General features: G+C 63.5%; 46 protein-coding genes and 1 riboswitch (2 of these 47 cut by a window edge). Of the genes, 30 read left to right on the top strand and 16 right to left on the bottom strand.

Annotation, left to right across the window (positions count from 1 at the left end):
• The 6 genes from DND132_RS06250 to tpx all read right to left on the bottom strand — a co-directional run.
• Position 1 carries a 1-nt sliver of a hypothetical protein gene (locus DND132_RS06250; RefSeq protein WP_014321866.1) on the bottom strand. 215 nt of this gene lie to the left of the window's left edge, so a 1-nt sliver of its 216-nt coding sequence is all that appears in the window; its start codon straddles the left edge of the window (only 1 of its three bases is visible, at position 1); the stop codon falls past the left edge of the window.
• 17 nt (positions 2-18) lie between these two features.
• On the bottom strand, positions 19-2,118 hold the full coding sequence (locus tag DND132_RS06245; RefSeq protein WP_014321865.1) for a ribonucleoside triphosphate reductase: 2,100 nt from the start codon (positions 2,116-2,118) through the stop codon (positions 19-21).
• Between the two features lie 175 nt (positions 2,119-2,293).
• A riboswitch (cobalamin riboswitch) is annotated at positions 2,294-2,468 on the bottom strand.
• Positions 2,469-2,532: 64 nt separating this feature from the next.
• Positions 2,533-3,408, bottom strand: coding sequence for a methylenetetrahydrofolate reductase (locus DND132_RS06240; protein WP_014321864.1), 876 nt, complete (start codon positions 3,406-3,408; stop codon positions 2,533-2,535).
• Between the two features lie 318 nt (positions 3,409-3,726).
• Entirely contained in the window at positions 3,727-4,938 is a 1,212-nt protein-coding gene (locus DND132_RS06235) for a multidrug effflux MFS transporter (RefSeq protein ID WP_014321863.1), read from the bottom strand.
• 58 nt (positions 4,939-4,996) lie between these two features.
• On the bottom strand, positions 4,997-5,482 hold the full coding sequence (locus tag DND132_RS06230) for a MarR family transcriptional regulator (protein ID WP_190275298.1): 486 nt from the start codon (positions 5,480-5,482) through the stop codon (positions 4,997-4,999).
• Between the two features lie 303 nt (positions 5,483-5,785).
• A complete protein-coding gene (gene tpx / locus DND132_RS06225; RefSeq protein ID WP_014321861.1) occupies positions 5,786-6,304 on the bottom strand; it encodes a thiol peroxidase in 519 nt (172 codons plus the stop codon).
• Positions 6,305-6,656: 352 nt separating this feature from the next.
• Between tpx and DND132_RS06220 the strand changes: the two genes are divergently transcribed.
• The 6 genes from DND132_RS06220 to DND132_RS06195 all read left to right on the top strand — a co-directional run bounded on the left by DND132_RS06220 (position 6,657) and on the right by DND132_RS06195 (position 13,731).
• A complete protein-coding gene (locus DND132_RS06220; RefSeq protein WP_014321860.1) occupies positions 6,657-7,430 on the top strand; it encodes a PEP-CTERM sorting domain-containing protein in 774 nt (257 codons plus the stop codon).
• 345 nt (positions 7,431-7,775) lie between these two features.
• Entirely contained in the window at positions 7,776-9,200 is a 1,425-nt protein-coding gene (locus DND132_RS06215; RefSeq protein WP_041915945.1) for a sigma-54-dependent transcriptional regulator, read from the top strand.
• Between the two features lie 76 nt (positions 9,201-9,276).
• The gene (locus DND132_RS06210; protein WP_014321858.1) at positions 9,277-9,732 is read left to right on the top strand and encodes a PilZ domain-containing protein; all 456 of its coding nucleotides are present in this window, start codon (positions 9,277-9,279) and stop codon (positions 9,730-9,732) included.
• Between the two features lie 491 nt (positions 9,733-10,223).
• Entirely contained in the window at positions 10,224-10,736 is a 513-nt protein-coding gene (locus tag DND132_RS06205) for a PilZ domain-containing protein (protein ID WP_014321857.1), read from the top strand.
• Positions 10,737-10,854: 118 nt separating this feature from the next.
• Positions 10,855-11,664, top strand: coding sequence for an N-acyl amino acid synthase FeeM domain-containing protein (locus DND132_RS06200; RefSeq protein WP_014321856.1), 810 nt, complete (start codon positions 10,855-10,857; stop codon positions 11,662-11,664).
• A 33-nt stretch (positions 11,665-11,697) separates the two neighbouring features.
• Positions 11,698-13,731, top strand: a complete 2,034-nt coding sequence (locus DND132_RS06195; RefSeq protein WP_014321855.1) for a ThiF family adenylyltransferase — start codon at positions 11,698-11,700, stop codon at positions 13,729-13,731.
• Here the strand turns inward: DND132_RS06195 and DND132_RS06190 are convergent.
• From DND132_RS06190 to DND132_RS06165, 6 genes are all read right to left on the bottom strand, one after another.
• The gene (locus DND132_RS06190; RefSeq protein ID WP_014321854.1) at positions 13,728-14,471 is read right to left on the bottom strand and encodes a class I SAM-dependent methyltransferase; all 744 of its coding nucleotides are present in this window, start codon (positions 14,469-14,471) and stop codon (positions 13,728-13,730) included. The genes DND132_RS06195 and DND132_RS06190 overlap by 4 nt on opposite strands.
• 75 nt (positions 14,472-14,546) lie before the next feature.
• A complete protein-coding gene (locus DND132_RS06185; protein ID WP_014321853.1) occupies positions 14,547-15,482 on the bottom strand; it encodes a PEP-CTERM sorting domain-containing protein in 936 nt (311 codons plus the stop codon).
• A 156-nt stretch (positions 15,483-15,638) separates the two neighbouring features.
• Positions 15,639-16,307 (bottom strand): CAAX prenyl protease-related protein, encoded by a 669-nt coding sequence (locus tag DND132_RS06180; RefSeq protein WP_014321852.1) that lies wholly within the window; start codon positions 16,305-16,307, stop codon positions 15,639-15,641.
• 7 nt (positions 16,308-16,314) lie between these two features.
• Positions 16,315-17,415: an HlyD family secretion protein gene (locus tag DND132_RS06175; protein WP_014321851.1), complete on the bottom strand. Its 1,101-nt coding sequence runs from the start codon at positions 17,413-17,415 to the stop codon at positions 16,315-16,317.
• Positions 17,412-18,131, bottom strand: a complete 720-nt coding sequence (locus DND132_RS06170) for an ABC transporter ATP-binding protein (RefSeq protein ID WP_014321850.1) — start codon at positions 18,129-18,131, stop codon at positions 17,412-17,414. The genes DND132_RS06175 and DND132_RS06170 overlap by 4 nt, the downstream gene beginning before the upstream one ends.
• A gap of 1 nt (position 18,132) precedes the next feature.
• The gene (locus DND132_RS06165) at positions 18,133-19,263 is read right to left on the bottom strand and encodes an ABC transporter permease (protein ID WP_014321849.1); all 1,131 of its coding nucleotides are present in this window, start codon (positions 19,261-19,263) and stop codon (positions 18,133-18,135) included.
• A 637-nt stretch (positions 19,264-19,900) separates the two neighbouring features.
• On the opposite strand from DND132_RS06165, the gene prsT reads away from it, so the two are divergent.
• The 23 genes from prsT to DND132_RS06050 all read left to right on the top strand — a co-directional run bounded on the left by prsT (position 19,901) and on the right by DND132_RS06050 (position 52,207).
• The gene (prsT, locus tag DND132_RS06160) at positions 19,901-22,555 is read left to right on the top strand and encodes an XrtA/PEP-CTERM system TPR-repeat protein PrsT (protein WP_014321848.1); all 2,655 of its coding nucleotides are present in this window, start codon (positions 19,901-19,903) and stop codon (positions 22,553-22,555) included.
• Between the two features lie 27 nt (positions 22,556-22,582).
• The gene (locus tag DND132_RS06155) at positions 22,583-23,941 is read left to right on the top strand and encodes a TIGR03013 family XrtA/PEP-CTERM system glycosyltransferase (RefSeq protein WP_014321847.1); all 1,359 of its coding nucleotides are present in this window, start codon (positions 22,583-22,585) and stop codon (positions 23,939-23,941) included.
• Between the two features lie 33 nt (positions 23,942-23,974).
• The gene (locus tag DND132_RS06150; RefSeq protein WP_014321846.1) at positions 23,975-24,775 is read left to right on the top strand and encodes a polysaccharide biosynthesis/export family protein; all 801 of its coding nucleotides are present in this window, start codon (positions 23,975-23,977) and stop codon (positions 24,773-24,775) included.
• 60 nt (positions 24,776-24,835) lie between these two features.
• Complete coding sequence (locus tag DND132_RS06145; protein WP_238528352.1) at positions 24,836-26,302, top strand: XrtA system polysaccharide chain length determinant; 1,467 nt, start codon at positions 24,836-24,838, stop codon at positions 26,300-26,302.
• A gap of 3 nt (positions 26,303-26,305) precedes the next feature.
• Entirely contained in the window at positions 26,306-27,184 is an 879-nt protein-coding gene (locus DND132_RS06140) for an XrtA-associated tyrosine autokinase (RefSeq protein ID WP_014321844.1), read from the top strand.
• Between the two features lie 20 nt (positions 27,185-27,204).
• Positions 27,205-28,374 (top strand): XrtA/PEP-CTERM system-associated ATPase, encoded by a 1,170-nt coding sequence (locus DND132_RS06135; RefSeq protein WP_014321843.1) that lies wholly within the window; start codon positions 27,205-27,207, stop codon positions 28,372-28,374.
• Between the two features lie 110 nt (positions 28,375-28,484).
• Positions 28,485-29,723 (top strand): TIGR03016 family PEP-CTERM system-associated outer membrane protein, encoded by a 1,239-nt coding sequence (locus DND132_RS06130; protein ID WP_014321842.1) that lies wholly within the window; start codon positions 28,485-28,487, stop codon positions 29,721-29,723.
• Positions 29,724-29,992: 269 nt separating this feature from the next.
• Positions 29,993-30,844: an exosortase/archaeosortase family protein gene (locus DND132_RS06125; RefSeq protein WP_238528346.1), complete on the top strand. Its 852-nt coding sequence runs from the start codon at positions 29,993-29,995 to the stop codon at positions 30,842-30,844.
• On the top strand, positions 30,834-31,475 hold the full coding sequence (locus DND132_RS06120) for an exosortase C-terminal domain/associated protein EpsI (protein ID WP_014321840.1): 642 nt from the start codon (positions 30,834-30,836) through the stop codon (positions 31,473-31,475). Before DND132_RS06125 ends, DND132_RS06120 begins: the two co-directional genes overlap by 11 nt.
• 3 nt (positions 31,476-31,478) lie before the next feature.
• Entirely contained in the window at positions 31,479-33,539 is a 2,061-nt protein-coding gene (prsK, locus tag DND132_RS06115) for an XrtA/PEP-CTERM system histidine kinase PrsK (protein WP_014321839.1), read from the top strand.
• A 24-nt stretch (positions 33,540-33,563) separates the two neighbouring features.
• Positions 33,564-34,925 carry a PEP-CTERM-box response regulator transcription factor gene (prsR, locus tag DND132_RS06110; protein WP_014321838.1) on the top strand — a complete coding sequence of 454 codons (1,362 nt, stop codon included), beginning with the start codon at positions 33,564-33,566 and terminating at the stop codon, positions 34,923-34,925.
• Positions 34,926-34,985: 60 nt separating this feature from the next.
• Positions 34,986-36,389 carry a mannose-1-phosphate guanylyltransferase/mannose-6-phosphate isomerase gene (locus DND132_RS06105; protein WP_014321837.1) on the top strand — a complete coding sequence of 468 codons (1,404 nt, stop codon included), beginning with the start codon at positions 34,986-34,988 and terminating at the stop codon, positions 36,387-36,389.
• 32 nt (positions 36,390-36,421) lie between these two features.
• On the top strand, positions 36,422-39,247 hold the full coding sequence (locus DND132_RS06100) for an SIS domain-containing protein (RefSeq protein ID WP_014321836.1): 2,826 nt from the start codon (positions 36,422-36,424) through the stop codon (positions 39,245-39,247).
• A gap of 1 nt (position 39,248) precedes the next feature.
• On the top strand, positions 39,249-40,463 hold the full coding sequence (locus tag DND132_RS06095; protein ID WP_014321835.1) for a glycosyltransferase: 1,215 nt from the start codon (positions 39,249-39,251) through the stop codon (positions 40,461-40,463).
• 35 nt (positions 40,464-40,498) lie between these two features.
• Positions 40,499-41,782, top strand: coding sequence for an O-antigen ligase family protein (locus tag DND132_RS06090; protein ID WP_014321834.1), 1,284 nt, complete (start codon positions 40,499-40,501; stop codon positions 41,780-41,782).
• Between the two features lie 55 nt (positions 41,783-41,837).
• Complete coding sequence (locus tag DND132_RS06085; protein ID WP_014321833.1) at positions 41,838-42,980, top strand: glycosyltransferase; 1,143 nt, start codon at positions 41,838-41,840, stop codon at positions 42,978-42,980.
• On the top strand, positions 42,977-44,221 hold the full coding sequence (locus DND132_RS06080) for a glycosyltransferase family 4 protein (RefSeq protein WP_014321832.1): 1,245 nt from the start codon (positions 42,977-42,979) through the stop codon (positions 44,219-44,221). The genes DND132_RS06085 and DND132_RS06080 overlap by 4 nt, the downstream gene beginning before the upstream one ends.
• Complete coding sequence (locus tag DND132_RS06075) at positions 44,214-45,236, top strand: glycosyltransferase family protein (protein ID WP_014321831.1); 1,023 nt, start codon at positions 44,214-44,216, stop codon at positions 45,234-45,236. Before DND132_RS06080 ends, DND132_RS06075 begins: the two co-directional genes overlap by 8 nt.
• An 11-nt stretch (positions 45,237-45,247) precedes the next feature.
• The gene (locus tag DND132_RS06070; RefSeq protein ID WP_014321830.1) at positions 45,248-46,435 is read left to right on the top strand and encodes a glycosyltransferase family 4 protein; all 1,188 of its coding nucleotides are present in this window, start codon (positions 45,248-45,250) and stop codon (positions 46,433-46,435) included.
• Positions 46,432-47,889 (top strand): lipopolysaccharide biosynthesis protein, encoded by a 1,458-nt coding sequence (locus DND132_RS06065; protein ID WP_014321829.1) that lies wholly within the window; start codon positions 46,432-46,434, stop codon positions 47,887-47,889. Before DND132_RS06070 ends, DND132_RS06065 begins: the two co-directional genes overlap by 4 nt.
• 142 nt (positions 47,890-48,031) lie before the next feature.
• The gene (locus DND132_RS17555) at positions 48,032-48,943 is read left to right on the top strand and encodes a glycosyltransferase family 2 protein (protein WP_014321828.1); all 912 of its coding nucleotides are present in this window, start codon (positions 48,032-48,034) and stop codon (positions 48,941-48,943) included.
• A 119-nt stretch (positions 48,944-49,062) separates the two neighbouring features.
• The gene (locus DND132_RS06055) at positions 49,063-51,036 is read left to right on the top strand and encodes a DUF4091 domain-containing protein (protein WP_014321827.1); all 1,974 of its coding nucleotides are present in this window, start codon (positions 49,063-49,065) and stop codon (positions 51,034-51,036) included.
• Positions 51,037-51,094: 58 nt separating this feature from the next.
• Positions 51,095-52,207, top strand: coding sequence for a glycosyltransferase (locus DND132_RS06050; RefSeq protein WP_041915715.1), 1,113 nt, complete (start codon positions 51,095-51,097; stop codon positions 52,205-52,207).
• Between the two features lie 38 nt (positions 52,208-52,245).
• Here the strand turns inward: DND132_RS06050 and DND132_RS06045 are convergent, their stop codons facing one another.
• Genes DND132_RS06045 through DND132_RS06035 form a run of 3 tightly spaced genes read right to left on the bottom strand, consistent with a single transcriptional unit; the run spans position 52,246 to position 55,389 of the window.
• Positions 52,246-53,400 carry a glycosyltransferase family 2 protein gene (locus DND132_RS06045; protein WP_014321825.1) on the bottom strand — a complete coding sequence of 385 codons (1,155 nt, stop codon included), beginning with the start codon at positions 53,398-53,400 and terminating at the stop codon, positions 52,246-52,248.
• 33 nt (positions 53,401-53,433) lie between these two features.
• Positions 53,434-54,459, bottom strand: coding sequence for a UDP-glucose 4-epimerase GalE (galE, locus tag DND132_RS06040; RefSeq protein WP_014321824.1), 1,026 nt, complete (start codon positions 54,457-54,459; stop codon positions 53,434-53,436).
• Positions 54,460-54,513: 54 nt separating this feature from the next.
• Entirely contained in the window at positions 54,514-55,389 is an 876-nt protein-coding gene (locus DND132_RS06035) for an acyltransferase family protein (protein ID WP_148266951.1), read from the bottom strand.
• Positions 55,390-55,732: 343 nt separating this feature from the next.
• On the opposite strand from DND132_RS06035, the gene DND132_RS06030 reads away from it, so the two are divergent.
• The gene (locus tag DND132_RS06030) at positions 55,733-57,097 is read left to right on the top strand and encodes an NAD-dependent succinate-semialdehyde dehydrogenase (RefSeq protein WP_014321822.1); all 1,365 of its coding nucleotides are present in this window, start codon (positions 55,733-55,735) and stop codon (positions 57,095-57,097) included.
• Positions 57,098-57,175: 78 nt separating this feature from the next.
• Here the strand turns inward: DND132_RS06030 and DND132_RS06025 are convergent, their stop codons facing one another.
• Positions 57,176-57,671, bottom strand: partial view of a ferritin-like domain-containing protein gene (locus DND132_RS06025; RefSeq protein WP_014321821.1) — the 3' portion only. It continues 38 nt past the right edge of the window; only the last 496 of its 534 coding nucleotides appear in the window; its start codon lies off the right edge, out of view — the gene reads right to left on this strand; it ends in the stop codon at positions 57,176-57,178.

Genomic DNA, 57,671 nt, shown 5'->3' with positions numbered 1-57,671 from the left:
TGGATGTCCCATGGTCCGTCAGGCGGGCTCGCCCACCGGTTCGGTCGCGGGTTCGCAGGCCGGACGGCAGAAGCTCTGCCGCGAGTACTCGATGCGGTCCCTGTACTCCTCCTGCTTGCCCTTGTTCCAGCGGCCCACCGGGCGGTAGTAGCCGACCACGCGGGTGTAGACCTCGGCCTCCTTGCCGCAGGTCGGGCACTGGAAGTGCTCGCCGTAGAGGTAGCCGTGGTCCTCGCAGATGGAGAAGGTCGGCGTGACCGAGATGTACGGAATCTTGGTCTTGGTCATGGCCTTGATCAGGAAGTTCTTCACGCTCTCCTCGTCCGGGGCGGCCTCGCCCAGGAAGGTGTGGAAGACCGTGCCGCCGTTGTACAGGGTCTGGAGCTCATTCTGGTGCTCCAGGGCGAAGAACACGTCCGAGCTGATGCCCACGGGCAGCAGGGTGGAGTTGGTGTAGTAGGGGGTCTCGTCGCCCGAGGTGTAGATGTCGGCGTACAGCTCGCGGTCGATCTTGGCCAGCCTGTAACAGGTGCCCTCGCCGGGCGTGGCCTCGAGGTTGTACAGGTTGCCGGTCTCCTCCTGGAACCGGACCACAAGGCGGCGCAGGAGTTTGAGCACCCTCTGCATGAGCATCGAGCCGGACGGGGTGTCGAGCCCCTTGTGCAGCAGGTTCATGCACGCCTCGTGGCCGCCGATGAGCCCGATGGTCGAGAAGTGGCCCTTGAACCCGTTCTTGAGGTAGCGCCGGGAGAACGGGAACATGCCCGCGTCCAGGTTCTGCTGGACCACCTTGCGCTTGAACTCCAGGGACTCCGAGGCCAGCCGGGCGTACTCGGCGATGAGGTCCATGAAGTCCTCCTCGTTGTGGGCGAGGTAGGCCAGCTTGGGCAGGTTCAGGGTGACCACGCCGATGGACCCGGTCAGGTCGCCCGCGCCGAACAGGCCGCCGGTCTTCTTGCGGATTTCGCGCAGGTCCATCTGCAAGCGGCAGCACATGGAGCGCACGTCCTCGGGGTTCAGGTCCGAGTTGATGAAGTTCTGGAAGTAGGGCGCGCCGTACTTGGCGGTCATCTTGAGCAGCAGCCTGCCTTCCTCGGATTCCCAGGGGAAGTCCTTGGTCACGTTGTACGTGGGGATGGGGAAGGAGAAGATGCGCCCGTCCGCGTCGCCCTGGAGCATGACCTCCAGGAAGGCGCGGTTGAACATGGCCATCTCCTCGGCGTACTCGCCGTAGGTGGAATCCTTGAACTCGCCGCCGATGATCACCGGTTCCTTGGCGATGTGCGCGGGCGGCACGAAGTCCAGGGTGAAGTTGGTGAACGGCGACTGCCCGCCCCAGCGCGAGGTGGCGTTGAGGTTGTGGAGCAGTTTCTGGATCTGCTGCTTGACGTCGTGGTAGCTGAGCCCGTCGTTGCGGATGAACGGGGCCAGGTAGGTGTCCACGTTGTTGAAGGCCTGGGCCCCGGCCCATTCGTTCTGCAGGGTGCCGAGGAAGTTGACCATCTGGCCGCAGGCCGCGTCGAAGTGTTTTGCCGGGGTGGACGAGCAGCGGTCGCGCAGGTTGAACCCTTCGAGCAGCAGATCGCGCAGGGACCAGCCCGAGCAGTATCCGGCCAGACCGAAGGACAGGTCGTGGATGTGGAAGTAGCCGTGGGTGTGGGCCAGGCGGACCTCCTCGGGGTACTTTTCGAGCATGTACCGGGCCTGGACCGCGCCCGCCATGTGCAGGATCAGCCCCTGGTAGGAGTGGGTCATGTTCGAGTTCTCGTTGACCCGCCAGTCCACGTTGTTCAGGTAGCCGTCGGTCACCTGGGCGATGTCCAGGAAGGCCTCGTCCTGGGAGCGCAGCTCGCGCCGCTTTTCGCGGTAGATGATGTAGCGTTCGGCCACCTTGAACAGGCGGGCCTCCATGAGGACCTCCTGGACCATGTCCTGGACCTGTTCCTGCTCGGGGATGTCCACGTCCTTGAGCTTTTTTTCCACCTTTCCGGCCAGCCGGTCGGCCAGCAGCGGGTCCTTGATGCCGCTGCCCTTGAGGGCCTTGAAGATGGCGTTGCCGATCCGTTTGGTGGACCAGGTTTCGATGCAGCCGTCACGCTTGAGTATTTTGCTGGGCATTGGGGAATCTCTTGCAGGCGTCGAAAGCGGAAGGGCGCGCCGCACGGGGTGCGGCCGCAAGGGGACTGCCTGCACTGTCGTCGATGAACGGACCTGGCGGCGGCACCGCAGGTCCCGGCGACGGTTGTCGGGTGATACGCATTCTTGTCCGCACGCGGGTTCCGCGATCCGCATCCGGCAGGAAACGCTTCAGGTAGGTCTTCTGACTCTCCCCGCCCGGCCCGCCTTCCCGCCTCGCGGCAGTGGCATTCGGACCGGACCTCCATGGGGGATTACAGCGGCGGGACCGCTCCGGCTTCGCACCGGATTCCCTGTTATGGCCTACGGCCACCTGAAGGACATCTAGAACTTTTCGAGAATAGCCAAAGCCCCGGCGAAGCGCAAGGACGGATTCGCCGGGGCGCGCCTTTCAGCCTAGCCGCGCAGCTCCGGCACATCCCGGAGGATGTCCAGGCAGACATCGGCGTTATTCAAGGAATACAAGTGGATGCCGGGAGCCCCCAGGGCCAGGAGCTCGCGGATCTGCCGCCGGGCGATGTCCACGCCCTTGCGCCGCACGGCCTCGTCGCCGCCGGTGTCGAAGGCCTCCCGGATCTCCAGGTAGAGCTTGAGCGGGATGTTCGCCCCGCACAGGGACAGGATGCGGTCCAGGGACTGCATGGCCAGGACCGGCAGGATGCCCGGCACCACGGGGTTGTCGATGCCACGGGAACGCAGCCTGCGCACCAGGTCCTGGTAGCGGCGCACGTCGAAGAACAACTGGGTCACGCCGAAGTCCGCGCCCGTGTTGAACTTGTGGCAGGTCCAGCGCAGGTCGTCGTCGATGGACCCGGACTCGGGGTGGGCGTCGGGATAACAGGCCGCGGCCACGCCCGCCTCCGGCCACCCCTGACGCACGAACTCCACCAGGTCCGAGGCGTGCCGGAAGTCCTTCCAGACCTCGGCCGGGTCGTTGCCCGGCATGTCCCCGCGCAGGGCCAGGACGTCGCTGACGCCCGCCTCGAGCAACCGGTCCATGTACGCGGCGATGGACCGTTTCTCCGCGCCCACGCAGGTCAGGTGCGACATGGTCGTCAGCCCGAACCGCTTGTGCACCTCGGCCGCGATCTCCAGGGTGTTGTCCTGGAACGAGCCTCCGGCCCCGTAGGTGACCGAGGCGAACAGGGGATCGAGCCCGGCCAGCCGCTCCACCTGTCCGAAGAAGCGGGGCCACTGGTCGCGCTCCTTGGGCGGAAAGAATTCGAGGGAGAGAAACGGGCCGTTGTCCCGGATGCGATCGATGATCTTCATGGTCTGTCCTTTCTTCCGGCGATCCCGGACCGGACCGGCTCCGTGCCGTTCCCGGTCCGCCCGCCGTGTGTTGTGTGTCGAATGGGGCCGCCGTTGGCGGCGCGGCCCGTGGCCCGGCAAGGTCCGGGGGGTGCACGCCGCCGGCGTTGTCGACTAAATTCGTATATCAATATGTATTGATATAGCGGACCGTCCAAAAAGGCAACCCCTGTTCCGTGGAAAAAATCCGGGCCGGACAGGGATTGCCGAAACAGGGACGTCCCGTGGCGGGTAGGCGTCCACCGGACCCGGTCGGGCCGGGCGAACGGACCTCGCCGATCAGGCGGGGGCCTGCGCCCGGTTCCGCCTGGCCCTCCCGAAGACCACGTACAATCCCGAAGCCAGGAGCGCGGCGCAGAGCATGGCCAGTCCCATGGCCTTGCCCGGCGCCCAGACCGTGTTGAGCAGGGGGGCCAGGGCGCTGGCCCCGGCCCCGGTGAGCATCTGGAGGGAGTTGATCGCCCCGGACGCGGTTCCGGCCATGTGTCCCCAGGGGGCGACGGCCTCGCTCATGGCGTTGGGCTGGAGTACCCCGAAGCAGGCCATGACCAGGAAGAGCGGGGGCAGCAGGAGGGGCAGCTCCGGGGCGTGGTACCAGGTCAGGACGAACACGGACCCGGCGGCCAGGGTCATGACTCCGAGGCTCACGGCCAGGATGCGGTCCACCCGGATTTCCCGGCGGCCGACCAGCCCGCTGAGGAAGGCCCCGACCATGACTCCGAAGGAGGTCAGGGCGAAGACCAGGGAGTAGGCCTGCTCGGACAGGTGCATCTCGCCGAGCACGAATGCGGGCGAACCCGCGATGTAGGAGAAGAGGCAGCCGAAGCCGAGGGCCTGGGGCAGGGCGTAGCCGAGGAACTGCGGGCTCCTGAAGATGGTCGCGTACCCGCCGAGCAGCTTCGCCGCGCCCACGGTGTTCCGTCTGTCCGGGGGCAGGGACTCGGGCACGAGCAGGGCCACCAGGACGAACAGGGACAGGCCGAGCAGCCCTTGGACGGCGTAGATGGCCGACCAGCCCGTGTAGAGCAGGATCAGGCCGCCGAGCAGGGGGGCCGCCAGCGGGGCCACGCCGCCCACGAACATGATGGCCGAGAACTGCTTGCGCGCCTCGGGGCCGGTCATGGTGTCGCGCAGGATGGCCAGGGGCGCGAGGATGCAGACCCCGGAGGCGATGCCCTGGATCAGTCGCGAGAGGAGCAGGAAGTGGAAGGAGCCGTGCACGGTGCAGGCGAAGGCCGCCAGGGTGTCCAGGAGCAGGGCGGTCATCAGGACCGGCTTGCGGCCGAACCGGTCGGACAGCGGCCCGCCCAGGAGCGGGGCGCAGGCGAAGCCCAGCAGAAACAGGCTCAGGGTCAGGGAGCCCTGTCCCCGGGCCACCCCGAAGGTGGCCTCGATGTCCGGGATGGCCGGCAGGTTCATGTCGATGGAAAGGGGCGGCAGTGTGGAGATGCCCGCCAGGATGGCGAGATGGGCAAGGCCTCGTTTGCGCATGGTGGAATACCTCGGAAAACGTCGTGAAAGCGGTGTGATGGGGGCAGCCGGGATGCGGCTAGCCGGGCATTTCGGGCGGCGGCAGCAGGGGCAGGATATCGTCGAGCACGGCCTGGAGCCGGTCCGTCAGGGAAGACGGCAGGGTGCGGAAGAGATTCTCGTAGGCAGCCGTGGTGTTCAGCTTCAGGCTCCGGAGAAAGGCCAGCCCCTCGGGCGTCAGACTGATCAGCCGCTCGCGCCTGTTCTGCGCGTTGGGCTGCTTGTCCACCTGGCCTTCCTTGGCCAACCGGCTGATCAGCCGACTGGTGGCGCAGTGGCTCAGGTGTGCGCCTTCGGCCAGGTCGGCGATGCGCTGCGGGCCGTGGGTGTAGAGCCGGAAGAGCGCGTTGAGCTGGCTGAAGGTGATGTCCGAGGTGTGCATGGAGCGGGCCATGGAGGTAAATATCTGGGCCGCGGCCAGGCTGTGCAGATGGTCGAAACTGCGCCCGAGCCGGGCGATGTCCTCCGGCTGGCCGGACTCTTGACTCTCAATATATGCATCCATGCACATATTGATACGGCCCCTTTGGCCGAATGTCAACCCTCTGTAATCCTGCGGAAATGAAGAGAGCGAGGCGGGCGGATATCCCGCTTTGACGCCCTGTTGGGTGAAAAACGGGACGCCGCCGTCCTCTTGTCGGGACGAGTTGTTGCGAAAGGGGCGGCAAGTCGGGGGGCGCAATTGCCTGCCGCGAGCCGTGCGCCATCCGGCCCGGCCCGGTCCCCTGCGGAATCGGGGACGGGGCGCAAAAAAGGCCCGGAAGGGGTTGCCTTCCGGGCCGTTGAGTCGTGCGATGTTGCGGGCGGATCAGCCGATCAGTTCGCGGACCACCTTCAGGGCGGCCTCGTAGTCGGGTTCCTCGGTGATCTCCTTGAGGTATTGGACGTAGGCGACCTTGCCGTCCTTGTCCACCACGAAGACCGCGCGGGTCAGCAGGCGCAGTTCCTTGATGAGCGCGCCCCAGTTCTCGCCGAAGGAGGCCTGGGCGTGGTCGGACAGGGTTTGCACGGCCTCGATTCCGGCCGCGCCGCACCAGCGGGCCTGGGCAAAGGGCAGGTCCATGCTGACGGTCAGGATTTTCACCTCGTCGCCCAGGGCCGAGGCCTCGGTGTTGAAGCGGCGGGTTTCCATGTCGCAGACCGGGGTGTCCAGGGAGGGCACCGAGGCGATGACCAGCACCTTGCCGGAGAAGTCGGCCAGGGTGGCGGGGGAGAGGTCGTTGGCGGTCACGGTGAAGTCGGGCGCGGTGTCGCCGACGTGGATTTCAGGGCCTATCAAGGTCAATGGGTTTCCTTGAAACGTGATGATTCCGGTTCGTTCGGCCATGATATAGCTCCTTTCACGAATGTGGGTTGGTCGTTCCTATTCAAATAAGTATCCTTGATGGCGTGTAAAGGAACAATCTGTTGCCCGAGTCCAGATCATCCTGTCCGGGCCGTCGGCCCCACTGCGCTAAAATCCATTTTCCCCGGCGGTTGCCCTGTGGAAAACGGTAAAAACATGATTTTTGGGCTGAGAATCGGTCTGATTGTGTCGAAACGGGCACAAAATGTAAGACCCTTCGACAAGATGTCGGGCAAAATGACATTTCCCTTGCGTTTGAGTCCTGGAAAGTCGCCATTTACATTGCTGGCATACTTTATGCTTAATGGCGTGGAATTCAACGTGGGAGACAATCATGAAACGCTGTATCGCCTTGGCCCTGTTCCTCCTGTGCCTGCTCCAGGCTCCGTCCGCACTGGCCTATTATACCGTGGCCTTCACCGACGAGGTGAATTACTGGCCCGGTTTCAACAACAACCGCTGGGACCCCTATCTGCGGGATTGGCAGGACAACCTGGACGTCATCGGCTCCCCGAACCTGACCGGCGGCAATTTCGTGTACAGTGGCCATACCCTCACCGGGATCGAATTGAACTATGAAAGCACCAGTCGGGAACTCGTTCCCGGAGACTGGTTCTTCGATCTGGATCAGGACGGGAGCTGGGACTACGTCCTGCACCACATCCTGTGCGTCGGCTATGACGGAAGGGTCAACTGGGACGGCGGATACGCCCTGTTCTCCGTCGACCTGGCCTACCTCGGCTATACGGACGACAGCTGGATGGACGACTACAGGGCCTCTTTCTGGCCGTGGGGTTACGAAGGACGCTTCGATCACCCGGTCCAGGCCCTGGTGGACCGGGAAGACTGGCTGGAGAGCGTGACCTTCTCCGGGTGGGAGCAATACCTGGGCTGGAATGAAACCGGCACCTCCACCTGGTCCGACTTCGCCCTCGACCTCTCCGGCTACTCCGGAACGTTCACCTACGCCTTCGCCATGACCTGCGGCAACGACGTACTCTTCGGCGAGTCCACCATTCCCGCGCCGGAACCCTCCACCTTCATCCTGTTCGGTCTCGGTGGACTGGGCGTGGTCTGCTACACCCGCAGGAAGCGTCGTTCTCTCTGATTCTCTTATATAATAGATAATGAATGGCCGGGTAATCTGCGGATTGCCCGGCTTTTTTCGTGTTCCTGCATATGGTCCCGGCGCCCGGCCCGCCGCACCGGAAAGGGCTTGCGAATAAATCCGGAATGTCTTGAAAAATCGGAAAAGGGGGATATAGTGAAAGTGTGGGTATCCGAAAGGATATTCTCGCACGGTCGCAGTCTGTCCGGAAAAAACGGAAACGGGAGATTTTCCTATGGACAGAAAAAATGCGCCTATGTATAGAATGGCCAACTTTTGTCCATCGTCCGGCCGTCAAGCCGACCTGTCCGCGAGCGGGCAAGGAGCTGTTACGTGGAACCTTCCGTGGGAAAGATACTGCTGATCGATGACGATCCGTTCCAGTGCGCCGTCGTCGAGTCCATCATCAAGAAGATGGGCTACGACTGCCACTGCGTCTATTCCGGGATAGAAGGCCTCACCCTGCTTAAGAGTAGCCATTTCGACATCATCTTCCTGGACCTCAATCTGCACGAGGGCAGCGGGTTGAGCCACATCCCCCGTCTGACCGAACTGGACCCCAACGTGGACATCGTCATGCTCACCGGGGAATCCGATTCCGACTGCATCTCCCAGGCCTTTGCCGCCGGGGTCAAGGACTACCTGGTCAAGCCCATCAAGGAAGATCGCTTCCGCAAGGTCATCCAGAATCTCCTGCAACAGAAGACCGTGGAGCGGGAAGAGACCGACACCCTGACCCGCGAGGAGATCATCGGCGACAGCCCGGCCCTGAACCAGTGCCTCGAACGGTTGGCCATCTCCGCCAAGGGCGTGGGCAACGTGCTCATCACCGGCGAGACCGGGACGGGCAAGGAACTTTTCGCCAGGGCGCTGCACAACAACAGCGACCGCAAGGACAACCGCTATATCGTGGTGGACTGCACCAACCTCCCCTCGACCCTGGCCGAGAGCCTGCTGTTCGGGCATGCCAAGGGGTCGTTCACCGGGGCTGACCAGGACCGCAAGGGGCTGTTCCACCTGGCCCACGGCGGCACCCTGTTCCTGGACGAAATCGGCGACCTCGACCTGGGCATCCAGAAGTCCCTGCTCCGTGTCCTCCAGGAAAAGACCTTCCGCCCCCTCAGTTCGAGCAAGGAAGTATACAGTGATTTCAGGCTGGTGGCGGCCACCAACCGGAACCTTGAGGAGATGGTGGCCCGCGGTGAATTCCGCAGGGATCTCTATTACCGGCTCCAGAGCTTCATCATCGAACTGCCGCCCCTGCGCGACCGCAACGGTGACATCGAGATGCTGACCCGGCATTATCTTCCCATCCTGTGCAAGGAAAACGGCATGGATGAGAAGGAGGTGGACCCCCAGTTCATCGAGACCCTGCGGCTCTACGACTGGCCCGGCAACGTGCGCGAGCTGGTCAACGTCCTCCATGTCTCGCTCCAAAAGGCGCGTTTCTCCAAGTTCCTGAACATCTACCATCTTCCGCAGCAGTTGCGCATGCGCCGCGTGTTTCAGGACATGGGCGAGGACGAGGCCGCGCCCCAGGAATCCGCTCCCACGCCGAGTATGTATTCCCTGCCCATGACCGCCGAGGAGTTCCCGGTCATGAAGGCCGCCCGGCAGGAAGCCGTGGAGGCCATGGAGCAGGTCTATCTCCAGCGGCTGGTCCAGTTGAGCGATGCCTCCATCGCCACGGCCTGCAAGCTTTCCGGCCTTTCCCGGGCCCGTCTGTACGAGTTGCTGAGCAAGCACAACCTCTCGCTGAAAAACAACTGATCCGTCGGAATCGGCCGATCGGCGATTTTTTCGGCGCAACGCGTTCGTGTGGCGCGAATTTTGCTTTTATTTTTACATGTACAATTATCAGACCAACAAATGCATGCATGTCGCCGTGAAGGATGGCGAGGCGCTCGGCAGGATTCTCAACCGACTCGAGGCGGGTGAAACCGGCGAAGCGGCTCCGGCCGGGCCGGGCGACCTGGAGCGGCGGACGTCGCCGCGCTGGCCCGTCATGCTCTCCGGGCTCGTCCAGGTGCTCAAGACCAGTGGTGAGATCATGGTCTTTTCCGTGCAGATCCGGAACATTTCCATACAGGGTATGCTCTTGGAATTCATGGATAAAGGCCACGTTTTTGCCGGCATGCTCCAGCAGATCGAAGGGTTGAGCGTGACCTTCATGCTGGACGACGCCATGGTCACCCTGGAATGTCTGCCTCGGCGTATCGTCCTGGATGAGCCCGTGGAAGTCGGGGTCGAGGTCTCGGATGAATCCGATGACAAGGCCCGCATCCAGCGCTTCCTCATGTAGGCGCTGCCCGCCCGTTTGTCCGTCCGGGACGTGTGTCGGTTGCCCGACACGACAGACGGCATGACGGACACTCACTCTCCGTTTTTCAATCTTTCCCGCAAACTGCGCCGCCGGATTCGGCGGCGTTTCCTGTTGCGTTGCAGGACCTGGTTTTCGCTTCTTGTCGGATTACCAGACAATTTGCCGTGGCCGTCCGGCGCGTGCGCGGATCAGACCTGTTGCCGCGGCGCCACGAACCCGAATTTATTTTTCCGCCGTGAGACCCGGGAACGTTGTATAGCTCTCCCGTATGATTCGACAATTTCCCATCGGGCCGAGTCGGGGCGAGCCCGTCTCCCGCAAACGGCCGGGGCATGTTGCGCCCGGACCGCTTCAAGTGACGGCTGCGGTATATTTATTGCAAAAAATCGAGAATTGTTGCGGCATTGGAAAGGGGACACCGGGGGGAACCGTCCCACACACTGCAAGCTAGATTCAAGGTAGTTGAAAAGATGTCTGAAGTGGTGAAAGTGTGTTTTGACATGAATCAGGAGAGTTTTCAGGCACTCAAGCGCATGGCACGGGGAGAAGGGGTGGATTGTTCCCAGTTTGTTTCAGGTATCGTGGAGGGGTGCCTGAGGGACTTCATGAGCAGAGATTGGACTGCGAACGGAAAGGACAGACGGAAGTATCCCAGGGTGGATGTGTCAATTCCCGCGATATCTTGCGTAAAGTTTTCCGACAGGGAGATGCGCAGTTACCCCGTGATGGTGGATGACGTCTCCGAGGGAGGGTTGCGGATATCGTTCAAGGATGTTTCTCCGGATATGGGAGAGCGTTTGGCGAATTCATCCTTTTTCGAGGTGTTCTTCACCATTCCTGAATTATCGCAGACCGTGTCGTTCTATTGCAAGCGACTTCGTCACAAGGTCGATCGGGACTTGACCCTGGTCGGTGTGTTCGAAGGGAATAACGCCGAGACCCGTTCCATGATGGATATCATGTTACAGCACTACATTGCATAGACAGAGAGTGCCTGCCTGTGCAATATGAAAGGCGATGTCAAGCAAAGGAAAGGTCAGCGTAGATTTGCAGAACGGAGTGGAACGTCGAAGGACCTTACGTATCCGGCGGTCTTCCCTTGTGGACAGCAAGCTGGAAGGGCTTGAAAAACCAAGCATAAAGATCGCCGAAACCCGGGATGAACTCGAACAGGCCTTCCGGACGGTCTATTCGGTCTATCGTTCAACCAAGTACATCGTCGAGGACCACCCCTCGGAGATGTCCTTCAGCGTGCACAGCCTGCTTCCCACCACGTGCGCCTTCATTTTCAAGGAATATCTGAAGGTCATATCGACCATGTCCTATTACGCCGACAGTGAGACTTTCGGCCTGCCCATGGACGCGCTGTACAAGAAGGAACTGGACGTTCTGCGCGGGCAGGGGAGAAAGATCGCGGAGCTCGGTGCGCTGGCCACCCCCAGGCGGCGGCGGTGGTCCAACCTGGTCGTCTATCTGTCCAAGGCCATGTTCAACTACGGGCACCTGACCGGCGTGGACGACATGTGCATCATGGTCAATCCCAAACACGTCCGTTTCTACAAGGAAATCTTCCTGTTCGAGGACTTCGGGGAGGAGCGCTGGTACAAGGGCGTGGGCGCCCCGGCGGTGGCCTTGCGGATTTCGTTCCGCGATTATGACGACGCCATGATCGAGGCCTATGGCAAGTCGGACTTCGACACGGACCTGCACAGCTTTTTCACCAAGGTCAACAACTCCATCATGGACCCGCACATCCTGTACCCCGTGGAGAGAAAGAAGCCGCTGAGCCCGGAGAATCTGTGTTACTTCCTGGAGAAGCGTCCGGAAATTCTGGACTGCCTGACCAAGGAGCAACGTAATCGGTTCCAGCTCATGTACCACGACGCATTTTTTGCACAGGGCCTGATGTAGCATTAACCTTGTCCGCTCGAAAAGGACGTTGTCTTGAATACTCCGGAAACCCGGCAGAAACTCGACGTGTTCCACGTCGCCTCCCACAATACGTATCAGGAAGCGGCCTTTTGCCGAAATCTCGGTCTGCTCGACGCCAATGAGCAGAATCGGCTGCAGCACGCCGTGGTGGCCGTGGCCGGTCTGGGCGGCGTGGGGGGCGGACACCTGATCGCCCTGGCCCGCAGCGGCGTGGGCGGCTTCCGGCTGGCCGACTTCGACCGTTTTGATCCGGTCAACGGCAACCGCCAGTACGGAGCCACGGTCTCGGCCTTCGGCCGGGAGAAACTCCGCGTCATGGCGGAGAACGCCCTGGAGGTCAATCCGCACCTGTCGCTCACGCTCTTCGAGGACGGGGTGACCGAGGAAAACGTGGACGCCTTCCTGGACGGGGCGGACCTGGTCCTGGACGGGTTGGACTTCTTCGTCTTCGAAGTGCGCCGGATGGTCTTCAAGAAGGCCCTGGAAAAGGGCATCCCGGTGATCACCGCCGGGCCCATGGGTTTCAGTTCGGCCCTGCTGGTGTTCACGCCCGACGGCATGGGGTTCGACGAATATTTCGACATCCGCGAAGAGGACACGTACATCGAGCGCATCCTCAAGTTCGCCATGGGCCTGGCCCCGCGTCCCACCCATTTCGGGTACGTCAACATGGACTTCGTGGATCTTCGGGCCAAGCGCGGGCCGTCCCTGGGCTGCGCCTGCCAGTTGTGCGCGTCCCTGGCCGTGACCGAGGCCCTGCGTCTGCTGCTCGGCCGCAAGGGCGTGAAGCCGGTTCCCTATTTCCTGCAATTCGACCCCTATGTCCGCAAGCTGGTCAAGGGACGGCTGCGTATGGGCAACCGGCATCCGGTCCAACGGTTGAAGTTGTGGATCGCCAAGAATTACATGCTGGATAGGAACAAGGTCATCGGTCCGGTCAGGCCCGAGCAGCCGGATCTGGCCGCCGACGGTCTGGCCGCAGTGCGCGACTACGTCATCAGCGCGGGCGTCCAGGCCCCGTCGGGCGACAACTGCCAGCCGTGGCGGTTCTCGGGCAAGGGCGAACGCATCGTCCTGTCCCTGGACAAGGGCACTGACGAGAGCTTTTTCAACGTTCGGCAGGCCGCATCCATCGTGGCCTGCGGTGCGGCCATGGAGAACATGACCCTGGCCGCCCAGGCCTGCGGCCTCAAGCCCGAGGTGGAACTGCGTCCCGAAGAGGGGGCGGGGGAAATCCGTTTGGCCGCTCTCACCCTGAAACAGGGGGAGGACGTCCACGAACCGGTTCTGCACGACGCCGTCTGGCTGCGTTGCACCAACCGCAAGTTCTACAGCCGGAAGCCGGTCTCGGACGGCGTTTGGGAACACATCCGCGAGGCTGTGGAGCGGTTTCCCGGCACCACACTGCAGTGGATATCAGCCCAGGATCAATTGAAGAAGTTCGCCGAATCCGTGTGCCTGGCGGACCGCATCCGCACGGAGCATCGCGGGCTCCACGAGCATTTGAACGCCATGATCCGGTTCACGCAAAAGGACGCCGAGGAGACACGGGACGGGTTCCCGCTCGGCAATCTTGAGGCGGGCCGCGCTGGCAACCTGTTCCTCAAGGCCACCCGGTCCTGGTCGGTCATGAAGGCCCTCAATACCCTGGGCGCCTCACGTGGCGTGGCCGCGCATTCGGGCAAGGGCATCCTTCGTTCTGGAGGCGTGGGACTGATCAGCACGCAGGCCCTGGACACGGAATCGCTCTTCCTGGCGGGCAGGGCGCTGGAGCGCGCCTGGCTGACCTTCACCCATTACGGCATCCGGTTCCAGCCTGCGGCCGCACCGGCATTGTTCCGGCTGCGCTGGCTGTTGGAGGGGGAGACGTCCTTTTCGCCCGCCCACGGCAAGCTGCTGGGCAGGTCCTGGTCTCTGGCCGAGGAATGTTTCCCCGGATTCCTGGCGTCCAGGCCGGTGCTCTTCTTCCGGGTGGGCTTCGGGCCGGGCATCAAGTACGGCACCTACCGGAAGCCGCTCACCGCATTCCCGGGCGGCGACGCCTAGCCCTTGCAGACGTAGAAATTCTTGGCCAGGCTCTTGTGCGGGGCCACGGGCACCGTGATCCGGTCTGGCCTGCGGTTCGCGGCCGGGCGGGCCAGGGTCATGTGGGTGACGAAGGCGCGTGAGAAGGTCTCGCGGCCCAGCCCCACCCTGTCGGCCAGGTCCCGCATCTCCTCCTCGGTCAGGCTGGCCATGATCGAATCCCGATACTCCTTCTTCATCAGCTCGTTGTAGGTCAGTCCGAACAGGTTGACGTGTAGCGCTGTCATGAATTTCGACAGCCGCTTCAGGTCCCGGATGACCACGGCCCCCTCGGGTTTGGCCACCCGCAGCATCTCCCGGACCAGCCCCTCGGGCTCGGGAATGTGGTGGAGCATGTTGTGGCAGAAGACCGCATCGAAGGTGTTGTCGTCAAAGGGGATACGGGAGGCGTTGCCCTTGACGAACTCCACGTTGCGCACGCCCTCGTTATCGGCGTTCATGCGGGCGATGGCCAGCATGTCGTCCGACAGGTCGATGCCCGTGACCTGTGCCCCCGAGTGTCGGGCCACGCCGATGGCGATCCAGCCGGTGCCCGTGCCCACATCGAGAAAACGCCCCTGGGCCGGGGCGAGATTGACCACCGACTCCACGAAGCCGGCATGCAGGATGTCGAGGAATTTGCGGGTCAGGCCGTCGTAGGCGGCGGCCTCCTCTCGGCCCATCATCACTTCTTCTTCAAGCTTGCGCGGGGGGATGCTCATGGGGGCTCCGAATAGCAAAAAGCGGGGCCAACATTGTTGGCCCCGCGTATCGGTTAATTGAAGGCAACCGTTCGGTTAGGCGTTGTTGCGGCGGCGACGAGCGTAGGCGAAGCAGCCGACCATGCCCAGGCCGATCAGCAGGAAGGTGCTGGGCTCGGGAACGGTGGTCATGTTCAGGTGAGCGGACTCACCGGAGAAGTCCCAACCGCCCTGGCCGTACAGCTGGATGGCAACCTGGCCTTCGACATCGGACTCACCGGCGTAGGCGTTGGAGTCGATCAGCTCGCTGAAGTTGTTGTCGGAGGTCACGTCGAGGTTGAACTTGCCCTGAGCGATGGTGCCGTTGTCGACGTCGCCGGTGGTCTCGTCACGGTCGGTCAGCTGAGCGACCTGGGTGATCAGAGTGTTGCTGGGCAGGACACCGTCGGTCCAGTCGAAGGTGGCGAAGAGTTCAGCGAAGCGGCCGGTGTCGCTCCAGGAAGACTCGGCGGCCAGAAGGGCGGCCACGTCGAGGATACCATCGGTCGTGTAGTCGGAAACATCCAGGCTGGGCAGGCTGTCGCCATCGGAGGTGCCGGCGTAGAAGGCGCCTTGGCCACCGGAGAAGTACAAGATCGAGGCAGCGGTAGGATCGTCCGGGGTGTCAACACCCACGATCTGGATGCCCCAGAACACGCCGGTGACGGTGTCGGGAATGTCGTTTTCAGACCAGGCGTTGGTGGGGGGAACATCGCCGGTGTCCGTGACGGTGGTCACATTGATGTACCCCCAGAGGTACAACTCGGTCCCGCTGGCGAGCAGGTCGGCGATGGAGGTCAGCACGCTGTTCAGGCTGCTGGTGTCGATGTCCACGTTGTTGCCGTCGGCATCGACGATCTGCTGGTACATGTCGCTGATCGTCCACTTGTAGGTGGAGTCGCTGCTGTCCATGCCCAGGAAGTTTGCGTAGGCGACGCTGCTGAGCAGGAGCGTCAGGGCCATAGTCATAATGATCGCGGAAAGTCTCTTCATTGTCGTTGCCTCCATAAAGGTGTGCGTTTTCCTCCATGGTAGCAAGTGGTGTGCCAAAGAATTTGTGCCCGATTTCATTGTATTTTTTTTCCCCGAAAAAATGGGCGGCGCATAGACTGTAAGGTAATCCGACGTAATATTCGGTACTCTTAACAGTTACCAGAAAAGCCAGTGGCCCGTGGCGATGACGTAGACGCCGAGGAGGAGATTGGTGACCCCGTGGGACAGGATGCACTGCACGACGCTGCCGGTGCGCATGTATATATAGTTATACGCCACACCGGCCAGGATGCCCGCCAGCCACAGGTTGTGCTCAAGGCCGAACAGGATGGCCGTGGCCGTGAAGGTGAAGACCGTGAAGGTGCCGTGGCGCACCGCCGTGAAGTTCTTGTCCACCAGGTAGCGGGCCAGGAAGGAGCGCCAGAACAGCTCCTCCATGATGGGCACGATGATCGCCGCGCCGAAGAGACGGACCGCGATCATGGGCAGCCGCAGGCCGCCGAACCCGCTCGGATCGAAGCCCTGGGGGTCGCCGGTCACGGCAAAGGGCATGTCGAGGTTGATCCAAAGGACGAACAACACCGCGCCGAACACGAGGCTCAGGGTCGTGTCCTTCATGCGACCAAGGTCCGCCCAGGACAACTCGTCGTAGCGCTTCCACAGCAGCACCAGGGCCAGGCCGACCAATCCGATCTTGACCGGGTAGAGGGCGGCCGCCGTGTGGGCGGAAACCTCGAACAGCCCGGACCGTGTCCCGATCTCCGGGACGGCGACAAAGGCCATGTACAGACAGAACGGCAGGATGCGGGCAAGCAGGGGAGTCATGGGCACCTCAGGGCTTGTCGTTGACGATGGAGTTGAATTCGGAGCCAACGGTCTTTTCCGTCTGGATGAAGACGTCGCCGGTCAAACCGGTGACCATGCCTTCCCTGGGCTCCAGCGCGATGATCACCTCGAGCACGGTCTTGTCCACTTTTTCGCCGGGCGTCCGGGGCGGAATCTCGGTCAGCTGCATGGTGCCCGCCTTGCGCAGCACCTTGCCCCTGATCCGCTCGTCGCCGAAGGCTTCGCTGGTGAAGTAGGCGTCCTGGCCCGCGTGCACCAGGGTCACGAACTTCTTGTCCAGTTCGGCCCGGACGTTGAACTTGCTGACGTCGGCCACGGTCATGACCGGGGTCTCCACGAAGACCGACACATGTTCGCCCGGCAACCGGTGGCGCCGCAGGACGATGCCGTCGATGGGTGAACGGAGCACTGTCTGGTCCAGCTGGGCCTCGGCCTCCATGGCGCCCTGCACCGCGGCCTGGTACTCGGCCCAGGCCATGAGGATGTCTTCCTTGCGCGACTGGTTTTCAGTGATGAGCATGCGCTGGACGGCCTCCTCGTACTGCTTTTCGGCCACGAGAAAGTCCTTGGTCGCCCGGTCCACCTCCTCCTTGGCGATGAGTTTCTTGTCGAGGAGTTCCATGCGCCGGTTCATTTCGTTTCTCGCGTTGATCATCACGGACTTGGTCCGCTGGACCACGGACTGGGCCTCGCTCTTCTCCTCCTTGCGCGCCCCGGCCACCAGCTTGTCGTAGTACGCCTTCTTGGCCTGGGCGTTGGCCTTGGCCGTGGCCAGATGGGCCACGTACTGGTCGTCGCGGAGATAGGCCAGGGGCTGGCCCCTGGTGATGTGCTCGTCCTCCTCGACCACCACGGATTCGATCACCCCGCTGATTTCGAAGGCCAGGTCACGTTCCTCGGTGGCCGGTTCGACTCGGCCGTAGGCCGCCACCCACGGGGAGCGGTTACTGATCGGCGGGGTCGCGGCCATGTCTTCGGTGGAGCTGCCGACGTCGGGCAGGGAGGCGGAAAGCCACTGCGGCGATTCATGGACCACGTAGACCGCGGCGCCGATGGTGATCGCCAGGAGCAAGAGTACTATTCTCATGGTTTCCTCTCGGGAGCCTTTGCCCCGTCCTGGGGCTGTGGGTGGAGCAGGCCGTCCTCGATGGTCACGATGCGGTCGGCGAAATCCACGGTCCTGGGGTCATGGGTGACCACGACCACGGCGCGGTCGCCCCGCTTGGCCAGGGAGTGCATCAGCTCCATGACCTGCTGGCCGTTGACCGAGTCCAGGGCGGCCGTGGGTTCGTCGGCCAGGATGACCTGCGGCGACCCGGCCAGGGCGCGGGCGATGGCCAGGCGCTGTTTCTGCCCGCCGCTCATGGTCCCGGGCTTGACCTGGGCCTTGTCGTCCAGGCCCACGTCGGCCAGGGTCTTCATGGCCGTCTCCCTGGCCCGGCGGCGGGTGTAGCCCCGCAGGTCCAGGGCGACCATGACATTTTCGAGGACGTTGAGGGTCGGGAACAGGTTGTATTCCTGAAAGATGTAGCCGAGGTTGTCGAGCCGGATCCTCCCCAGGGCCCGCTCGGACAGGCCGGACACGTCGTGTCCCGCCACGGTGATGGAGCCCGAGGTGGGCTTGAGGATGCAGCCCATGATGGACAGGAGGGTGGTCTTGCCGCTGCCCGACGGGCCCATGAGCATGAGCACCTCTCCCCGGACCACGTCCAGGGTGGCGTCGCGCAGGGCATACTCCTGGTTGCCCGCCGGGCCGTAGGCCTTGGATATGCTCCGGAGTTCGATGGCCGTCTTCGTCGTCATCCTACCTCCCCTTGAAGACCAGGATCGGGTCGAGCGCCATGACCTTGCGGATGGAGATCACCGCAGAGCTGACGCACATGAACAGGGTAAGAAAGAACATGCCCCCGCCCAGCAGGGGGGGGATGACGATGGCCGTTGCCGTGAAATCGCTGAGCCGGGAGACCATGATCGAGATGGTGATGCCGAACCCGTAGCCGAGCACGGCGCTCAGGGACGCCTGGGTGAGCAGGATGCCGTATATGTAGGAATTGGGCGCGCCCATGGCCTTGAGGGTGGCGAACTCCGCGATGTGGTCCAGGGTGGTGGCGTACAGGGTCTGGGCCACGATGACCGTGCCAACAACGAGGCCGAGGAAGGCGGCGATGAGGATGCCCGTGCCAGCGCCGGTGTTGAACATCCAGTACCGCTGGGTCTTCCAGCTGAACTCCCCGGTGGTGTAGACGTCCACGCCCTGCACGTGTCGGCGGATGGAGTCGCGCAGGGCCTCGGGGGAGACGCCCTTGTCCGCTTTCACCAGAATGTATGTGAATTCGCCGGGTTTCAGGCTCGAAACCTTCCAGGCCGTGTCCAGATTGGCGAACACGAAGGGCGAGGTGGTGAAGGACCGGATGCCCTGGGTGAACCCGACCACGCGGGCCCGCTTGTCGTTGATCTCCACGACCACCCCCTGCCTGGGGACGCCGAGCTTGTCCACGTAGAGCTGGTCCGGGATGATGCCGTCGCGCAGGTCCAGGAGGTCGGTGGACCCGGCCACCATGCCCCAGGGGCCGCCCATGCCCTTGGCCGGTTCGAAGCCGATGATCTGGATCGACTCCTGGCCGCCGTCCGGCTTTTTCCAATTGGCGAACTGGGTGATGAACTTGGCGGCCCGGGCCACGCCCGGCGCGGACAGCGTATCGTAATACTTGCTCTCCTTGAGGGGCAGGGCGATGTCGAAGTTCTTGACGCCCGGCGAGGTCACCCAGACGTCGGCCCCGGAGTGGTCGATGACCGACGAGATGGTCGTGGTGAACCCGAGGAAGAGGCCCACCTGGATGGTGATCAGGACCACGGAAAAGACGATTCCGGTCAGGGTCACGACCAGACGGAGCTTGTCGTGGAAAAGATTCTGGCAGGCGATGGTGGCGATCATTGTGGTCCGATTGTTCTCGTTGATGGCTATATCAAATAGCAAATTTCGCGCCGGGGTGCCAACCGGAAAGATATGGCCCCCACAGGCTCATCGTCCACGACTTTTGTGCAAAAAAACGCAAATCGAGGTGAGATCGGACACGCTCAAGTCCTGCCCGATGCATTGTGTCCGGAAATGACCCTCGTTTTGATCCGGGAAAAGCGGACAACTCGCTTATTCATAATATATCTATTCGATATATATATGAATAATGCCATAAGTTCAGGTTGAGGGTGCGTGCATTGATAAAATCAATGGTAAAATGGTTTATGTATCGACATCGATATCAATTCGCTGGAAATGACCGTTCGATACAGAAATAAACGTCATGATCTGTGGAAAACTATCGGGACTTTTTTTTAGAATTTTTCTCGTCTTTTTTTAGAAAGCTGATTGCCTTCCGGGATCATTTTTCGGGGAAAACGGAAAGTCCGGATAAACCGGACTTCAGGGGGGTCCGTTTCGTTTAATATAAGGAATATATCTAGCTTAAACATTCGTTTTTAATGTATTTTTTTGTGAACAGTCCTCCTGGCATGATTCTGGCTATATGGTGGGCTCCGCCTGAGGAATCGGAGCATCATATTTGGAGGATGCCGTGAAACTGAAGAATTTTGTCTACCTGACCATGATCATTGTCCTTCTTGCCGCATGCGGGAAGAACGACGTCGCCAATATGCTGGAAGAGGGCGAGCAGTACCGGAACGACGGCAACTATTCCGGCGCCATCGTCATCTACAAGACGATCCTCGATGAGCACCCCAATGAACTGAAGGCCCGGCTCGGTCTGGCCAAGTCGTACCTGGCCACCGGCAAGCTGGACCAGGCGCGCAAGAATTTCGAAAAGTACCAGCTGCAAAATCCGTATGATAAGGAATTGGGGTACGACCTGGCCCGTCTGGAGCGGCTTTCCCAGAACAAGCCCAAGGCCCTGGAGTACGCGGCCGCGTATTGCAAGGATTACCCCGAATCCGTGGAGGGCGCACTGCTCTTCGGGCACCTGCTGCTTGAGGGCGGCAATGACGTGCAGGCCGAGGAATGGTTCAGCAAGGCGCTCCAGCTGGCCCCCGAGAACACCGAGGCGCGCATCGGCCTGGCCCAGGTCTACAAGAGCCGGGGCCGGAAGGACGCCGCGGACAAGGCCATCGCCGAGGTCCTGGCCAAGGACCCGACCAACCGCGAAGCCCTGTACTTCAAGGCCGGCCGCGAGCTGGAGGATAAGAACAAGAAGGCCTACCGGCAGACCTTCACCGCCATCAGCGACGCCTATCCCCATGACGCCTACGCCAAGTATATCAAGGCCCAGGCCATGCTGGAGGAGAAAAAGTTCGACACCGCGGCCCAGTTGGCCAAGGAACTCCGGTCCATGGCGCCCAAGATGCCGTACGCCGACAAGACCGTCGGTTTGTCCATGTATTTGCAGAAGAACTACCAGGAGGCCATCAACGCCTACCACAAGGCCATATCCATCCGGCCCGACGCGGATTCGTATTTCTTCCTGGGCCTGAGCTACTACGCCGTGGGCGATCTGGAAACGGCCATCAGCCATCTCCGGGTGGCCGCGGACCGCGCCGACGACTATCTCAAGGCCCGTGAGATGATCTCCATGATCCTCCTGCAGCAGCACCGGGTTGACGAGTCCATGGCCGAGGCCCGCAAGGTCCTGGAAAAGGACGCCGACAACGTCGCCGCCCGGATGACCCTGGCCGACGCCCTGACCATGAAGGGCGAGACCGAAGAGGCCATCGAGCAATACGAGGCCGTGACCAAGAACCGGCCCGACGACAGCGCGACGTACCTCAAGATGGGTGCGCTGAACTATGCCATGGGCAACATGAAGCAGGCCGAGACCGACCTGGCCCGCGCCGTGACCGCTTCGCCGGATTCCATCCGGCCCATGATCATTCTGTCCGCCTTCTACATCAAGAACGGTGAGAAGGACATGGCCCGGGCCACCCTCGAAGGCGGCCTGAACGGCAGCAAGACGGACTCCGTGCTCTATTTCCTGCTCGGACGGGTGGAACTCTCGGACAACAACGTCGACAAGGCCAAGGAATATCTGACCAAGGCCAAGGAGAGCAATCCGGATAATTCCGATCCGTACATAACCCTCGCCGCCCTGCACCTGGCCCAGAAGAACCCCGAGGGCGCGCTCACGGAATACACGGCCCTGCTCGAGCGCAAGCCCGACTACGTCCGCGCCTGGCTGGGCAAGGCCCTGGTGCTGCAACTCCTGCATCGCCCGGATGAGGCGGAGGCGAGCTTCCAGGAAGCGCTCAAGACCAACAGTCCCGAGGCCTACCTCAGCTATGCCGGCAGCCTGGTGCGCGGCGGCAAGCCGGACCAGGCCCTGGCCGTGCTCGATGACGGACGCGGCAAGCTGCCCTTCAACGCCTCGTTGGAGCGTCTCCGGGCCCAGGTCCTGCTGTCCATGAAGCGGTACGAAGACGTGCTGCAACTCTGCGACGAGTTGGAAGAGCACAGCCGGAGCGCGGCCCTGGGCCTGCGCACCCGGACCTATATGCTCAAGGGCGACTTCGACAAGGCCGTGGGTTCGGCCAAGCAGATCATCGAATTCTACCCCGACCAGCCGTTGGGGTACCTGACCCTGGCCGATATCTACGGCGGGGCGGGCGACAAGGCCAACCAGTTGGCGACCCTGGAAGAAGGACAGAAACTCTGCGATTCCAACTCGTCCATCCTGGTGGCGCTGGGCAACGTCTATCTCGCCTCCGGAGAGACCAAGAAGGCCTTGAGCTACATCGACGCGGCCATCAAGCGCGACGAGAACAACTACATGGCCGTGACCATCCGCGGCAACATCTACACGTTGCTGGGCAAGGACAAGGAGGCGGTGGACAGCTACAACAAGGCGCTCCAGCTGTCCCAGCGTTATGTCCCGGCCCTGAACAACCTGGCCATGCTCTATCTGAGGGATCCCAAGACCCGGCTCGAGGCGCTGCGGTTGAGCTATACCGCCTACATGCAGCGGCCCGGCGAGCCCGCGGTCCTGGATACCTTCGGCTACGCCCTGGCCGTCAACGGCCGCAACGACGAGGCCGTGCAGGTCCTGGAAAAGGCCCTGGAAAACGCCGGGGAGAACCCGGATATCGAATACCACCTCGGATATGCCTACAAGCAGTCCGGAAAGAATGATAAAGCCGTGCCCTTGCTCGAGAAGGTCGCGAATTGTCCCAACTGCGCCAATGCCGATGCGGCCAAGAAACTGCTGGCCGCCATCAAGAGCGAATAGTTCGGGAACGAGAGGGAGGAAAGAGACATGGTAGCAATCGCATCAGTCAGGGTCTTCAAGGACTTCCTGCTTCTGGTCCTGGCGCTGTTCCTGTGCTCGGTGATGCTGTACAACGAACCGACCGAGATGCTCGCCCTGTTCGAAGGACGTCCAGCGGACGTGTCCGTACTGATCGGGGTCATCCTGGTTTCGTTCCTGGTCGTGCACATCATCGTCCACTACCTGGCGCCGTCGCGCAATGCCGGGGCCCTGGGGCTGGTCATCAGCCTGATCGTGGCCTCGAACATGACCTTCTTCATCTACTGGCAGACCGATCTGTTCAAGCGGCTTGAGGAGATGATCCTGGTCCTGTTGTGCCTGTTCGGCCTCAACCATACCCTGTGGCTGCTGTTTTCCTCCTACTGGCGGAAAATTCCGGGGTTGGTGCACCGGGTGATCATCGTGGGCAACGGCCAGCTGGCCCAGGACATGCGCCTTCTGGCCGCCCAGTCGGGCGGGCGTTACGAGTTCAAGGACTACGTGGAATGCCGGTCCGGTGATTTCGCCGATCCCGCGGCCCAGGTGGACCATCCCACCAACAGGATTCTCGAGGCCGCCCGGCGGGCCAAGGCGAGCAAGATCGTGGTTTCCCTGACCGAGCGCAGGGCCGCTTTCCCGCTCCAGGAGATCCTGGACTGCAAATTGAGCGGCATCGAGGTCCTCGAGGCCCCGGAATTCTACGAGCGGGTCAACCAGAAGCTGATGCTCGAGAAGATCACCCCGAGCTGGTTCATCTTCGCCAAGGGGTTCAAGATCATCGGCATCCGCCGCTTCGGCAAGCGCGTGCTGGACGTGATCCTGTCCCTGATCGGCATCATCCTCGTCTCGCCCATCCTGCCCCTGGTCATGATCGGCATCAAGCTGGACTCCCCCGGCCCGGTGCTCTTCAAGCAGATTCGCGTGGGCAAGGGCGACAAGGAGTTCATCATCTACAAGTTCCGCTCCATGCGCCAGGACGCCGAACGGAAGTCCGGCGCGGTCTGGGCCCGGGAGAACGACAACCGGATCACCCGGTTCGGCCAGTTCCTCCGCAAGTCCCGCATCGACGAGATTCCGCAGCTGTTCAACGTGCTCATGGGCAGCATGAGCCTGATCGGCCCCCGGCCCGAGCGCCCCGAGTTCGTGCGGGAGTTGAAGAAGATCGTGCCGTACTATGCGGAGCGTCATTTCGTGAAGCCCGGCATCACCGGCTGGGCCCAGGTCTGCTATCCCTACGGCGCATCTGTTGAAGACGCCTTTGAAAAATTGCGTTATGATCTGTATTACATTAAAAATTATTCACTGTGGTTCGATTTCAGGATCATGTTCAAGACCGTGTTGGTCATGTTGAAGAAGATGGGCCGCTAGGCAAGGCCCCAGGCAAAGAATGAGGTAGTCGCCGTGAAGAAGCTGTTGCTGGTTCTGCTGATCGTGTTGTGCATGCCCGTCCTGGCCCAGGCGAAGGACTACGTCGTGGGCGAGGGGGACAACCTCTTCGTGCATGTCTGGGGCGAGGATGAACTCAAGACCGCGGTCATTGTCCGCCCCGACGGCAAGATGTCCATGCCGGGCATCGACGATATCGTGGCGGCGGGCAAAACCGTGCCCGAGTTGAAGAAGGAAGTCAGCGAAAAGCTTTCCTCGCTGGTCAAGGACCCCATCGTCAGCATCTCCCTGCTCAGAAGCGTCAACAGCCGGGTCTTCGTGGTGGGCGGCGGCGTCCAGCCGCAGGTGTACGACATGCCTCAGCGCACGACCCTGTTGCAGGTGCTCGCCTCGGTGGGCTCCCTGGATGCGGCGGACCTGAACAAGTCCTATGTCTACCGCAAGGGCAAGAAGGTCATGTCCGATTTTTCCGGTCTGTTCAGCAAGGGCGAATTCGAGAAGGACATCCAGCTCGAACCCGGCGACATGATCTTTCTGCCGGTCAAGTACGACCGCAACGTCTTCGTCATCGGCGCGGTGAACCAGCCCAAGGCGATTTTCTTCCAGGAAGGCCTGACCGTCCTGGACGCCCTGTTGCAGGCGGGCAATTTCAGCAAGTACGCCGATGAGGACGAGGTCCTGATCATCCGCAAGGACGGCGACAAGAAGATCACCATTCCCGTCAAGACCAAGGACCTGATCAAGAAGGGCGACCAGAGCCAGAACATCCTGTTGCAGGCGGGCGACTACATCGTCGCCAGTGAAAGCTTCTTCTAGGCCGAACAGATGACGGACAACAAATTGGAAACGCCGGGGGCGGAAGCCTCATTCGACGTCATGCATTATGTCCAGTTGGTGGGCAACCATCGGGGACTGTTCGTGTTCATTGTCCTGCTGGCCATGTTCATTGCCATCGTGACGAGTTATGTCCTGCCCAAGAAGTACGAAGCCAAGAGCATCGTCTTCATCGAGCAGAACGTCATCAGCGATCTGGTCAAGGGCATCGCGGTCACGCCGTCCATGGACACCAAGATCAAGGCCATCAAGGTGACCATGCTCAGCCGCAACATGCTGTCCAAGGTCATCAACGCCCTGGATCTCGACGTGGATCTCAAGAACGAGATATCCCTGGACTCGACCATCAAGAGCCTGCGCGGCCGTATCAAGATCGGGCTCGACGAGAAACGCGGGGTGTTCGACATCCGTTTCGCGGACACCGATCCGGTCCTCGCGCGCGACGTGGTCAACACCCTGACCCGCGTCTACATCGAGGACAGCGTGTCCAACAAGCGCAAGGAGTCTTACGAGGCGACCCGCTTCCTGGCCGATCAGATCGAGGTTTTCAAAAAACGCATCGATGAGGCCAAGAAGGAGATCGAGGATTACAAGGTGGCCTCGGGCAAGGTCCTGACCACCAACGAATATGCGGTCCGACGGGAGATCGAGAAGGGCGAGGACCAGATCAAGGACATCGACATCAGGATAAGCACCCTGGAGTCCTCGCGCACCATGTTGCTCAGCAACTCGCCCTCGCGGTCCCGGCTGAGGCAGCAGGAGCAGCTTCTGGACGACATGCTCGCCCGCTACACCGAAAACCATCCCCGGGTCCGGCAACTGGAGAACGCCATTGCCGAGACCAAGCGGCAGATCGCCCATAACAGCGAGGAGGAGTTGTCGCTGATCTACAGCTCGCCGGAATACCAGCATCTGAAGGTTCAGATCCGGGCGTTGAACACCCAGAAGGCGAACATCGAGGAAGAGATGGCCTCGAACAAGGCCCTCCTGGACCAGATTCCCCGAGCCCAGGCCGAGTTGCAGGAGCTCAAGCGCAAGGAGAAGAACGAGGTCATCATCTACGAGAAGCTGGTCTCCCGCTATGGCCAGTCCGAGGTCTCCAAGGAGATGGAGCTCCAGGACAAGGCGGTTTCCTTCCGCGTGCTCGATCCGGCCGTGATTCCGACCATTCCGTCCAGCCCCAACCGTCCGCTGATCATGTTGGCGGGCATGGCCATCGGGGTGGCCTTCGGCCTTGGCGTGATTTTCCTTATGGATCTCATCGATCCGTCCATCAAGAACGTGGATGACCTGCGCGAGTTCGGCATTCCGGTGCTCGCGGTCATTCCCAAGCTCAAGAACGTCGAGGAGGAGCGCAAGACCTCCCGGCGCAACCTGCGGATTTATGTTATCGTCGCCGTGGGGCTCATGATCTTCCTGGCCTTTCTCGGCTCGGAGTTCCTGGGCCTGGGCCTTGTCGATAAGCTGATTGCGAAAGGCGCGCTCGTCGTGCAGCAATGGAGGATGTAAGCCATGAGCAGAATAGAAGACGCATTGAAAAAGGCTTCGGAGAAGCGGGACGAGAACCGCCGCCGGGAACCGGAAACGGTGCCTTCCGTGGAGCCTGTCGCCGCGCCCGTCATGGAGGCCGCAAGCCCTGTGGATGCCTCCCTGGACTTCTCGCCGTTGCAGTCGGATTGCCTGGACCGGGCCCGGCAGCAGCGCATGCTGGTGGCCATGAACGAGCCCATCTCCCTGGCCGCCGAGGAATTTCGCAAGCTCAAGCAGAGCCTGGTCCGAAAGACCAAGCGCGAAGGGTTCCAGAACACCATTCTGGTGACTAGCGGCACGGTCGGCGAGGGCAAGAGTGTGACCGCCGTGAACCTGGCCATCAGCCTGGCCCAGGAATTCGATCACACGGTCCTGTTGGTGGACGCGGACATCCGCTCCCCCAGCTGCCACGAACTCCTGTGCATGGAGAACGGCTACGGTCTGTCCGACTGCCTGGTGGACGGGTCGCCCATCGGCAAGGGACTGGTCAAGACCGGCATCGGCAAGCTTTCCTTCCTGTCCGCGGGGTCGCCCGTGCCCAACGTGGGCGAACTCCTGGCCTCCAAACGGATGGCCGAGTCCCTGGCCGAGATGAAGAACCGCTACGCCGACCGCTACATCATCATCGACTCGCCGCCGGTGTTGCCCTTTGCCGAATCGCGCAATCTGAGCCGCCTGGCCGACGGGGTGGTCCTGGTCATCAAGGAGGGACAGGCGTCCCAGGCAGACCTGCGGGACACCATCGAGGCCTTGCAGGGCTCCAACATCCTCGGCGCGGTCTACACCCAGGCCAGCCGGATGCACCGCAGCCTGAACGCGGACGCGTACATGAAGTACAAGTACTACCACTACGCCAGCTAAGCGGGCATGGCCGGATCGTAATGTACGAGAAATTCTTCAATTTCGGCTCCAAGCCGTTCGATCTCCTGCCCAACCCGGACCTGCTCTACATGAGCCGGACCCACGGCAAGGCGTTGTCGTACCTGCGGTACGGCATCGAGGAGCGGGCGGGGTTCATCCTGCTCACCGGCGACGTCGGCGCGGGCAAGACCACGCTGATCCGGCTGCTGATAAAGGACCATCTGGACAAGGTCATCCTGTCCAAGGTGACCAATACCAAGGTGGATTCCCATCAGCTGCTGACCATGATCAACGACGATTTCGGCCTGGAGACCGAGGGCCGGACCAAGGCCGCCCTGGTGCGGGAGCTGAACGAGTTCCTCATCGACCAGTACGCCCTGGGCAAGCGCTGCGTCCTGATCATCGACGAGGCCCAGAACCTGTCCGCCGAACTCCTGGAGGAGGTGCGCATGCTCTCCAACCTGGAGACGGACGGCGGCAAGCTCCTGCAGATCATCCTCGCGGGTCAGCCCGAACTCAAGGAGACCCTGAACAGCCATACCCTGTTGCAGCTCCGCCAGCGCATCCAGATCGGTTGCCACCTGTCGCCGCTCAAGCCCGACGAGGTCCGGGACTACATCCTTTATAGGATGGAGTGCGCGGGCAACCGGGAAGCCGTCAATTTTTCCGACGAGGCCTTTGCCCTGATCGCCGAGCAGACCCGCGGGGTCCCCCGGCTCATCAACATCCTCTGCGACTATCTGCTCATCGACGCCTTTGCCGCCGAACGGCGCGAGGTCGGTGAACAGGATGTGACCGAGATTCTTGAGGAACTGGATTTCGAGCGGCAATACTGGCCGGAAAAGAAGAACCAGCGGCCCGTCTCCGGCATGGTCCAGAGCCGCGGCCGGGGCGTGCCCGGCCAGGCCCAGAAGGTCCTGCGCGCCATCCGTACCCTCGAGGACCGGATGGATTACCTCGAGCGCCAGGAAAACAGCAATCAGCCCGCGAGCATGGTCGGCCTCCTGGATCGCATCGAGGAACTGGAGAAGCAGGTCGCCCTGCAACGGCAGCAGCTGGAAGGGTTGCGGCTCTCCGTGCAGAACCGGGCCATGCTCACCCGCATGGAGACCCTGGCGCGGCCCGCCAAGGAGCCCGAGCAGCCCCGCAAGCGGAGCTGGGCCTACAGATTGTTGTTCGGGGGGGAATAATATGGCTCCGGACACTTGCAAATATTTGATGTTGAAAGTAAAGCAGAGTATATCTGAAGCGCTTTTCCATCTTTCGGACAAAAACCGCATTGATTTTTTTGGAACCCATGATGGCATCACTCCTCCCGAAACTGCTTGCGACCGCACTGCTCCTCGCGTGTCTGTGCCCGGTGGCGTCGGCTGCGGACCTGACCTTTCATCCTCGGATCAGGGTAACGGGGGAGTACAACGACAACGTGGAGCAGACCGACGGCGGCCAGGGCGACTGGGTGGCCATCGTCAAGCCCGGCCTGAGCATGACGTACGCCCACAGTCGGGTGCTCATGGACGTGTCCTACGATTTCGAACACAAGCGCTACCTCAACCAGGTGATGTCGGACGAGTTCAACAACTATCTGGACTCGAAACTGGCCGTGGAGGCCATCAAGGACTTCTTCTACGTCGACGTCACGGACAGCTTCCGGAAAGTCTACGAGGACGTGAACAAGGGCGATGTGCCGGACGGCGACACCAGCAACGGGACCACGGACCAGAACGAGTTCGGCGTCAAACCGTATTTCAGCTTCCCCCTGCAGGAGCGGACCACGCTGAGCACGGGCGCGCAGTTCAAGGATATCTGGTACTCGGAAGAGGGCAACGTGGACAAGCGGGTCTATTCGCTCTTCGCCAACGTGGACCACGAAATGAGCGACAGACTCTCCCTTCAGTTCGGCGCCGGGTACGACAAACAGGTGCCCAAGGGTGGGGAGGATGGCGGGTTTGACCGATACAGCACCACCATCGGCGCCATGTACACGTACGCGGAGAATTCCTTCGTGCAGGCGAGCATCACGCCGACGTACACGGATTATGCCGAGGAGCGGTCCACGGATAAGCAGTATGTCCCGTATTCGTTGAGCATCACCCACGCCATCACCGACACATGGACATGCACTGCCTACACCAGAATGAATTTTGCCGAGGATCCGACCTCGTCCCTGACCAAGAATCGGTTCGAGCACGGGATCGGATTGGATCACATGTACGAACGGGGCCATATCGGCGCCAAGCTGGAATACAGGGATTATCAATCGGAGAGCTCGTCCAGCAGGACGACCTACTGGCGGCCAAGCATCAAAGGAGCGCATGAACTCACGGAAAGGCTGGGACTCGACTACAACGTCTACGTGGATCTGGATACCAATCCGGACTGCGACAAGTACTTGTTCCTGTTGACCAGCCTTCGTTACGCACTCTCGGAAGACTTCAGCTGCAGCCTCAATTACCGACTCAAGTTGAATGATGCGGAACGGGCTTCGAGCGACTACGTATCCAACACCCTGGGAGCATCCCTGTCGTGGGTGTACTAGGAGAGGGGGAGGTGACGAAGGCGGACGCATAAGACAGACGAGCCCGATCCCGGCCACAGGGATTCCGGAGACACGGATTGACCACACGTTTGCAATAGATTTGCGGCAGGGCGCATGCCCGCCAAGCCGGCCACAGGCCGGAGCCGAAATCCCGAATGGCAAGCTGGGGGTCGGTGGCGAGCAAGTGCCGATCAGTTGAATTACGCAGGAGATCGACACTTTTTTTGTGTGAAAAATCGGCTTGGGCCGGAAGATCGGATGACGAGGGCATGATGACGCTACGGGAGACATTGGACAGGTACAAATGGTGGCTGCTGGCCGTGCCGCTGGTTCTGGGGGCGGCCTATTGGGCAATCATCCAGCGGATGGTCGCCAACTGGTACCTGGACGACAACTATTCCCACGGATTTCTCATTCCGTTCATTGCCGGCTGGTTTGTCTGGCGGGACTGGGACCTTCTCAAGGAGACCGTGGTCAAACCCTCCAACTGGGGGATTCCGGTCATTCTCCTGGGGCTGGCGCAGCTGGTCTTCGCCTGGCTGGGCACGGAACTCTTCAACATGCGCCTGTCGCTGATCGTGGTCCTGGCCGGATGCGTCCTCTATCTCTTCGGGACCGGGGTCTTCAAGCGGCTCCGGCTGCCTCTGGCCTACCTGATCCTCATGGTGCCGCTGCCCTACATCATCTACGACGCCATGGCCTTTCCGCTCAAGCTGTTCGTGGCCAAGGTGTCCGTGGGCACGCTCAAGACCATGGGCTACGCCGTGTGGCGGGAGGGCAACATCATCGCCTTCCCCAACATCGTCCTCGAGGTGGCCGACGCGTGCAGCGGCCTGCGCTCCCTGGTGTCCCTCATCGCCCTGGCCGTGACCCTGGCCTTCCTGATGCTCAAATCCCCCTGGACCCGCTGGCTGCTCGTGCTGTCGTCCATCCCCTTCGCGGTCCTGACCAATATCCTTCGGGTCGTGGCCACCGGCGTGCTCGCGCGTCATTTCGGACGGGCCGCGGCTGAAGGCTTTTTCCACGAATTCGCCGGGTTGGCCGTTTTCGCCATGGCCATGGTTTTTCTGGGCGGGACGTGCTTCCTGCTCAAGCTCTGGGAGAAACGCCGTGAAGCTTAGGATTATCATCATTTGCGTGCTCGTCCTGTGCGCCGGGGCGTTCATCAATTTCCACAATGACCTGGCCGTGCCCCTGTCCCGGTCCCTGGACGAATTCCCGACCACGGTCGGGCGGTGGCAGATGATCCACGAATGGCGTTTCGGTTCGGCCGTTCTCGAAACCCTCAAGGCCACGGGCTACGTGTCCAGGCTGTACCGGGACGACCAGGGCCGGGAGGTCGAGCTGTACCTCGGCTACCACGACGGCGGGCCGGACGCCGGTCCCATCCATTCCCCGCGCAACTGCCTGCCCGGCGGCGGCTGGCTGAAGCGGGTGGACAAGACCGTTCCCGTGGCCCTGGACGGCCGACGGATGAAGGCGGTCCTGGCGGCCTACGACAAGGACGACAAGACCGTGACCATGCTCTATTGGTTCCAGGTCTGCGGCAAGGTCGTGACCAATGAGTACGCCCTCAAGCTGGGCGAGATCATGGGGTCCATGACCAGCCGCAGGCGGGACAGCGCCTTTATCCGCCTGTCCACCGAAATATCCGACGAGGACGGGGTGGCCGAGCGGGCCCTGCACGACTTTGCCGAGACCGCCTATCCGGAGATCGAGGCATTCCTGCCAGCCCCGGCGGGACGGAGATAGACGATGACGTCGATGATGGTGACCCAAATCCTGGTGGCGGCCATTCTGGTCCTGTACCCGGTGTACACCATGGTCCACAACGGGATATCCTTTTCACGGCTGTCCCTGGCCGCGACCCTGTGGGTTCTGGCCGCACTGAACCTCCTGGACCTGCTGTCCATGGAGCACGCCACGACCTTCCTGACCTACAAGCGTCCGGCCCTGTGGCTCGAGGCGGCCCTATGCCCCGTGCTTCTGGTCTTCAGCCAGGCCTACAACCGCGAGTTTTCGCTGAAGCGCATGCCGGTCATGCAGAAGGTCGTGCTGACCTTCTCCTTCATCCCCCTGGTCATGACCGTCGTCTTCCCGGGCTCCCAGTTCTTCTATTCCCCGGACTTCGAGATGGACCGCGTCCTGTTCCTGGAGCCCGTGGCCTTCTTCTTCTACCTCCAGATCCTGCTGTTCATGGCCGTCAGCCTGTTCAACCTCGAAATGACGGTGACCAGCGCGCGCCACGGCATCAAGTGGAAGATCAAGTTCGCCATCCTCGGGGCCGGGGCGGTCATCGCCACCTACATGCTTTACTTCAGCCAGAGCCTGATGCTGCGCTCCCTGGACATGGACTACCTGCTCCAGCGCGCCTGGGGCACCGGCATCGGCTTGCTCCTGATAATGTATTCCGAATTGAGCCGGGGCAGCGACGAGCGCATCGTCATCTCCCGCCAGCTGGCCTTCCGCTCCTTCGTCTTCCTGTTCTTCGCCCTGTTCCTGCTGGGCGTGGGGGTCATCGGCGAGGGCATCAAGCTCTTCGGCAGCGATTTCAGCACCGTGGCCTTCATGACCGTGGCCTTCCTGGGCGGCCTGGCCCTGATCGCCTGCATGCTGTCCGAGGGCATCCGGCGGAAGATCAGGCTGTTCATCCAGCGCAATTTCTACGGCGACAAGTACGATTACCGCGACGAGTGGAAGAAGTTCACCAGCCGTGTGGTCAACTCGGGCAGCCGCGATGAACTGTACCGCAACATCCTGATCTTCTATTGCGAGATCTTCGGCATCGGCGGCGGGGCCATGTTCCTGCAAGGCCGCCACAGCAAGGATTATTCCCCGGTCCTGTTCCACGAGATGGACGATTCCAAGCTGGTCCTGCCGCACAAGTCCGCCCTGGTGGAGCGGCTGGGCCGGGAACGGGGGTTGCTGGACCTCAAGTCGGAGCCCCTGGAGTTCGAGGAGGATGTGGACACCTTTCTCAAGGACCGGAAGATCCGCTTCATCCTGCCGATCATGACGGATGACGTCCTGCACGGTCTGCTCATGCTCGGGTCGCCCATCAATCCCCTGGAACACTACGATGTGGAGGATCGGGAGCTGATGGAGACCGTGGCCGGGCAGGTGGCCGCCCTGGTCATGAACATCCGGTTGGGCGACGAACTGGCCGAGGCCCGCGACATGGAGGGGTTCGGCAAGGTGGCCGCCTTTGTCCTGCATGACCTCAAGAACCAGGTCTATCCCCTCTCCCTGCTGGCGGAGAACGCGCGTGAGTTCATCAACGACAAGGAATTTCAGGAGGATATGCTCGATTCACTGGGTAACATCGTCACCCGCATGAACGAGCTTATCGCGCAACTGACCAATATCCCCAAGAACGACTCCCTCAAGCTGGAGGAGATCGACCTCATGGACCTGGCCAGGGATGCGGCCCGGCAGGTGCCCGACGCCGAGATAGAGTTCAAGGGCGGCGGGGTCCGGGCCCGCGTGGACGTGGAGCAGATGCGCAAGGTCGCCCTCAATCTCTTCCTGAACGCCCTTGAGGCCGGGGAGAGCAACCGGTTCACCGTCCTGGTGGAATACGACAACGGCCCGGTGTTCCGGGTCATCGACAACGGCCGCGGCATCGACGAGGAAATCCTCCGGGAAGGGTTGTTCGTGCCGTTCAAGACCACCAAGAAGAAGGGTATGGGCATCGGCCTGTACCAGAGCAAGCGAATCGTCGAGGCCCATGGCGGGGGCCTCTATGCCACGGCCGGCGATGCCGGCGGGGCCGTGTTCAGCGTCGTGCTGCCCGATCCTTCAGGGCATAACGTCTAAGCGGCGATCAGCCACCATGTGCGTATGCAGAAACTACTCATCATAGACGACAACGAAGAAGTTCGCCGACAACTCAAGTGGGGGCTGTCGCGGTCCAACTATGAACTGCTCTTTGGCTGCGACGGCGCGGAAGGGCTCGCACTGTTTGAAAAGCACCGGCCTCCGGTGGTCACCCTGGACCTGGGACTGCCGCCCTTCGAGAACGGCGTGGAGGAGGGCTTGCGGGTCCTGGGCGAGATACTGCGCCTCAACCCCCTGGCCAAGGTCATCGTCATCACCGGCAACGAGGAGCACGACGCGGCTCTCAAGGCCGTGCAGCTCGGGGCCTACGACTACTACAAGAAGCCCATCGACCTGAACGAACTGAAGGTCATCGTGGAACGGGCCATGTATCTCCAGACCCTGGAGGCCGAGAACCGCAATCTGCGCCAGCAGTCGGTCAACGAGATGGGCATCGTCGGCGAGTGCTCCGGCATCCGCCAGGTCTTCACCCAGATCGAACGCGTGGCCGCCTCGGACGTGCCGGTGCTGATCACCGGCGAATCCGGCACCGGCAAGGAGCTGGTGGCCAGGGCCATCCATCGGAAGAGCCTGCGCGCGGACAAGGAAATGGTCTGCATCAACTGCGGGGCCATCCCGGAAAACCTGCTCGAATCCGAGCTGTTCGGCCACGAGAAGGGCGCCTTCACCGGTGCCAACAAGACGGTCAAGGGCAAGGTTGAGTACGCGGACAAGGGCACGCTCTTCCTGGACGAGGTGGGCGAGATGCCCATGTCGTTGCAGGTCAAGCTCCTCCGCTTCCTCCAGGAGATGGTCATCACCCGTGTGGGCGGGCGCAAGGACATCGGCGTGGACGTGCGCATCATCACGGCCACCAACATCGACATCAACGAGGCCATGGCCAACGGGACCCTGCGCGAAGACCTGTTCTACCGCATCGGGGTCATGAACATCGCCCTGCCGCCCCTGCGGGAGCGCGGCGACGACATCGAGCTTCTGGCCAACTATTTCAACAAGAGCGTCAACATCGGCCCGCGCAAGGACATCAAGAACTTCAGCCGGGCAGCCATGGACAGCATCCGGGGCTACGAATGGCCCGGCAACATCCGGGAGCTGGAAAACCGCGTCAAGCGGGCGGTCATCATGGCCAACGGCCCGGAGATCACCCCCGAGGACCTGGGGTTGAGCCCGGACGAGGCCGTGCGGGCCCGGCAGCGGTCCGACGACATCTCCCTCAAGGAGGCCCGCTCCCTGCTGGAACGGGACATGGTCGAGTCCGCCCTGAACCGCCACGCCGGCAACGTGGCCAAGGCGGCGGGCGCCCTGGGCGTGAGCCGCCCGACGCTCTACGACCTGATGAAGCGTCACGGCATCAGAGGGGACTAGCCGCGCGGGGCCGCGCAACCTTCAGCGCGGGTTTTCCATCAATAACGTGGAGGAGAGAACATGAAGTCTTTGCAACCGGTCATACTTTGCGGCGGAGAGGGCACCCGGCTCTGGCCCCTGTCCCGGACCCTGTACCCCAAACAGTTCATCGAGGTCTCCGAGGGCCGCGTGCTCTTTGCCGACGCCGTGGCGCGCTGCGCGTCCCTGCCCGAGGCGGTGGAACCCATCGTGGTCTGCAACACCGAGTACCGCTTCCTGGTGGCCGAACAGTTGCGCAAGCTCGGCACCTCCGGGCGCATGGTCCTGGAGCCCTTCGGCCGCAATACCGCCCCGGCGGCGGCCGTGGCCGCCCTCATGGAGCACGGCGGCGATCCGGTCCTGCTGGTCATGCCCGCCGACCACTCCATCGCCGACCCCGAGGCCTTCGGGCGGGCCGTGTCCCTGGGCTGCGAGCGCGCCGAACAGGGCCGGTTCGTCTGCTTCGGTGTGGTCCCGGACCACCCCCACACGGGCTACGGCTACATCCGCAAGGGCGGGGCCGTGTCCGAAGGCGTCTTCGGCGTGGACAGCTTCGTGGAGAAACCCGCGCGCGAGACGGCCGAGGAATATTTGGCCTCGGGCCAGTACCTCTGGAACAGCGGCATTTTTCTGTTCAAGGCGTCGAGCTACCTGGACGCCCTGGCCGAGCACGCCCCGGCCATCCTCGACAGCTGCCGGACGGCCGTGGCCAACAGCTACAAGGATCTGGACTTCATCCGGCTGGGCGAGGAGGATTTCGGGCGCTGCCCGTCGGACTCCATCGACTACGCGGTCATGGAGAAGGTCAATTCCATCGAGGTGGTGCCCATCGACATGGCCTGGCGCGACCTGGGCTCCTGGAAGAGCCTGCACGACATGCACCCCCGCGACGCGGCGGGCAACAGCCTGCTCGGGGACGTGGTCGCCGAGGACACGCACAACAGCTACGTGCGCTCCTCCGGGCGGCTGGTGGTCACCCTGGGGCTCGACAACGCCACCGTGGTGGAGACCCAGGACGCGGTCTTCGTGGCCGCCAACGACAAGCTGGACAACATGAAGTCGGTCATCCGCCGCCTCAAGGCCGCCAAGCGCCCCGAGACCGAGGCGCACAAGGTGGTCTACCGCCCCTGGGGCAGCTTCGAGTCCATTTCGGCGGACGACCGTTTCCAGGTCAAGCGGATCATCGTCAAACCGGGCGAGGTCCTGTCCCTGCAAAAGCATTTCCACCGGGCCGAGCACTGGGTGGTGGTCAAGGGAACTGCCAAGATCGTCAACGGCGACAAGGAGTTCCTCCTCGGCGAGGACGAATCCACCTACATCCCCCTGGGCAACGTCCACCGGCTTGAAAATCCGGGCAAGATCCTCCTGGAGCTCATCGAGGTCCAGACCGGCAGTTATCTGGGCGAGGACGACATCGTCCGCCTTGAGGACAAGTACAAACGCTAGCGCCGTCCGCGACGACAAGGAGAGGGAGCATCATGTGCGGCATCGCGAGTTTCTTGAGCAACAGGCTGTGGCTGACCGTGCCCGACGTGTCCTGGCTGGGCGGGCTCGACGCGTCCTTTGCCGAGGCCCGGAAGAGTGACGACCTGCTTTCGGCCGCCGGTCCTTTGGCGGAGCTGGCCGGGCGGTTTTACGACCTCATGTCCTTCGGGCTGCATATGCGGCTGGTGGGCGATCCCGAGGCGCGGCGGGCGTTGTCGGGCATCCGGGACTCCATCCGGGCGCTGCGCAACGCGGCCGCCGTCAAGCTGGAGCAGGGGCCGCGCACGGATGCGCTGGAGTCCCTGCGCGAGGCCCTGGACGACTACCTGTGGCAGATCGAGCGCGAGGTCCTGGTCAACGTGGACCGGACCCTGGCGCTCATGCCCGGCGAACTGGCCGCGAACCCCGAGGCGCGCGACCGCCATTTCCTGGCCTGGGGGGCCGAGCAGGTCCTGCAGTCCATCGACAAGCTCGAGGTGCGCGGCCGCGACTCGGCGGGCGTGGCCCTGGCCTTTGTCCTGCCCGCGGGCGTGGACCCCGAGGTCGACCTGACCCCGGCGCAGAAACAGGAACTGGCCGAGCGCAGCTCCATCGGCAACGCCGACACCCGCCAGGTCCTGGTGCGCAAGCTCAACGACGGCCGGACCGCCTGCCGCTTCCTGTACAAGGTCGCCCAGCTGGTCGGCCAGCTCGGGGACAACGGCGCGGCCCTGCGCGAGTTCATCAAGCATGACGACCTGTTGTGGACCATGTCCCAGGGGCTGGAAACCCTGAACATCATCGCCCACACCCGCTGGGCCTCCAACGGGATCATCTCCGTTCCCAACTGCCACCCGGTCGACGGCCTGGTCGAGGGCGACATGTCCACCGGGCTCGAAAAGACCATGTTCGTGCTCAACGGCGACGTGGACAACTACCGCACCCTGGTCGAGGAGACGGTCCTGTCCAAGGGCGCGCACATCCCGCCCGCCATCTCGACCGACGCCAAGATCCTGCCCGTGCTCTTCCACCTGGGCGTGGAGGACACCGGCGACGCCGAGGAGCGCTTCCGCAACGTGCTCCGGCGGTGCGAGGGGTCGCTGGCCGTGGTCATGCAGAACCTCAATGATTTCGACTCCCAGTTCCTGGCCCAGAAGGGGTCGGGCCAGTCCTTCTACATCGGCCGCACCCAGGACGGCTGGCTGGTGGCCAGCGAGGCCTACGGCATGGCCGCCCGGGCCCGCAGCTCCTTCCCGGTGGCCGTGCACCGCCAGGGCGGGGTGTCCGTGGTCCTGCGCGACACCGACCCGGCCGACGCCGTGCCCGTGGCCCGCTACTTGGACAACGGCGGGCCGGTGGAGCTGGCCGAGGAGAAGATCGAGATCTTCTCGCGCGACATCTTCCGGGGCGAGTACGCCCACTACATCGAGAAGGAAATCCACGAGGCCCCGGACTCGGTGCGCAACACTCTGCACGGAAAATATCTCAAGAAAAACGGCGAGGTGGAGTTCCTGCCCGAGGGCTTCGGGCGCGGCCCGGCCCTGGTGGAGCGGTTCCGCGACGCGACCCGGCCCATCCGCCGGATCATCTGCGTGGGCCAGGGCACGGCTGCCGTGGCCGCCATGGCCGTGGCCCAGCTCCTGCGCCGCACCCTGGCCGACACGGGCATGTCCATCGAGTCCTACACCGGCTCCGAACTCATCGGCTTCATGGGCGACGAGCGCATGGACGACGTGTTCCTGATCCCGGTCTCCCAGTCGGGCACGACCACGGACACCAACCGGGTGGTGGACCTGTGCCGCGACCGGGGCGCGTGGGTCAATTGCATCGTCAACCGGCGCAACTCGCCCCTGGTCCAGAAGTCGGACTCGCACATCTACACCTCCAACGGCCGCGACGTGGAGATGGCCGTTGCCTCGACCAAGGCGTTCTACTCCCAGATCGCGGCGGGCAAGCTCCTGTCCCTCTGGCTGGCGGACATCCTCGGCACCCTGGACAAGGGGACGATCCTCAAGGAGATCGAGGCCTTGGAGGGGCTGCCCGGGCTGATCGACAAGGTCCTGGAAAACAAGGAGCAGATCGCCGAGGTGGCCCGCAAGTACGCCCCGGTGCACCGCTACTGGGCCCTGGTCGGCAACGGCGCGAACTGCATCGCGGCCCAGGAAGTGCGCATCAAGCTCTCGGAATTGTGCTATAAATCCATCCCGTGCGACGTCACCGAGGACAAGAAGCACATCGACCTGTCCACCGAGCCCCTGACCCTGGTCATGGCCTCGGATCTGCCCGAGATGGTCGTCACGGACACGGTCAAGGAGACGACCATCTTCAAGGCGCACAACGGCTCGCCCATCGTGTTCTGCGCCGAGGACGAGGACCGCTTCGACCGCGTGGCCGAGGCGACCGTCAAGGTGCCCCGCGCGGGCGGCGGCCTGGACTTCGTGCTCGAGACCGTGGCCGGCCACTGGTGGGGCGTGTCCGCGGCCAAGGCCATCGACTCCCACGCCGAGCCCTTCCGCAAGGCGCGCGTGCTCATCGGCGGGATGCTCGAAAACACGGCCACCTTCGACCGCGCCGCGCTGCTGACGGCCCTGAACCTGTGCGTGGAGCGCATCGCCTCGGGCGCCACGGACTCGGCCCTGCCCGCCCGGGTGGCCGCAAGCCTGGCCAACTACATGCTCTGGCTGGTCAACCAGTCCGAGGCCATCTGCGCCACCGAGGCGCGCCTCGCCGACATCCTGACCATCCTGAACAAGGCCATCGAAGAAATGACCCGCCCCATCGACACCATCCGCCACCAGGCCAAAACCGTCACCGTGGGCATCAGCAGGCCGCAGGGGTAGCATGACCGGTTCAACGCAGCATAGTCCCGGGACGGGCGCCATCGCCCACGTCTCCTTTTCCGGCGACTTCGGCGGCCGGGAAAAGGTCGCGGTGGAGTTGTGCCGCAGCCTTCGCGGGCTGGGCCTGGAATGTCTGCTCTACGTGGTGGTCGAGGAACGGGCCGGTGCGCAGCGGAACGACAACCTGATGAACGCCCTGGGGGACGTCAGCCGGTTCGCCCGCGTGTTCCGCACCCACAGCCGGTTTTCCCCGAGACTCCTGTACCGGCTGGCCGCCAGTCTCCGCGAGCAGGGCGTCCGGGTCGTTCACTGCCACTGCTACAAGTCCCTGTACTACGCGGTGCTCATGCGCATGCTCGGCCTGCTCGACGGCTCGGTCGTCTACACCCTGCACGGCCTTGTCCTGCCCTCCGGGGCCATGTCCTGGTTCATCCGGAACTGCCAGCTGATCGGCCTGCGCATGTCGGACGGCGTCATCGGTTGTTCCAGGGAGATTCTGGCCAGTTCCTTCCCCGATCCGGGCAAGGTCCGGACCGCGTCCATCATCAACGCCATCAAACGGCCCGAGCCCGAGTACGCGGCCCTGGAATCCGGCAGGGCCGAGGCCCGCAGGGAACTGGTCGAACGGTACGGCCTCGACCCCGAAGGGCTGGTGGTCATCAACGTGGGCAGGATCTGCCCGCAGAAGAACTTCCCCCTGTACCTGGAGCTGATCCGGCGGGAAATGACGGAGAATCCGGGCTCGAACATCAATTACCTCATCGTCGGCAACGGCGAGTTGCAGGCCGACATGGAGGCCCTGGCCGAATCCCTCGGCATCCGTCATCGGGTGGTCTTCACCGGGTTCGTTTCGGACATGGACACGGTCTATCGGGGGGCGGATATCCTGGTCCAGACATCCACCTGGGAGGGCACGCCCATGTGCCTGCTGGAAGCGCGTTCCTACGGGCTCCCCATCGTGGCCCCCGCCGTGGGCGGGAACGTGGACGTGGTCGAAAGCGGCCTCGACGGGACCCTGTATCCCACCGGCGACCTGGCCGCCCTCTGGGAGGGGTATGCCGCCTACGTAAGCAGCGGCGAGCTCAGGCAGCGCCACGGCAGGGCCGCATTCGACCAGACCGGCCGGAAATTCGGGACCCGGGACTGGGCCCGCCGGCACGTCGCCTTTTACGGCGAAGTGGCCGAGGGCGTGAAATTACGGGAGACCGCACAATGAATCAGGCGTTCGGCCCCGTAAGGCGGCCACGTTTTATGGACTGGCTGCTGATGGCCATGCCGCTCATCCTGCTCGGACGGGTCCAGGAGGTCTTTCGCGTACTGTGGCCCCTGCGCCTGGTCCTGGTCATGTCCATCGTGCTCATGCTGGCGATTGTGTCGCACCAGGGCCTGGCCAAGCCTCGGCTGGCATTGTTCTGGCGCTCCATGACCTTCCGCTGGTTCGCCGCCATGCTGGCGATCATGTTCGTCAGCATCTTCACGGGCATCTATCCATCCCATTCGCTTTCCTTCTTCAAGGAATTCTGCATGTATTTCTGTGTCGTTCTGCTGGCGCTCAACTGCCAGGTGAACCAGCGGGACGATTTCCGGTACAGCCTGGGCGGGATAGCGCTGACCCTGTTCGTCATGGGGGTGATCTGCTTCGTCGCCCCGAGGTACGTCGAGGGGAACAGGGTCGCGGCGAACTGGTCCTACGATCCCAACGACACCGCGCTCTTTTTCATCATGGGGCTCGCCCTCATCCTGCCGTCCGCCAAGTTCGTCAAGCCGATGTACAAGTGGGGACTGTACCTGCTCACCGTCATCGGCGTAGGCGCCGTGGTCCTGACCCAGTCCAGGGGCGGCCTGGTGGCGGCCCTCGTCACCGTGGCGGCCTGGGGGTTCTCCAAGGGGTTCAAGGGGATGGTCCGGATCGGCCTGTTGGGCGCCCTGGCCCTGGCGGTCATCATGGCGCTCGCCCCCGCCGAGGATCTGGCCCGGTTCAGTTCCGTCTTCACCCTGGAAAGCGATTACAACATGACGTCCAAGGGGGGCCGGATGGATATCTGGGAGAACGGGTGGACCCTGTTCAAGCGGAATCCGATACTGGGCACCGGCGTCGATACCTTCCGGGTGGCGGAAGGACAGGTCAACTCCGGCGGCCGTTGGAGCGAGGCGCACAATTCCTTTATTCAGGTGGGCGTCGAACTGGGCATCCCCGGTTTCATCGTGTTCATGGGCATGCTCTTTTCCGCGTACAAGCGGGCCAAGCCCACGGACGAGAACGATTGGCTCGGGCGGGGGATCAGATTGGCTCTGATAGGCTTCATGGCCGGAGGCATGTTCCTCTCCTGGGGCTACCACATCGTCCTCTATTTCGTCTTGAGCATCGCCATGATCCGTGAGCGGGTCCTGACCATGGAGAGCCCCTTCCCGGTGGAAGTCCCGGTAGCGGAAGTCCCGGTCCGGGAAGCCCCGGTCCCGTCGGAAACCCCGGACCTGCCGGAGAATGCCCCCCTTGCCGGAAGAAGGCGGTACACCATGAGGAAGCCGAAATGAGCCCTCGCCGAAGCGCCGGAACGCGGATGTCGCCGGGGAGCGGGGAGGAATTGTCGTGAAGTCGCCGCTGTTCATCCTTGACCAGTGGGCCAGCCCGAACCTCCAGGCCGGGACCAGCAAGAACTGGCTGTACGCCGGATTGGCGAAGTCCTTCGACGTGGCCATGGTCAACGCGGACACCCCCTTCGTGAAGAAGCGGATCGGTTGCGCCTGCCTGGCCAAGGCGCTCCTGGCCCGGCCCATGGACCTGCGCCGGGAGTACCACCGCCAGCTGGAGTGGGCCGCCAAGACCCCGTCGGCGTTCGGCGCCAGGACCCGGCGTTTCCAGAAGGCCCTGGACCGCACCGCCGGGATCGGCGCGACCTTCCAGGTGGGCTGCCTCTTCGGCCCGGTCAAGGCGCCGGGCATGGTCCATTTCTCCTACCACGACCAGAACGTGGCCATGGTCGAGCGGGTCTGGCCCGACTGGATGCCCAGGCATTTCCCCCGGATCAGGGAGCGGTTCTACGAACTCGAAAGGGCCTCCATGCAGGCCAAGGATTTGGTCTTCACCTACAGCGAGTGCACCCGCCGGTCCATGATCGATGACTACGGCCTGCCGCCGGAACGGGTCATGGTGGCCCCCACCGCGTGCAAGATTCCCTACCCGGACGCGGACCGGGTCCTGGCCGACCGCAAGGAAAAGCTGCTCTTCGCGGCCACGGAGTTCCACCGCAAGGGCGGGGATCTGGTCTTCGAGGCCTTCACCGAGCTTCGCCGCCGCCGGCCCGGACTTGAACTGGTGCTGGTGGGCGTGGCTGCGGACAAACCCCTGCCGGAGGGGGCGCGCCACCTGGGCCTGGTGCCCTTCGGGACGCTCATGGAGGAGTACCTCTCCGCCTCGCTCATCCTCCATCCCGCCCGGCACGACGCCTACCCCAACGTCCTCAAGGAGGCCCAGGCCTGCGGGCTGCCCGCCGTGGTCTCGGACTCCATGGGCATCCCCGAGATCGTCACCCACGGCGAGACCGGCATCGTCATGAAGCGAAACGACGTGCCCACGCTCGTCGAGTCGGTGGAGGGGTTGCTGGACGCCCCGGACAGGCTGCGCGCCATGCGCGGGCGGTGCCTGGTGGACAGGGACCGCTTCAACCCGGAATCCTGCGTGCGGCGCATCGCGGACGCCATGCGCGAAGTCATGGAGAGGGCGGGCGCATGAGCAGGGGAAGCGTGCTGTTCGCCACGGCCCGTCCGCCGTATCCGCTGGATACCGGGGCCAAGATCCGGACGTGGAACATCCTTTCCGGGTTCGTGGACCGCTATGACGTGGACGTGCTGCATTTCATCGACCCCGCGGTGGAGGCCGGTTGGCGCAAAGCGGCGGCAGCCCTGGGCGTGCGGGAGATTTTCGGCATGGAGAATCCCGATCTCAACCGGCCCGCCGCGCCGTCGGACCTGCTGGCCGCCCTGATCAGGGGGCTGCCGGTCTCGACCGTCAAGTACGCGAAGGCGGACTTCGCGGCCCGGTTCCGGGAACTCGCCCCGAACTACGACCTGGTGCACGTGGACACCATCCACCTGGCGGGCGGCCTGGGCGGCCTGGGCAACGGGGGCGGCGCGCCCTTCACGACCCTGAACGCCCACAACGTGGAGTACCAGATCGCGGAACGCATGCGCGACCTGGAGCGTTCCCTGCCGCGTCGCCTGGCCCTGGGACTGCACGCCCGGAACATGCGCCGTTTCGAGACGCGGGCCTTCCGCGAGGCGGGCATGGTCCTGGCCGTGTCCGGCGAGGACGGCGGCCAGATAGACGCCCTGGCCGGACAGGGCAAGGGCGTCCTGGTGGAAAACGGCGTGGACGTGAATTTCTACACCCCGGCCGACGATCCCGCCGATGCCCCCGGACGGGCGGACAATCTGGTCTTCGTCGGGTCCATGGACTGGCTGCCGAACATCGACGGCATGAAGTGGTTCGTCCGCGACATCCTGCCCGCCATCCGGGCCGCCCGGCCCGGAGCCCGCATCACCATCGTGGGGCGCAGCCCCCACCCGGACGTTCAGGCGTTGCACGACCCGGCGGCCGGGGTGGTCGTCACCGGCACGGTGGACGACGTGCGCCCCTTTGTCCGCGAGGCCTCGGTGGTGGTCGTGCCCCTGCGCTTCGGCGGCGGGACCCGGCTCAAGATCCTGGAGGCCTTCGCCATGGGCAAGGCCGTGCTCTCCACCGCGCTCGGCTGCGAGGGCATCCTCTGCGAGGACGGCCGCCACCTGCGCATCGAGGACGAGGCCGCACCCTTTGCCCGGCGCTGCCTGGAACTGATGGACGACGAGGACGCCCGGCGTCGTCTGGGCGCGGAAGGGCGCGAACTGGCCCTGTCCCGCTACTCCTGGGACGCGGTGGTCGGGCGGATGCACGAGGCCGTGGACCGGGAAATCACGAAGAAGGAATCCCATGCCTGACGACAAGTCCGTTTTCAAGGTTGGGTTCGGTCCGCGCACCGACGCCAATTCCTTTACGCAATCCGGGGTCAAGGTGGCCGGGGAACTCCTCCGCGCGGGCGGGGTCGAGTGCGGCTATTTCCGGTGGGAACCCTTCGACCTCGATGAGCTGATGGGCTTCGACGTCCTGATCTTCATCAAATACATCCCCGAGCTGGATGTGCTGAAGGCGCTGAAGCGGGCGGGCAAGATCATGCTCCTGGATTACCAGGACACCTTCCTCTACCCGTCGGTCTACGAGGAGAACCGGCTGCGCCGGTACGCGAAAAAACTGTATTACCTGTCCACCGAGCGAAGGGCCGCGAAACGGTTCGCGCTGCTGGACGGCTGTCTCATCGCCACCCCGCTCTTGGGGGAGGTGGTGCGCAGGGCGGGCATGCGTCCCCTTGAGCTGCCGAGGCAGATCTACAACGACGACAATGAATTTCACTTCAAGGAGGCGACCGACGCCACGCGCGGGGTCGTCCTGTACTGGACCGGCGTCTCGCTGAACCAGCCGCAGAACAACGCCATCCTGCCCGTCCTGCGCCGCATGAAGGACAGGTTCGGCTGCAGGGTGGTCTACGACACGAACCGGACGGGCGAGCACGACTGGATCGAATACCGAACCTTCGACAACGCCACCTGGCCCAGGGAGATGCTCTTGGCCGACATCGCCTTTCGCTGGCGGGACACGTCCAACCTGCAACACCTCAAGGATCCGAACAAGGTCCTGAGCTACATGGCCGCCGGGCTGCCCGCCGTCATCCATCCCACCGCCGCCGAGAGACTCGTGGTCCGGGACGGCGAGACCGGCTTTTTCGCGAACACGGTCGACGACTTCGAGCGGATCGTCACCCGGCTCGTCCTGGAGCCGGAGCTGCGCCGGAAGGTCGGCATGGCCGCCCACGCCGAGGCCTGGGGGAAATATTCCCTGCGCAGCCACGCGGCGTGCTTGCGTGGGCACCTTATGCAATTGATGAAAGAGCGGGGCTGACGGAGAAGACCGTGCTGAAGATATTGGACATACTCCCGCCGAAGGGGTCTCTCGACGCGCCGCTCTTCCGGTCCCGGTACGAGGACATGCCCGAGGACTACGCGTTTCACGTCCTGGTCACCGGCGACACGGCCCACGACGGCGCGGAGTTCGGCCGGGCCAGGCTGCACGTCCAGCCACCGGCCCAACCGTGGACCCGCTGGCGGATGATTCGTCGGGCCGTGGCCCTGGCCGTCCGGGCCGTCCGGCTGGCCCGGCGGGAGAAGGTCGATGTGATCGTCTGCTACGATCCGCTGACCCTGGGGCTCATCGGGGTCCTGGCCAAGCTGTTTTCCGGCGCCCGGCTGGTGGTCGAGGTCAACGGACACCTGCGTGACGCCAAGGACGCGCAGCTGGCCGGGCGCAAGGTCGGCTGGCTCAAGCGGAAGACGTACACCCTGCTGGGCACGGTCTCCCTGCTGGCCGCCGACTGCGTGAAGATCCTGAACCGGGACCAGTTCGAGGAATGGCGGTTTCTGCTCGAGCGCAAGCCGGTCTTCATGTTTCACAACTACATGCCCATCCGCCACTTCGTCCCCTCCGAGGACGAGGAGCCCTTCATCTGCTGCCTGGGTTTTCCGTTCTATCGCAAGGGCGTGGACGTCCTTCTCGAAGCCTTCAGGCTGATCCGGCCGGAGTTTCCCGAGTATCGCCTCATTGTCAGGGGGCACTGCCACGAGCCGGAGTTCAGCCGCTGGAAGGCCCTGGCCGCCGGGATCGACAATGTGGAGTTCCTCAAGCCCATCGACTACGACCGGGTAGGGGACTTTCTCGGGCGCTGCGCCGTGCTCGTGAATCCCGCCCGCTCCGAGGGCATGGGCCGCGTCTTCATCGACGCCATGGCCTGCGGCAAGCCGTGCATAGGGACCAGGGTGGGCGGCATCCCCAATGTGGTCGTCGATGGTGAGACGGGCTTTCTCGTGGCCCCGGAGGACCCGCAGGACCTGGCGGCCAGAATCCGCGTGCTGCTCGCCGACGCGGGCCTTCGCAGACGCATGGGCGGGGCGGGCAGGCGCAGGGCGGAGACGGTCCTCTCCGAGGAACGTTACGTACGCTGCTTCCAGGCCATGATGGAACGCGTAACCCAGGACGGAAAGGGGCGCGTCGGCCTCATTTTCAATGGTTTTGAGGAACAAATCCGGGAGCCTGAGGCTAAATGAAACAGCTGTCCGTAAAAAAGAGTCTTGCCTGGATGGGCGGCACGAGCCTCCTCGGCCAGATCATCACCTGGAGCGTGACCATCCTGGTGGCCCGCCTGCTGACCCCGGAGGACTACGGCCTGGTCGCCCTGGCCGGGCTGTTCACCGTGTTCGCCAACTCCATCTGCCTGATGGGCATCAGCGCGGCCGTGGTTCAGGCGGACGAGGTTACGGAATATCAGATCCGCGCACTCTACGGGCTCTCCTTCCTGGCGGGCCTGATCATGTACTGCATAGGGCTGGCCGCCGCGCCGGTCATGGCCTGGATATTCAGCGAACCGCGCCTGGTCGCCCTGATCATCTTCCAGAACCTGATCTTTCTGGTGGGCGCCCCCAAGTCGCTCCTGTGGAGCCTGCTGGCCAGGGACACCCGGTTCGACATCATCGCCAAGGTGGAGACCGGGGCGCGGATCATGACCTCGTTCGCCACCCTGGGCATGGCCCTGGCCGGTTTCGGGGTCTGGGCCCTGGCCGCGCAGTGGCTGCTCATCGAGACGGCCCAATTCCTGGTTTTCGCCTATTTTCGCCGAATCCGGCCAGCCTTCCGCATCCGCTTCACGGAGATCAGTGACATCCTCTCCTTCGGCATCAAGGTCTTCCTGCGCAATGTCGTCGGCCAGCTCTACAACAGCGTGGACGTCTTCATCCTGGGCAAACTGGGCGCGGCCAGCTTTCTCGGCGGCTACACCTTTGCCAAGCGCCTGGCCAACATCCCCTTCGAAAAGATCGTGACCATCATCAACCGGGTGCTCTACCCCTACATCTCCAAGGACAAGGACAATCCCGAGTCCATGCGGGAGTGGACGCTCAAGGTGGCCGAGTTCCAGGCCATGCTCCTGCTGCCCTTCTTCGTCATGCTGTTTTTCTGCGCCGACGAGGCCGTGTTCGTCCTGCTCGGCACGGGGTGGGGCGCGGCGGTCCTGCCGTTGAAGATATTTTGCGCGGCCAACGTGTTCAAGCTGGCCGAGAACTATGCGTCCATCGCCCTGATGGCCCTGGGCAAGGTCACGGAACAGGTCCACTACGTGCTGATCCAGCTGGTGGCCATCGGCGGCACGCTGCTCGGCCTGGCCCTGTGGAAGGGCGTCAACGCCTCGCTGCTCGTCTGGGTGACGGTCTACCCGCTCCTGAGCATCCTGTACTGCGGATTCCTGCTCCATTCCATCGGACTGGACATAGGCACGCTGGCCAGCCGGGTACGGAGCATCCTGCTGGCCAACGTCCTCATGGGGTGCGCGCTCTATGGCGCGGGCATGGCCCTGCACGCCCCCCTCTGGCAGATGCTGGCCATGAAGATCGGCATCGGCGGCCTGGCTTACGTGGCCACCCTGTACCTGTTCGGCCGGGACAAGCTGGTCATGGCCCTCGACATGCTGCCCCGGCGATGGCGCCGGTCCAAGGCGCAGGGGTCCTGACGGGCCGCGTTGGAAGAGGATGCCGCGCGCATCGCGAAGCCGGATGCGGGCCGCCTCCCGGAGCCTTTGCCCTCTTCGGCGCAGGGCTGGTTGCGGGGTGATCGGATCAAGGAAAATCGAGTTTCACCTGTAGGAGCCGGGTATGTCCAAGATTTCAGTTATCATGCCGTGTTATAATTGCGAAGCGTTCGTGGGCCCCGCCATCGAATCCGTGCTGGGCCAGGACTACCCCGATTTCGAATTGATCTTCATTGACGATGGTTCGACGGATGGATCGTCCGCCGTTGCCGAAAAATATGCCGACGACGAGCGGTTCAAGGCGATCTGGAAGAGCAACGGCGGCGTGAGCAGCGCGCGCAACCTCGGCTTGGATGCGTGTACGGGCGATTACGTCACGTTCATTGATGCCGACGATCAGCAGTTGCCGGGGAATCTGCGCCGGAAGGTCGAGTTGCTCGACGGCAACCCGGAGGTCGTCGGCGTGTTCGGCCGTTTCCAGATGCATGATTCAGCGGATTCCGAACGCCAGCCCGTGGACAACATGTTCCCCGCGCCGGACGTCGATGTGGACGGGTTTATGGAATTCCTGTTGCGCTACGGAATGTATTATGGACTGCATTCGGTCGCGTACAGGATGAGCGTCGTGAACGGGTTGCGCTTCGATACGGAGCTTAAACTCGGAGAGGATTTCAAGTTCATCCTGGAGATGGCCTCCAGAGGCCCCCATCTCTCCCATGACGAGTATTGCGCCCTTATCCGCCGGGGCCACAACTCGATCACGCGGCGCCGGGCCCGTTTCACCTATTCCAGCGAACGACGGCTGGTCACCGATTTCTATCGCGAGCACCCGCTCCGCAACATGTCGTTGCGTGACGCGCTCTCCTGGCAGCACGTCCGTTTTTCCAAGCGGTATCAGGGGAATCTTTTTTTCAAGACATGGAAACACGCCCTGCTGGCATTGGTGTTGAATCCCATGAATGTTTATGCCTACAAACACTTGATAGGGCAGTTGGTGTTGCAGCGTTCCACTTACGCCGTGAAGCAGGCGGAGTGACGGCGTGCCGAATCGGATGAATCGGGGAAGACCGTTCAGGGAACGTTTGATGTCCCGGCATCGCCCATCATGCCGGGATTGCGGTTATTCCCCCAAGGCCGGGAATGAGGTGAGGTAGCATGAAGAGAGTGTATTGCGCGATTCTGGTGGTTCTGAGCATCGTTGCGTGGGGCGTCAACGCCCGCGCCGGGTCCATCACGGCCGTTTGGGTCAACAACGGCGAGGACAAGGTGGTCAAGGATGAACTGCGGGCCACCAATGGCCGGGACGTCCGGAACAGCGTGTGGGACGGCAAGGTCGTTCACCTGTTCGCGGCCCGCGACGAGGTCATCGACTTCAACGCCGTGATCGAGAGCGCCGGCGGGGAGGCCGGGGACGTCCGCGTGTCCATGAGCGACCTGGTGTCCGACAACGGTGGGCGGATCTCCTCGCGCAAGGCCGAGGGCGACGGGGTGTTCGACTACCGCGGCAGAAACATCGAACTGTTTTTCGTCCGCTACCTCAAGATCACCGGGCTTTCGCAGTTGGCCTACACGCCCACCTACGACGAGCGGCACGTGCCCGAGAAGCTGCAACTGCCGTACAGCCTGCCCAAGGGCAAGTCCAAAGGCCGGTTCGCGGACCGCCCCAACGCGAACAAGTTCTACCCCGATATCGCCGAGCCCCTGGAGGCCGTGGGGGCCTTTTCCATACCCAAGGGCGAGAATCAGGCCGTGTGGGTGGACATCTACGTCCCGCGCGACGCCGAGCCCGGCGTGTACAAGGGCGGGCTGAGGATCGAGGAGAGGGGCGGCAATCCCGTCGAACTGCCCGTCGAGCTGGAGGTGCTGCCCCTGGACCTGCCCGACACGTACAACGCCAGGACCATGGTCTGGATCAATTGCGAGGACGTCTACGAGCGGTTCACCGGAATCCGGTGGCGGGACGCGGGCGTCGTGACCCCCGAAAAGCGGGAGATCATGGACACGGCCTGGTACCGCTATTTCCAGATGGCCAAGCGGCACAGGATTCACCTGATAACCGACGGGATGGAGCTGTTCTACAAGGAACAGTTCTCCCGGCTGGACAAGGTCTACGACGGGAAATTGTTCACTGCGGAGCACGCCTACGAGGGGCCCGGCTACGGCATGCCGTCCGACGTCTACTCCGTGGGCACCTACGGCGGGTGGGGGACCCTGAAGCGCAAATGGGACCGCTACAGCAAGGATTCCATGTGGAAAAACACCGACAAGGTGGTCAAGTTCTTCAAGAAGAACTATCCCGACGTGGAGTGCTTCCTCTACCTGAAGGACGAGCCCCACGGGGAGAAGGCCTACGCCGAAGTGGAGAAGTGGGCCCGCTGGGTCAAGGAGAACCCCGGTCCGGGCCGGGAACTCCAGACCCTGTGCACCGTGTCGCTGCCCCGGAAACAGCGGTACATGCCGTCGGTGGACATCGCCTTCGAGCTCTGGGGGCAGACGGACGTCTACGAAAAGGCCCTGGCCAAGCTCAAGGCCGAAAACGGCAAGGTCATGTCCTACAACGGCTGGCGACCCTCGGCGGGGACGTTCATGATAGAGGACGACGGCGTGGCCCTGCGCGTGAACGGCTGGATTCAGTTCAAGCACAACATCGACCGGTGGTTCTACTGGGCGGGGACCAACTACAGCAACCCCAGTTTCACCAAGTTCCGGGTCAACGTCTTCAAGGAGGCGTGCACCTTCGGACGCAGGAAGAGCGAACCCCATCCCAAGTACGGCGCATGGGGCAACGGATACGGCAACGGGGACGGTCTGCTGTTCTATCCGGGCACGGATACGGTCTACCCGGAGGAGAGCTGCAACCTGCTCGGCCCCATCGCCAGCCTGCGCCTGAAGCTGTGGCGTCGCGGATTGCAGGACTACGAGTATCTGCGGATGGCGCGTGCGGTCGATCCCGAGGCCGTGGACGCCCTGGTCAGGAAGATGGTGCCCAAGAGCCTGTGGGAACTGGGCGTCACGGACAAGAGCGACCCGACCTACGTGCACGGCGGCATCAGCTGGTCCGTGAACCCGGACGACTGGGAGCGCGCACGCCGCGAGCTGGCGGATATCGCCATGGGTGGGAAAAAGTGAGCCTCGTGCCAGGGGTCGCATGCGGGAAGACAAACGGGCAGGGAGAACTGAAGCGGCCATGAAGAAACTCCGCGTCATGCACGTCATCATCGGCAACGGGTTCGGCGGGCTCGAAAACGTCATGCTGGACCTGGTCAGGAAGGGCGACAGGGAGCGGTTCGAATACTTCATCCTGTGCCTGAGCACGCCCGACGTCATCCGGGACAAGCTGGAGGCGTCCGGGGCCACCGTCCTGGACCTCGGTTACGGCGAGGGGTTCCATCCGGGGCTGCCCCTGGCCATCCGCAAGGTGGTCGACGGGCACGGCATCGACGTCGTGCACAGCCACGACTACAAGCCGTTCTTCTACGCCACCCTCGGCTGCCTGGGGAAACGCCGGGTGGCCAGGGTCTATACCGAGCACTCCAGCATCCTGTCCATGGGGGCGAAGCATCGGCGGATCGGCCGGATGTTGGCCCGGTTCAACGACGCCATGGTCATGGTCAGCTACCACCTGCAGCGCTATTGGGCCGACCGGGTCGGCCTGCCCGCCGAGCAGTCCCTGGTCATCCACAACGGCATCGACGTCGGCCTGTTCGACCACCCGGAGGACCGGGAGTCCCTGAAGCGGGAGTTCGGGCTGGAGGGCAAACTGGTCATCGGGACCGCCCTGCGCCTCAACGAGCAGAAGGGGCTGCAATACCTGGTGGCCGCCGCCCCGGCCGTCAAGGAACGGTTCCCGGAGGCGCGCTTCCTGGTCATCGGCGAGGGGCCGCTGCGGGACGACCTCACGGCCCGGGCCCGGGCCCTGGGGGTGGACGACGTGTTCCTGTTCCCCGGCTACCGCAGCGACGTCTCGCGAATCCTCCCGGCCTTCGACGTCTACGTGCTCCCGTCCCTGTGGGAGGGGCTGCCCCTGGGCATGATCGAGGCCATGCTGGCGAAGCTGCCCATTGTCGCCACCACGGTGGGCGGCGTGCCCGAGGTCCTGGTGGACGACGACACGGCCCTGCTGGTCCCCCCGGCGGACAGCGGGGCCCTGGCCGAGGCCCTCAGCCGCCTGGCCGGTTCGGCCGATCTTCGGCGGACCATGGGGGAAAGGGGGCGCGACCACGCCCTGGCGGAGTACTCGCTGCAAAAGATGGTCGATACCTACGAAACCCTGTACCTGGACATTCTGGCCGCCAAGTAGCGGCGCCGGGCATCGGGCCGTGGCGGGGTAACGGTCGGTCAGCCTTCCCGGTCGCCGGGATGGTTGGACGACGCCGCGCTCCAGACCTGATCGTCGTTGCGCAGGAAGCGGACCCAGGCCCGGATCACGGCCAGGTTGAGGAGCAGCAGGGCGGACAGCACCCGGCCCGGCCGCGAATTGTTCTTCGTCTTCCAGGCGTACCAGGCAGCCAGCCAGCCCACGGCCTGGAGCACCCCGAACCAGCTCAGCCACCCACCGGCCGCGAGGCTGAAGATCAGCGCCCCGCCGAAGAAGAGCGGCAGGAACAGGCGCAGGATCTTGTGCGAGACGAACCGGAACCAGAGCGGATTCTTCCACGGCAGGAAGAGTTCCGGGGCCAGGCGCAGGAGTTGCAGGTTGCCGTACAGGGTACGCACCTTGCGGGCGCTCTCGCCCGCGTCCGAGACCGGCTTGGCGTCCACGGCCACGGCGCGCGTGTCGTAGAGGACGCGGTACCCCTTGAGGGCCGCGCGCATGGGGATGAGCACGTCGTCCAGGACCGTGCCCTCGGGCAGGGGGGCGAAGCAGACCTTGCGCAGGGCGTATATGGCCCCGGTCACGCCGATGACAGAGCCCCCGGCGGATTCGGCGGCGCGCAGCCGGACTTCGAGACTCCAGTAGGACGCGCCCACGCCCGAGGCCGCGCCCGAGCCGTGCTCGGGGCGGATTTCCAGGCGGCCCGAGACCGCGCCCACCGTTGGATCGTGAAAATGGGACAGGAGCAGGCGGGCCACGTCCGGGGCGAAGGTCTGGCGGGCGTCGCCCATGAGCAGCAGGTCGTGGGAGGCGGCGGCCACGCCCGCGTTGAGGGCGGCGGCCTTGCCCATGGGCCGGTCCTGGCGGATCAGCCGGACGCGCGGGTCGCCGTAGCCGAGGACCGCCTCGTCCGTGCCGTCCACGGACCCGTCCGAGACCACGATGACCTCCAACCGTTCGGCCGGGTAGTCCATGGCCAGGAGGTTGGCGATGCGCGTCTGGATGCGCGGTCCCTCGTCGCGGGCGCAGATGACGACCGACACCGGAGCGTCCGTGTCGGTCGGGTCGGCCGCGTCCACGGGCCGGGGCCTGAACCGGGCCACGGCCGTCTGGAGCAGCGGGTACCCGGCGATGGTGTACGCCAGGAGCAGCAGGGACAGGACGGCCAGGACGGTCATGGTGCGCCTCGTATTCGCTGTCGGTTCGCGGGCCTAGTCTTCCGCGTATCCCTTGGGGTTTTCGGACTGCCAGTGCCAGGTGTCGCGGACCATGTCCTCGATGGTGTGGGTGGCCTCCCAGCCCAGCTCGCGCCGGGCCTTGTCCGTGGCGGCGTAGTTGGCGGCCACGTCGCCGGGGCGGCGGCCGACGATCTCGTAGGGGATGGGCACCCCGTTGACCCGCTCGAAGGCGTGGACCAGTTCGAGCACGCTGCACCCCTTGCCCGTGCCCAGGTTGTGGACCATGTAGCCGGGCTCCTCCTCAAGCTTGCGCAGGGCGGCCACGTGCCCGCGCGCCAGGTCCACCACGTGGATGAAGTCGCGCACGCCCGTGCCGTCCGGGGTGTCGTAGTCGTTGCCGAAGATGCGCAGCTTTTCGAGCCGTCCCACGGCCACCTGGGAGATGTACGGCATGAGGTTGTTGGGGATGTCCGAGGGGTCCTCGCCGATGAGCCCCGACGGGTGCGCGCCCACTGGGTTGAAGTAGCGCAGGATGGACACGTTCCAGCCTGGCTCGGCCGCGTGGAGGTCCTTGAGGATCTCCTCGATGTACAGCTTGGTCCGGCCGTAGGGGTTGTAGGCGCTGGTCGGCGTCTCCTCGGTCAGGGGCAGTTTGTCGGACAGGCCGTAGACCGTGGCCGAGGAGCTGAAGACCACGTTCCTGGCCTTGCCCTTGCCCATGACCTTGCACAGGTTGATCAGGCTGAGCAGGTTGTTCTCGTAGTACTTGAGCGGCTTGGCCACGGACTCGCCCACAGCCTTGTGCCCGGCGAAGTGGATGGCCGCGTCGATGGCCTCCTCGCGGAACAGGGCCTCGACCTCGTCCAGCCTGCAGAAGTCCATGCGATGCACCGGGATGGCCGTGCCGGTGATTTGCTCCACCCGCTCCATGGCCACGGGCGAGCTGTTGCAGAAGTTGTCCGCGCAGACCACCTCGAAGCCTGCGGCGATGAGCTCGATGCAGGTGTGGGTGCCGATGTACCCGGCACCTCCGGAGACCAATACCTTTTTGATTTTCATGGCGAAATCCTTTGTTCCGTGCCCCGTTGCGCGGGGCGGTTCAAGAAATCGGCATCAATTGGGGGACCGTTTCGCGTCGCCGCCCGTTCCGGCCGCCGCGCGGCGTCCGTCGATGAACAGCTCGATCCGCCGGGTGAGTTCCTTCAGGATCATGGCGTTGATCATCGTCACGGCGATTCCGGCATACAGGGCCTCGCCGTAGGAGGCCTTGAGGAGCTTGTTGAACAGCAGCAGGACCCCGCCGTGGACCAGGAAGAACTCGTAGGAAAAGTTCTGGACCGTCAGCAGCGGCCCGTAGACGCGTTGCAGGGTGCGCGCCGCGCCCGGCGACAGGGGCAGGACGGCCCGGCTCAGTCCGCTCCGGAGCAGGAGATAGTGCAGGGACCAGCCGATGGTGAAGGCCACGTAAAAATAGACCGGGATGCGGTAGTGGGACATGATGTAGACCAGGGCCACGGCCAGGAGGAAGCGCAGGGCCATGCTCCTGAAATAGGCCATCAGGAAGACGCAGCAGTAGAGAAAGATGATCACCGAGATGAACCAGGCGATGACGTAGAGCTTGTCCTCGATGAAGAGATTCCCCCCGATGAGCAGGAAAAACAGCTCCTTGACCCCGACGGGCTTGTACTGGACGGCCCAGTTGCTGAGCACCACCACGGTGATGACCAGCCAGTACGGGATATAGATGCGCCGCAGGCGCCGCCTGATCCAGCGCACGGCGTTCTCGCGCCGGACCATGGCGTAATAGCCGGACAGGAATAGGAAGAAGGCGAAGGCGTAGAAGAGCGGACGGCTGTCGCCCCGGCCGTAGAGGCCGTGGCAGTGGAAGAGGTAGATGATCAGGGTGGCCGTGATGCGCAGCACCGAGTTGACGGCCGAGGCCAGGTCCTCGACGACGACGCTGCCGGCGGGTGATTCGGTTGGTTTCATGGCGGCCATGATCGATGGGCGGACTCCCTGTGGCGGGGTTGGGGTTGTCGTGCGGTTCTCCTCGGTGGGCCCATTCCCTTTGAGCGCGTACAGGTTCAACGAATCCGCCGCTTTTGTCCAGTCCTAATGGTGCCCGGAGCGCATCCGTCACCGGGATGTCGCGCACCGCATCATGTCCGGCTGGACTTGATGCTGGACAACCCGTCCGATCTGGCATAAGCCCGGAGCTTGGGCCGGACCCGCCACTCGGCCCGGCACCAATTCCGCACCATTGGAAACCGGTTATCGCACCCCGCACCCTCCGTGCCGGGGTGTTTCAAACGTATGTATTCGGAGTAGCGACATGCCCCTGCAGAGCACCAATCCGTTGACCGGCAAGGTCACGAGGCAATTTGACGAGTTCACCCCCGAACAGACCGCCGCAGCCGTGCGCGAGGTCGCCGGGGGCTACGCAACCTGGAAGACCACCGATTTCGCCTACCGCGCCGAGTGCCTGCTCAGCCTGGCCCAGGTGCTCCGGGCCAGGGCCGACGAGTTCGCCGCCCTCATGGCCGAGGAGATGGGCAAGCCCGTGACCTTCGGCCGGGCCGAGGTCCTCAAGTGCGCGGCCGTGTGCGACTACTATGCGCGGAACGGGCAGGCCATGCTCGCCTCCATGCCCGTGTCCGGCAGCGGACAGGAGGCCTATGTGGACTTCGCCCCCATGGGCACGGTCCTGGCGGTCATGCCCTGGAATTTCCCCTTCTGGCAGGTCCTGCGCGTGGCCGCGCCCACGCTCATGGCCGGCAACACCGTGGTCCTGAAGCACGCCTCCAACGTGCCCCAGTGCGCCCTGGCCATCGAGTCCGCCTTCCGCGAGTCCGCCTTCCCGGACAACGTCTTCCGCACCCTGCTCATCGGGGCGCGCCAGGTGGAGGCCGTCCTGGACCACGACTCGGTCATCGGCGTCAGCCTGACCGGCAGCGAGGGCGCCGGGAGCAAGGTCGCCTCGGCCGCCGGGGCGCGCCTCAAGAAATGCGTCATGGAGCTGGGCGGCAGCGACCCGTTCGTGGTCCTGGCCGACGCCGACCTCGACAAGGCCGCCAGGGTCGGGGCCATCTCCCGCTGCGGCAATGCGGGCCAGACCTGCATCGCGGCCAAACGCTTCATCGTCATGGACGAGGTCTTCGACGCCTTTGTCGAGGCCTTGAGCCGGGAGATGGACAAGCTCACGATGGGCGATCCCATGGCCGAGGACACCGTGGTCGGGCCCATGTCCTCCACCGGCCTGCGCGCCGACCTGCACGACCAGGTGGAGCGCTGCAAGGCGGCGGGCGGCAAGGTCGTCAAGGGCGGGGTCCTGCCCGAGGGCGACGGCGCCTTCTACCCCCTGAGCATCATCGTGGACGCGCCCTTCGACGCCGACGTCTGCCACGAGGAGCTGTTCGGCCCCGTAGCCCTGGTCTTCCGGGCCACGGACGAGGATCAGGCCGTGGCCATGGCCAACGACACCCCCTTCGGCCTGGGCGGCTCGGTCTGGACCGGGGACGGCGAGCGTGGACTGGCCTTCGCCCGGCGCATCGAGGCGGGCGCGGTGGTGGTCAACGGCCAGGTCCGCAGCGATCCGCTCCTGCCCTTCGGCGGCATCAAGCGCTCCGGCTTCGGCCGCGAGCTTTCCGCCTTCGGCATCCGCGAGTTCGTGAACGTCAAGTCGGTCATCCGCGACTGACCCTCGCGTAAAAATCATATGGAAGGGCCCGGCCAGTCAGACTGGCCGGGCCCTTGTCGTTTTGGACCGTGGGTGCGGTTAGGCGCTCTGGTTCTTGATGACGAAGCCCTGGTCGGCCAGGCCGGTGGAAGAGGGCGTGCCGGCGATGCGGGACAGGAAGGTGTCGCCCAGGTTGGCGATGTGTCCCTTGATGGCGTCGAAGTAGTTGAAGTGGGCCTGCTCCTCGTCGATGATCGTCTCGAACAGCTTCTCGCTGATGGAGTCGCCGTTTTCGCGGCAGACCAGCAGGAACTGGTTGTAGGCGTCGATGGTGTCGTCTTCCTCGTTGGAGTCGTAGTCGTAGATGACGTCGATCTTCTGGCCGCGCTGCACGGGCTTGGACTTCTTGTCCGTGGGCTCGCCGCCCAGCTCCTTGATCCGCTCGGCGAACTGCTCGGCGTGGCGCATCTCGTCGATGGCGATGAGCTTCATGTTGGAGGCCAGCTCGCCGTAGTCCATGTCGTCCAGGTTGTAGTGCTGGTTCATGTACAGGTGGATGGCCTGCAGTTCCATGGACCGGGCCTGGTTCAGGACC

Origin of the sequence: Pseudodesulfovibrio mercurii (genome assembly GCF_000189295.2) — a bacterium.
Lineage (GTDB): Bacteria > Desulfobacterota > Desulfovibrionia > Desulfovibrionales > Desulfovibrionaceae > Pseudodesulfovibrio > Pseudodesulfovibrio mercurii.
Note: the sequence above shows the minus strand (reverse complement) of the source record. Positions and strands in the feature narration are given on the sequence as shown.

What these genes read in the sequence shown, in the direction of transcription:
- DND132_RS17555 (WP_014321828.1), top strand. Translation starts at nt 48,032, where the DNA reads ATGTCCAAGATTTCAGTTATCATGCCGTGTTATAATTGCGAAGCGTTC.
- DND132_RS06245 (WP_014321865.1), bottom strand. Translation starts at nt 2,118, where the DNA reads ATGCCCAGCAAAATACTCAAGCGTGACGGCTGCATCGAAACCTGGTCC.
- DND132_RS06095 (WP_014321835.1), top strand. Translation starts at nt 39,249, where the DNA reads ATGACCGGTTCAACGCAGCATAGTCCCGGGACGGGCGCCATCGCCCAC.
- prsR (WP_014321838.1), top strand. Translation starts at nt 33,564, where the DNA reads ATGCAGAAACTACTCATCATAGACGACAACGAAGAAGTTCGCCGACAA.
- DND132_RS06080 (WP_014321832.1), top strand. Translation starts at nt 42,977, where the DNA reads ATGAGCAGGGGAAGCGTGCTGTTCGCCACGGCCCGTCCGCCGTATCCG.
- DND132_RS06145 (WP_238528352.1), top strand. Translation starts at nt 24,836, where the DNA reads ATGCATTATGTCCAGTTGGTGGGCAACCATCGGGGACTGTTCGTGTTC.
- DND132_RS06155 (WP_014321847.1), top strand. Translation starts at nt 22,583, where the DNA reads ATGGTAGCAATCGCATCAGTCAGGGTCTTCAAGGACTTCCTGCTTCTG.
- DND132_RS06090 (WP_014321834.1), top strand. Translation starts at nt 40,499, where the DNA reads ATGGACTGGCTGCTGATGGCCATGCCGCTCATCCTGCTCGGACGGGTC.
- tpx (WP_014321861.1), bottom strand. Translation starts at nt 6,304, where the DNA reads ATGGCCGAACGAACCGGAATCATCACGTTTCAAGGAAACCCATTGACC.
- DND132_RS06180 (WP_014321852.1), bottom strand. Translation starts at nt 16,307, where the DNA reads ATGACTCCCCTGCTTGCCCGCATCCTGCCGTTCTGTCTGTACATGGCC.
- DND132_RS06210 (WP_014321858.1), top strand. Translation starts at nt 9,277, where the DNA reads ATGTACAATTATCAGACCAACAAATGCATGCATGTCGCCGTGAAGGAT.
- DND132_RS06055 (WP_014321827.1), top strand. Translation starts at nt 49,063, where the DNA reads ATGAAGAGAGTGTATTGCGCGATTCTGGTGGTTCTGAGCATCGTTGCG.
- DND132_RS06130 (WP_014321842.1), top strand. Translation starts at nt 28,485, where the DNA reads ATGGCATCACTCCTCCCGAAACTGCTTGCGACCGCACTGCTCCTCGCG.
- DND132_RS06135 (WP_014321843.1), top strand. Translation starts at nt 27,205, where the DNA reads ATGTACGAGAAATTCTTCAATTTCGGCTCCAAGCCGTTCGATCTCCTG.
- DND132_RS06100 (WP_014321836.1), top strand. Translation starts at nt 36,422, where the DNA reads ATGTGCGGCATCGCGAGTTTCTTGAGCAACAGGCTGTGGCTGACCGTG.
- DND132_RS06105 (WP_014321837.1), top strand. Translation starts at nt 34,986, where the DNA reads ATGAAGTCTTTGCAACCGGTCATACTTTGCGGCGGAGAGGGCACCCGG.
- DND132_RS06170 (WP_014321850.1), bottom strand. Translation starts at nt 18,131, where the DNA reads ATGACGACGAAGACGGCCATCGAACTCCGGAGCATATCCAAGGCCTAC.
- DND132_RS06190 (WP_014321854.1), bottom strand. Translation starts at nt 14,471, where the DNA reads ATGAGCATCCCCCCGCGCAAGCTTGAAGAAGAAGTGATGATGGGCCGA.
- DND132_RS06045 (WP_014321825.1), bottom strand. Translation starts at nt 53,400, where the DNA reads ATGACCGTCCTGGCCGTCCTGTCCCTGCTGCTCCTGGCGTACACCATC.
- DND132_RS06185 (WP_014321853.1), bottom strand. Translation starts at nt 15,482, where the DNA reads ATGAAGAGACTTTCCGCGATCATTATGACTATGGCCCTGACGCTCCTG.
- DND132_RS06230 (WP_190275298.1), bottom strand. Translation starts at nt 5,482, where the DNA reads ATGGATGCATATATTGAGAGTCAAGAGTCCGGCCAGCCGGAGGACATC.
- DND132_RS06050 (WP_041915715.1), top strand. Translation starts at nt 51,095, where the DNA reads ATGAAGAAACTCCGCGTCATGCACGTCATCATCGGCAACGGGTTCGGC.
- DND132_RS06175 (WP_014321851.1), bottom strand. Translation starts at nt 17,415, where the DNA reads ATGAGAATAGTACTCTTGCTCCTGGCGATCACCATCGGCGCCGCGGTC.
- prsK (WP_014321839.1), top strand. Translation starts at nt 31,479, where the DNA reads ATGACGTCGATGATGGTGACCCAAATCCTGGTGGCGGCCATTCTGGTC.
- DND132_RS06240 (WP_014321864.1), bottom strand. Translation starts at nt 3,408, where the DNA reads ATGAAGATCATCGATCGCATCCGGGACAACGGCCCGTTTCTCTCCCTC.
- DND132_RS06030 (WP_014321822.1), top strand. Translation starts at nt 55,733, where the DNA reads ATGCCCCTGCAGAGCACCAATCCGTTGACCGGCAAGGTCACGAGGCAA.
- DND132_RS06125 (WP_238528346.1), top strand. Translation starts at nt 29,993, where the DNA reads ATGATGACGCTACGGGAGACATTGGACAGGTACAAATGGTGGCTGCTG.
- DND132_RS06075 (WP_014321831.1), top strand. Translation starts at nt 44,214, where the DNA reads ATGCCTGACGACAAGTCCGTTTTCAAGGTTGGGTTCGGTCCGCGCACC.
- galE (WP_014321824.1), bottom strand. Translation starts at nt 54,459, where the DNA reads ATGAAAATCAAAAAGGTATTGGTCTCCGGAGGTGCCGGGTACATCGGC.
- DND132_RS06205 (WP_014321857.1), top strand. Translation starts at nt 10,224, where the DNA reads ATGTCTGAAGTGGTGAAAGTGTGTTTTGACATGAATCAGGAGAGTTTT.
- DND132_RS06165 (WP_014321849.1), bottom strand. Translation starts at nt 19,263, where the DNA reads ATGATCGCCACCATCGCCTGCCAGAATCTTTTCCACGACAAGCTCCGT.
- DND132_RS06065 (WP_014321829.1), top strand. Translation starts at nt 46,432, where the DNA reads ATGAAACAGCTGTCCGTAAAAAAGAGTCTTGCCTGGATGGGCGGCACG.
- DND132_RS06140 (WP_014321844.1), top strand. Translation starts at nt 26,306, where the DNA reads ATGAGCAGAATAGAAGACGCATTGAAAAAGGCTTCGGAGAAGCGGGAC.
- DND132_RS06220 (WP_014321860.1), top strand. Translation starts at nt 6,657, where the DNA reads ATGAAACGCTGTATCGCCTTGGCCCTGTTCCTCCTGTGCCTGCTCCAG.
- DND132_RS06235 (WP_014321863.1), bottom strand. Translation starts at nt 4,938, where the DNA reads ATGCGCAAACGAGGCCTTGCCCATCTCGCCATCCTGGCGGGCATCTCC.
- DND132_RS06035 (WP_148266951.1), bottom strand. Translation starts at nt 55,389, where the DNA reads ATGAAACCAACCGAATCACCCGCCGGCAGCGTCGTCGTCGAGGACCTG.